Source organism: Halomonas icarae (genome assembly GCF_009901955.1).
GTDB lineage: Bacteria > Pseudomonadota > Gammaproteobacteria > Pseudomonadales > Halomonadaceae > Halomonas > Halomonas icarae.
In genome coordinates, this window is record NZ_WUTS01000001.1 from 794,422 (window position 1) to 850,060 (window position 55,639).

Sequence of the window (55,639 nt, forward strand, 5' to 3'; positions counted from 1 at the left end):
GCGCCGCTGGTCAACCTCATCGCGGTGCCGTTGGTGAGCGGCCTGCTGGTTCCCCTGGGGCTCCTGGGCTGGCTGTTGGCGCCCCTGCCGGGGGTGATGGCTGCCTGCTGGTGGCTGTTTGCCCGGCTGACGGATGGCCTGGCCCGGCTGCTGGAGGCGATGGTCGCACGGCTGCCGCTCTGGTATCCCGAACCGGGGCAGACATTGCCGGTGGCGCTGTCGCTGTTGGCGTTGGCCATGCTGTGGGGAGTGCCCGGCCTCGATAGGCGCCTGCGGATTGTCGCCACCCTGCTGCTGGGGCTGGTCCCGCTGCTCTGGCAAGCCCCACGCCTGCCGCCAGGAGAGGTGGAGGTCAGGGTCCATGACGTGGGTCAAGGGCTGCTGGTGGAGCTGCGTACCCGGAGTTATCGACTGCTCTATGATACCGGGCCACGTTTCGCGTCGGGGTTCACACCGCTGGAGTCGCTGTGGCCAGGGGCGCAAGCCTTCGACATGGTGATCGTCAGCCACGACGACAACGACCATGCCGGCGGGGTGGCGACTCTCGACGCGCTGCATGAGGTCGAGCGCTACCTGGGGCCACCGGCCGCGCTGCCGGGGGAGAGGGTCGAGCCCTGTCTGGCTGGTCGTCAGTGGCGGCGTGATGACGTCGATTTTCGTCTGCTGTGGCCGCCGGCCTCGGCCCAGGGGCTTCCGGACAATGACCGCTCCTGCGTGCTGGAGGTCACGGCGGGTGATCACCGCCTGCTTCTCAGCGGCGACCTGGGCAGGGAGCATGAGCGTCGCTTGCTCCACGAGGTAAGCGGCCCCGTGAGCGTGCTGCTGGCCGGACATCATGGCAGCGCAACCAGTTCCGGAGCAGAGCTGGTCAAGGCGCTCGTGCCTCGCCACCTGGTGTACAGCGTGGGGCGGCATAACCCCTTCGGCCATCCCGCCCCCGAGGTGGTCAGGCGCTTTCGACGTGTCGGGGCCTGCCAGTGGAGTACCGGCTTGGACGGTGCCCTGACGTTTCGTCTCGGTGGGGGCGAGCTGGCAGGGCCGAATGCGGCACGCGCCGGCATCCGGCCCGGTGTCGATTGCGGGCAGCTTGCGTTAGAATCGCCGTAAACGCGGTGGGATGACCGCGGCTACCGGAGAGGATGTGCGCATGGACATGATGGAGGCCCTGATCGCCGGGGGCTGGCTGATGCTGCCGCTGCTGGGTTGCTCGTTGCTGGCCACGGTCATCATCATCGAGCGACTGTGGACCCTGCGCGCCGGGCGCATCGCCCCGCACGGGCTGGGCCAGGAGGTGTGTAGCCTGATTACCCGTGGCCAGGTCAACCTCTACTGGCTGGAGAGTCACTCACCCCTGGGCGGCGTGCTTGCCGCTGGCCTGCGCAACGCCGGACTCGGCCATGAGCAGGTCAGGTCGCGACTGACCGAGGCCGCCACCGCGGTGATTCACGATATGGAGCGTTTCCTCAACCCGCTGGGTACCATCGCGGCCATCGCTCCGTTGATCGGCCTGCTCGGTACCGTGGTCGGCATGATCGAGGTCTTTGCGGTGATCGTTGCGGGTGATGGGGCGAGTCGTACCGCCGATCTGGCCGGTGGCATTTCCCAGGCGCTGGTGACCACCGCCGCGGGCCTTACCGTGGCGATTCCTGCGCTGATGTTTCACCGCTACTTTCAGCGCCGGGTCGAGGATATCACCGTACGCATGGAGGAACAGGCCGGCCAGGTGGTGGAGTTCCTGGCTCACCATGGCAGCGCCATCAGCCTGGCCGAAGGCCAGACCCCGGCCCGCGATGCCGAGCGCGTGGAGGCCGATGGTCGCCTGGCGCCAGAGGTGAGGCACCCGTGAGGTTTCCGCGACGACGGCGTGATCCGGTGGAGGTGAACCTCACCCCACTGATCGATGTGGTGTTTCTGCTGCTCATCTTCTTCATGGTATCGACGACCTTCGAGACGCGCCAGGCGCTCGAACTCACCCTGCCGGAGTCGCTCTCCGGCAGTGCCGCCGAGCCTTCGCCGGTGACGCTGGTGGTCACCGCCGAGGGGGGCTACCGGCTTGGGACGCGCGATCTGGATGCCGAATCCCTGGGGCCTGCCCTGGCCGACGAGGCGGATCAGGGACGCGAGCATGGCCTGGTGATAGAGGCGGATGCCCAGGCCCGCCATGCCGACGTGGTACGAGCCCTCGACCAGGCTGGCCTGAACGGTATTCAGCGTGTACGTATCGCCACCACGGAGCGTGCAGCGCACATTGCCTCACCCAGACCAGCGGAGACACCGTGACTCCCATCGGGACTTCTCAACACGCTTCCCAGCAGTCGAGCCTGACGCTCTATCGCCGTCTGCTGCGCTATGTGCGCCCCTACTGGCGCTCCTTTGCCCTGGCCATCTTCGGCTATGCCATCTATGCCGCCTCCAGTACAGCCCTGGCGGAGATGATGAAGCGCCTGATCGACGGGATTCAGGAGCCCGATGCCGCCTTTCGGCTGTTCCTGCCGCTCTTCGTGGTGGGGATGTTTGCCGCACGAGGGCTGGGGACCTTCCTCGGGACCTACTTCATGAGCAATGTGGCACGCAACGTCGTGCATGTGTTGCGCTGCGATGTCTTCAATCACATGTTGCATCTGCCGGGTCGTTTCTTCGATAGCCACTCCAGCGGCCATCTGATCTCGCGGGTGACCTACCACGTCGAGCAGGTCACCGGCGCGGCCACCAAGGCGGTGACCATACTGCTTCGCGAGGGGCTCTTCGTGATCGGCCTGGTCATCTACCTGCTGTGGACCAACTGGATGCTGACCCTGCTGTTTCTGGCGGTGACGCCATTGATCGGCGGGGTGGTGAGCTACACGAGCAAGCGCTTCCGACGCCTCTCGGGGCGTATCCAGGCCTCCATGGGCGAGGTGACCCATGTGGCGTCAGAGGCGCTCTCGGGTTACCGGGTAGTGCGTACCCATGGTGCCGAGGCCTATGAGAAGGCCCGCTTCGCCAAGGTGAGTGACTACAATCGTCAGCAGAGCCTCAAGGAGGCACTGACCAAGGCGGTCAGCACCCCGGTGATCCAGCTGCTGGTGGCCCTGGCCCTGGCGGTGCTGGTGTGGCTGGCCATGTCACCGGCGCTGATGGCCAACATGACCGCCGGCGAGTTCGTGGCCTTCATTACCGCCGCCTCACTGATGGCCAAGCCGGTGAGACAGCTCACCGAGGTCAACAGCGAGATCCAGAAGGGTCTGGCCGCCTCGTCGGAGCTGTTCGGCCTGCTCGAGGAGCCGGCCGAGCCCGACGAGGGGACCCATGAGCCCGCAAGGCTTGCCGGCCGAGTCACGCTGGAAGGGGTGTCCTTTCGCTACGCCGAGGGGCAGCCGGAGGTGCTGAAGGGCATCGATCTCGAGGTGGCCGAAGGCGAGATGGTGGCGATCGTCGGCCGCTCGGGCAGCGGCAAGTCGACCCTGGTGGGGTTGCTGCCGCGGTTCTATCGCCCGAGTGCCGGCCGGGTCCTGATCGATGATGTTCCCCTGGATGCGTACCGCCTGGCGCCGCTGCGCCGCCAGATCGCGCTGGTCTCCCAGCAGGTGACACTGTTCAACTCAAGCATCGCCGCGAATATTGCCTATGGGGTGGAAAACCCCGATCCGGCGGCCATCGAGGCGGCGGCACGCTCTGCCCATGCCCATGAATTTATCGAGCGCCTGCCCCAGGGATATGCAACGGTCGTCGGCGACAACGGCGTGATGCTCTCCGGCGGGCAGCGCCAACGGCTGGCCATCGCCCGGGCGATCTTCAAGGATGCGCCGCTGCTGATCCTCGATGAGGCCACCTCGGCGCTGGATACGGAGTCCGAGCGTCATATCCAGGCGGCACTGGAAGAGGTCTGCAGGGGGCGCACGACGCTGGTGATCGCCCATCGTCTCTCCACCATCGAGCGCGCCGACCGCATCCTGGTCATGGAGCAGGGCGAGATCATCGAGCAGGGCAGTCATGCCGAACTGCTGGCGCGTGACGGAGCCTATGCGGCCCTGCATCGCCTGCAGTTCCAGGAGGTTGATCCGGCATGAGCCAGCTTGGCGAGCGTTGGCTCAGGGCCGCCTACCGTGGGGACGCCTGGCTGGCGGCGCTGAGACCACTGGAGCTGCTCTATCGCTGGGGGGTGCGTCGGCGTGCCGCCGCCTATGCCAGCGGTCGCAAGCCGGTCTGGCGGGCGCCGGTGCCGGTGGTCGTGGTGGGCAACTTGACCCTGGGTGGAACCGGCAAGTCGCCGCTGGTGGCCTGGCTGGTGGAGCACCTGATCGGGCAGGGCTGGCGGCCGGGTATCCTGTCGCGGGGCTATGGCGGGCAAGGGGCGGTGTATCCGCAGCTGGTCGAAGCGACCACGCCAGCCACCGTCTGCGGAGATGAGCCGCGCATGCTGGCCGACCAGACCGGGGTGCCGGTGGTCGTTGACCCCGAGCGCCCCCGCGGTGCACGACGCCTGATCGAGGTCGGCTGCGATATTCTGGTCAGCGATGATGGCTTGCAGCATCTGGCCCTGGGGCGTGATCTTGAGCTGGTGGTGGTGGATGGGGTGCGCGGTTTCGGCAACGGTCGCTGCCTGCCGGCGGGGCCGCTGCGCGAGCCGCTGTCGCGACTGGAGAGCATCGATGCGATGCTGGTCAATGGCGCGCCTCGGATAGCGTTGCCCTCGGATGGCCGGCGCATGGCGCTGGTGCCATCCGGCTGGCGCCGACTCGCCGATGGTAGGCGCTACCCCATCGATGAAACGCCCTTTACGGGGCCGGTCCATGCGGTGGCCGGCATCGGTCGGCCGGCGCGTTTCTTCGACACCCTGAGGGGGCTTGGCGTCGAGGTGATCCCGCATCCGTTTGGCGACCACCATCTCTTTCGCGCCGATGAGCTGTGCTTCGAGGATGGACGCCCGCTGGTGATGACCGCCAAGGATGCCGTCAAGTGCCGCGACCTGGCACCCGATGACAGCTGGGTGCTGGAGGTCGAGGCCTTGCCCGAGCCAGCCTTCGTGGACTGGTTCGACGACTGGCTGGCGGGTGCGGGTGCCATGCCGCCCCGGTAGCCGGGGAGTCACGAATTCGCGAGACGAGTCGATGTCGACTCGCCACAACAGTGAAGGGGAATACGATGGACAAGGAGCTGCTGGCTTTGCTGGTCTGCCCGATGTGCAAGGGCAAACTCAAGTATCGTCGCGAGGAGGGAGAGTTGCACTGCCTCTATGATGGCCTGGCCTATCCGGTCCGCGACGGCATTCCGGTCATGCTGCCCGAGGAGGCGCGACAGCTCTCCGTCGACGAGAAGCTGCATGACTCTCCCGGACGCACGGGAGAGCGCTGATGGCCGAGGCCAGGAGCAAGGCTGACCGAGAGTTCATTGCGGTCATCCCGGCACGCTATGCCTCATCACGATTGCCCGGCAAGCCGTTGGCCGAGATCGCGGGTGAACCGATGGTCGCGCATGTCTGGCGGCGTGCCTGTCAGAGTGGTGCCAGCCGGGTCGTGGTGGCGACCGACGATCCGCGCATCGCCCAGACCATGGCGCCGCTGGGCGCCGAGGTGGTGATGACCCGGGCGGACCACCCCTCCGGTACCGACCGGCTGGCCGAGGTGGCCGAGCAGCTGCGACTCGATGGGGATGCCGTGCTGGTCAATGTTCAGGGCGATGAGCCGCTGATCCCGCCGGCATTGATCGACCAGGTCGCCGAACGGCTGTTCGACGATCCGGGTGCCTCGATCGCCACGCTGGCCGAGCCGATCAGCGAGGCGGCGGTCCTGTTCAACCCCAATGTGGTGAAGGTGGTGCATGGCCAGGATGGTCGCGCGCTCTACTTCTCTCGCTCCCCCATCCCCTGGGATAGAGAGTCCTGGGGCAGGGAGTTTTGGGATAGCGAATTCGGGGATCGCGAGGCCATCGCGGGGCGTCCCGAGGCGCTAGAGGGTGGCGCCTGGTTGCGCCATATTGGCCTCTATGCCTACCGGGTCGACTTCCTCGCCGAGTATGGTGACTGGCTACCGTCGCCCCTGGAGCGTCTCGAGCAGCTGGAGCAGCTGCGAGCACTACATCATGGGCATGCCATCCAGGTGGCGCTGGCCCGTGAATCCCACCCTGCCGGTGTCGATACCGCAGAGGATCTGGCCCGGGTACGGGCACTGCTGGAGCGGGATAAGCCCCAAGGAGGAGTCTGATGCGCGTCTTGTTCGTTTGTCTGGGCAATATCTGTCGTTCGCCTACCGCCGAAGGGGTGTTTCGGCGCCAGCTCGAGGCTCGGGGGCTGGGCCAGCGTGTCGACGTCGACTCCTGTGGCATCGCCTCCTGGCACGAGGGCAAGGCGCCGGATCTCCGTTCTCAAGAAGCGGCTGCAAGACGCGGCATCGACCTCTCCTCACTGCGTGCCCGGCAGCTGAGAGGCGACGATTTCCACGCATTCGATTATCTGCTGGCGATGGATCATGACAACCTGCGAGCCATGCGTGAGCAGGCGCCCGAGGGGTTCGATGCTCATATGGGGCTCTTCCTCGAGTTTGCGGGTCATTCGGATGTTGCCGTTCCGGACCCCTACTATGGCGGCGAGGATGGCTTCGAGGAGGTGCTTGATCTGGTCGAGCGCGCCGCCGATGGTTTGCTCGAAGACATCGTTGCGCGCCTGGAGTCACGCCCTTGATGGCGACCATCAGGAGACAATGGGACCTGAGCCATGCCAATACGCTGGGTCTGCCCTGTATTGCCGAACGCTTCGCGGCACCCGACAGTGTCGAGGCGCTCAGGGACACGCTGACCGGGGCGCGTGAGCAGGGTTGGCCGGTGACGTTGCTGGGTGGGGGAAGCAATCTGATCCTGCCTGAGCATCTTCCGGGCCTGGTGGTGCAGCCTGCCATGGCCGACTGGTGGCAGGAGGAGTGTAGTAATGGGCGCGTGCGAATCCATGCCGAGGCCGGGGTCAACTGGCATCGGCTGGTGATGGCGCTGGCCGCTCGTGGCCTCTGGGGCATCGAGAACCTGGCGTTGATTCCCGGTCACTGTGGTGCCGCGCCGATCCAGAACATCGGCGCCTACGGGGTCGAGCTGGCCGATGTGCTCGAGGCCGTGGAAGTGCTTCATCTGGCGGATGGCAGCCTGACCTGGCTTTCCCCCGAGGCGTGCGAGTTTGGCTACCGCGAGAGCATCTTCAAGGGGGCGCTGGCAGGGCGAGTGGTGATCACGCGCCTGGTGCTGGGCCTGTCGCGTCAGGCAGGGCCTCGCCTGGGCTATGGTGACCTGTCGAGCCGTGTCGGGGTATCGCCCTCGCCCCAGGAGGTGGCCGAGGCGGTGTGTGCCATTCGCCGTGAAAAACTGCCCGACCCCGCAGAGCTTTGCAATGCCGGCAGCTTCTTCAAGAATCCACAGGTAGCGGCCGAGAAAGCCGAGCGCCTGCTGGGCGAATACCCCGAGATGCCACACTTTCCTCAGTCGGATGGCCGGGTCAAGCTGGCCGCCGGCTGGTTGATCGACCGCTGTGGTCTCAAGGGGTGCCGCGATGGCCATTTCGGCGTTCACCAGCGCCAGGCGCTGGTGCTGGTCCACTTCGGTGGTGGCAGCGCTCGAGAGCTGCTCGACTTCGCGGCCCGGGTGGCGGATAGCGTTCGCGAGCGGTTCGGTGTCGAGCTCCAGCGTGAGCCGCGACTGGCTGGCTGAGCCCTCGTCTCAAGCCGAATAAACGACAGCGCCCGCAGCCAAGGCTGCGGGCGCTGTTCGTGAGGCCTGGGAGTGTGGGCGTTAGCCCTGCTTGCCCTCCTGTGCCTTGGCCTCCTGTTCGCGACGCCGGATCTCGCGCGGGTCATTGTGGGCACGGCGACGACGGCGGCTGGCGCGGCTGGGTGCTGCACTCTCCTTGGCCTCGGCCTTGACGGGCTCCTTCTCGACCGACTCATCGTCGGCCTTGTCGGACGGCTTCTCGGCAGGCTTGCTCTCAGCGGGCCTGTTATCGCCCGTTGCCTCGGCGGCCGGCTGCTTGGCGGCTACCGGCTCGGCCTTTGCCGACTTGGCGTCGGCCTTGGCGCTCGGCTTCTCGGCAGGCTGGCTCCTGGCCGACTGGCTGTCGCCCGCTGCCCCGGCGGCCGGCTGCTTGGCCGCTACCGGCCCGGCTTCTGCCGACTTGGTATCGGCCTTGGCGTTCGGCTTCTCGGCAGGCTGGCTCTTGGCCGACTGGCTTCTGGCGGGTTGGCGGTCGCCCGCTGCCTCGGTGGCCGGCTGCTTGGCTTCTGCCGGCTTGGTGCCGGCCTTGGCGTTCGGCGTCTCGGCAGGCTGACTCTTGGCCGACTGGCTGTCGCCCACTGCCTCGGCGGCCGGCTGCTTGGCCGCTACCGGTTCGGCCTCTGCCGGCTTGGTGTCGACCTTGGCATTCGGCTTCTCGGCAGGCTGGCTCTTGGCCGACTGGCTGTCGCCCGCTGCCTCGGCGGCCGGCTGCTTGGCCGCTACCGGTTCGGCCTCTGCCGGCTTGGTGTCGGCCTTGGCATTCGGCGTCTCGGCAGGCTTGCTCTCAGCGGGCTTGTTGTCGCTCGCGGTCTCGGCGGCCGGCTGCTTGGCCGCTACCGGCTCGGCTTCTGCCGGCTTGGTGTCGGCCTTGGCATTCGGCGTCTCGGCAGGCTGGCTCTTGGCCGACTGGCTGTCGCCCGCTGCCTCGGAGGCCGGCTGCTTGGCGGCTACCGGCTCGGCCTCTGCCGGCTTGGTGTCGGCCTTGGCGTTTGGCTTGTCCTGGGCGGTCGGCTGGGCCTCGGCTTCGGTGGTGGCCGGACTGGCTTCCTCGGCCTTGGCTGCCTCGGCCTGCAGGCGCTGCTGCTCTTCTAGCGCCTTGGGGCTGATGGCGTGCTGACGGCTACGCTTGCGCGGATTGTTGCGGGTGCGCTTGGGCTTGCCATCATCCACCGGTACCTGCGCGCCAGTCTCGGCCGGCTGTTGCTTTTCGGCTGACTTCTGAGGCTCGCCTTGCTTCTGAGACTCGCCTTGTTTCTGAGCCTCGCCTTGCTTACGGGTCTCGGCCGGCTTCTGGGCCGCACGCGGGTCCCGCTTCTCACCGCTGCTCTGGCGGCGGTTGTCATCGCGCCCCTTGCCGCCATCCTGCTGGCGACTCTTGGTGATCTCCTGCTGACGGCGATCCTCCTGACGACTGCTCTCCTGGCGATTCCGGCCGCGGTTCCCGCGATTGTTGCGGCTGTCGGAGTTGTCGCTGTCACTCGCCCTGCGGTCGCTCCGGTCGCTCTCCTGACGTGATGCATCACGCCGCTCGTCATTGCGCTGGCGACGCTGGCGATTGTTGCGTCCACCGCGCTCCTCTTCGCGACTGGCAGTCTTGCGCTCGCCCTTGTCACTGCCCGAGGGAGTGGCGCTGCTGCTCGACTTGCTGCCGGAAGCATCGCTCGATGGGAGCTCGTCGCCCCCCAGCAGCTTGCTCAAGCCCTTGACCAGGCGGCCGAACACGCCACCCTGGGACTCCACGCTTACCGGTGGGGTGCTGCGAGCGGGAGCGCTGGCCTTGCGGGAGGCGGGGGCCTCCTTCTTTGCCGCCGCGGGCTCCTGCTGCAGGGAGGCGGGGGCCGGTTCGTGGTGAATCACGGTCTTGACGGCAGCTTCGGCTCGCTGTGCCGGCTTGCCGAAGGAGGCCTCGGGCTCCTTGCCGACATCGGTCTCCAGGGAGAGCTCGAAACTGGACTTCTTGCTGCCGTCCTCTTCGACATGGTCGTCGCGCAGGCGCTGGACGTCGTAGTGTGGCGTGTCCATGTCGGGGCTGGGCAGCAGGACGACGCGCACATCCTGGCGACGTTCGATGTCGGCCAGCACCCTGCGCTTCTCATTGAGCAGGTAGGTGGCCACCGGTACCGGCAGGATGGCGCGGATCTGGGCGCTACGCTCCTTCATCGCCTCCTCTTCGATAAGGCGCATGATGGAGAGCGAGATGGAGCGCACGTCACGAATCGTTCCCTGACCCTTGCAGCGCGGACAGACCACGCCGCTGGTTTCCCCCAGCGAGGGGCGCAGACGCTGACGCGACATCTCCATCAGGCCGAAGCGCGAGATGCGGCCGATCTGCACCCGGGCGCGATCGAGCTTGAGGGCATCGCGCATGCGATTCTCGACTTCACGCTGGTTGCGTGCAGGGCTCATGTCGATGAAGTCGATCACCACCAGGCCACCGATATCACGCAGGCGAAGCTGGCGAGCGGTCTCGTCGGCCGCCTCCAGGTTGGTCTGCAGGGCGGTCTCTTCGATATCGCTGCCGCGAGTCGCCCGCGCGGAGTTGATGTCGATGGAGACCAGTGCCTCGGTATGGTCGATGACGATGGAGCCACCGGAGGGCAGCTTGACCTCGCGTTCGTAGGCGGTCTCGATCTGTGACTCGATCTGGAAGCGCGAGAACAGCGGCACCTCGTCGACGTAGAGTTTTATCTTCTGCTGGTAGGAGGGCATCACCTGGCGAATGAAGGCGAGGGCTTCCTCGTGCACCGCGGGGCTGTCGATCAGCACCTCGCCGATATCCTGGCGCAGGTAGTCGCGCATGGCGCGGATGATGACATTGGATTCACGATAGATCAGGAAGGGCGCGGAGCGCTTGCTGGCCTCGGTGGTGATCGATTCCCACACCTGTACCAGGTAGTCCAGGTCCCACTGCAGCTCCTCTGGACTACGGCCGATACCGGCGGTGCGCACGATCAGGCCCATGCGGTCCGGCACGCTGAGCTGATTCATGGCCTCCTTGAGCTGGCTGCGCTCCTCGCCCTCGATACGGCGCGAGATCCCGCCGGCCTTGGGGTTGTTGGGCATCAGCACCAGAAAGCGCCCGGCCAGCGAGATGAAGGTGGTCAGGGCCGCTCCCTTGTTGCCACGCTCCTCCTTGTCGACCTGGACGATCACTTCCTGTCCTTCCTTCAGCACCTCCTTGATGCTGGGCCGCCCGTCCGGGTCCTTGACGAAGTAGTCGCGGGAGACCTCCTTGAGGGGCAGGAAACCGTGGCGGTCGGCGCCAAAGTCGACGAAGGCGGCTTCGAGGGAGGGTTCTATGCGGGTGATTTTGCCGCGATAGATGTTGGCTTTCTTCTGTTCTCGGGCGCCGGACTCGATATCCAGGTCGTAGAGGCGTTGTCCATCGACCAGCGCGACGCGCAGCTCTTCGGGCTGGGTCGCATTGATGAGCATCCGTTTCATGTTGACTCGCACTGATAAAGTGCCGGCGAGCGCGACGTGGCGAACCGCTGTGTGCTGCGTGCCTGTGCTCAGCGCATGTCGCGGATGCGCAGCTGCGTCCGACCGCGTCGCTCCCGGTGGGGCAGCGCCGCGGCATGAGCCTGTTGAGTACGGGGCGGGGGCAGAACGTGTCTCGGTGGGTGTCACCCATCCGGCCCTGCGGTCACCGCCAACACCTGGCATTCATCGATTCGCCAACGCCGGCCTCCGGCACGCTGTTGAACGTGTCCCGTGGCCTGCCGCCGCTCCGTGACTGAGGACGCGGTGGGGGATACGGGCGTGGCGCGGTTATCGCGATATCACTTGTCTATTGCATTCTTGCAACCGGCGGCGAGACGCGCTGGCGTCGTCGCGGCCTGATGTCTCGCTCCGGCCTGCGTGTCTGTCGGGCAGGCGCTGTGGGGCACGATTTTGCCCATTGGAGCGATCTCGCAATATAACAGCAAGCGCTATAAGCAGCAATTGGCGCGGCGGGGCGAACACTGCGTTAGAATGCGCCTTTCGCAGGTTCTGAGCAGTGGAGTCTCGGCATGGCCGAAGGGCGCGACGTACAGTGGGTTGAGGTAACGGAAGGGCAGGACGGCCAGCGGGTCGATAACTTCCTGATGACCCGTATCAAGGGAGCGCCTCGGGCGTTGATCTATCGCATCGTGCGCAAGGGTGAGGTGCGCGTGAACAAGAAGCGCGTCAAGCCCGACACCCGGCTGGCGACGGGGGATCTGGTGCGGATCCCGCCATTAAAGCTGACACCCCGGGAGGCGGTGCGTGAGGTGAGTGACAACCTTCGCAACCTGCTGGCCGGCAGCGTGCTGGTAGAGGGGCGCGACTGGTTGGTGATCAACAAGCCATCGGGACTGGCCGTTCACGGTGGCAGCGGCGTCAAGATCGGGTTGATCGAGGCGTTGCGTCAGGTGCGTGAGGATCTCGACTTCCTGGAGCTGGTGCATCGGTTGGATCGCGACACCTCGGGCTGTTTGCTGCTGGCCAAGTCGCGTCCGGCCTTGCTGGCGCTCAATGCGTCGTTGAAGCAGCAGCAGATGGACAAGCGTTACCTGGCAATGGTGGCAGGGCGCTGGCCCGTGCGCCGCGACTTTGTGGCGGCTCGCCTGGATCGCTACACCCTGGGCAATGGTGAACGTCGGGTGCGTGTCGATGCCGAGGGCAAGGTGGCTCGCACGCGTTTCGCGGTGCGTGAGGCGCTGCCGAAGGTAACGCTGCTGGAGGCCGAGCCGGTTACCGGCCGCACCCACCAGATCCGTGTGCACGCGGCCCACGCCGGGCACCCGTTACTGGGCGACGACAAGTATGGCTCCCGCGAGAGCCAGCAGCTCGCCGCCCGGCTGGGCCTCTCGCGGCTCTTTCTGCACGCCGAGTCGCTGGCCTTTCCCGAGCCGACCAGCGGTCGCGAGGTGCGGATTCGCGCGCCGCTTCCCGATGATCTCGAGGCGGTGCAGGGTCGCGCACGCCAGGGCAATTGAGGAGACGACATGCGCTATCGACTGGTGATCTTCGACTGGGATGGAACCCTGATGGACTCCGTGGCGCGAATCGTCGCCTGCATGCAGGCGGCGTCCCATGACGCAGGGTGGGGGCATCTGGAGGAGGAGGCCATACGCAATATCATCGGCCTGGGGCTTCCCGAAGCCATCGCCACCCTGTGTCCGGGGATCGATCCCGAGCGGGCCGAGCTGCTGCGCAGTCGTTATGCCTGGCACTTTGTCGAAGGCAATGACACGCCCATGAGCTTCTTTCCCGATGTAAGGAGCGGGTTGTCCGAGCTGCATGTCAGGCCCGGGCAGCGCCTGGCGGTGGCCACCGGAAAGAGTCGGCGTGGGCTCGACCGTGTGTTCCATGAGAGCAACAGCGGGCACTGGTTTCATGCCAGCCGCACGGCCGACGAGACCCGCTCCAAGCCTCACCCGCTGATGCTCGAGCAACTGCTGGAGGAGCTCGCCGTGCCGGTAACCGAGGCCGTGATGGTGGGGGATACCGAGTATGATCTCGAAATGGCGCGGGCCATCGGCATGGATCGCGTGGCGGTGACCTGGGGGGTGCATGCGCCCGCGAGGCTGGCGTCGAGCCGGCCCGCCTTCACCGCGCAGACGGTGCCCCAGCTGTTCGACTGGTTACAGGGAGGGTAGGCAATGACCGATAAGCGCAATGAGCACGATGCAGATCTCGACCCCTGGACCCAGGGTCCGGAGCTAAGTCGCGACGAGGCGAAGGCTAGGCGCCAGGCGAGCGATCCGGGCGCGGTGTCGCCCGGAGAGGATGCCGAGACCCTGCGTGAGCGCCAGCGACTCGAACAGATGGCGATGATGGGGCGCTGGATAGATGGCGTGCTAGTGGAGCAGCGTCGTTCACGGCGCTGGAAGCTGTTCTTTCGCTTCCTGTTCGCGGCGCTGGTCGCCGCCTCGCTGTCGGTGACCCTCTATGGTCTGCTGTCTGGCCCTGCCGCGGTCGGTGGGGCGGATGCTCCGCACCTCGGGGTGGTCAAGGTAGAGGGCGTGATCGAGGCCGAGGGTACCGCCAGTGCGGAGCGCATCAATGCCGGGCTCAGGCGAGCCTGGGAGTCGGAAGCGAGCGAGGCGGTGGTGCTGCATATCAACAGCCCCGGTGGCAGCCCGGTGCAGTCCCAGCGCATCTTCGACGAGGTCATGCGACTGCGCAGCGAAGGCGACAAGCCGATTATCGCAGTGATCGAGGATATCGGCGCCAGTGGTGCCTACTATATCGCCGCGGGTGCCGATGAGATCATCGCCGCACCGGCGAGCCTGGTGGGCTCCATCGGGGTCATCTACTCCAGCTTCGGCTTTCAGGAGGCCATCGATCAACTGGGTGTCGAGCGGCGCGTCTATACCGCCGGCGACAACAAGGCGTTCCTCGACCCCTTTTCCGAGGTGGCCCCGCAGCAACGCGAGTTCTGGCAGTCGGTACTGGACAGTACCCATGAGCAGTTTATCGCGGCGGTGCGCGAGGGGCGTGGCGAGCGCCTCGGCGATGACGATGCCCTGTTCAGCGGGCTCGTCTGGAGTGGTGAGCAGGCGCTGGAGCTGGGGCTGGTGGACTCTCTGGGCAGCCTCGATACCTTGGCGCGGGAGCGGCTTTCTGAGCGCAGGCTGCATGATTATACGCCGCGACTGGACCCCTTCGAGCGGCTATCTCGTCAGTTTGGTCGTGTGACCATGGAGTGGCTGGGGCTGCCCCGGGTCGACTCTCCGGTGCGCTATCAGCTTCGCTAGCTTGAAGTTGGAAGAGCGCCGCTTCGCGGCTGGAAGCTAGAAGAAACACCTTGGTACATCGATAGGTGGTGAGATGCTGTCTTCCAGCTTCCAGCTTCCAGCTTCCAGCTTCCAGCTTCCAGCTTCCAGCTTCCAGCTTACGTCTCGCCGAGCGGATCCAGGCCCGCCTCGCGCAGCAGTGCGCACAGACGGATCAGCGGCAGCCCGATCAGGGTATTGGGGTCGTCGCCCTCGAGTCGCTCGAACAGGGTGATGCCCAGCCCCTCCATGCGAAAGCTTCCCGCGCACTCCAGTGGCTGCTCCCGTTCGATATAGTGGGCGATCTCGTTGTCGGTCAGCGTGCGAAACACCACATCGTAGGTCTCGTGGCAGACGCGGTGGCGGCCGCTGCGAGTATCCAGCAGCGCCAGGCCAGTGAGAAAGCGCACCCGGTTGCCCGAGAAGCGCGCCAGCTGCTGGCGGGCGGCGGTTGTGTCGGCTGGCTTGCCGAGGGCCTCGCCATCAAACTGCGCCACCTGGTCGGAGCCGATGATCAGGTGGTCGGGCCACTGGTCTGCGAGCTGCTGTGCCTTGCCGAGTGCCAGTCGGTGTACCAGGGCGCTGGGCGACTCGCCGGGGCGGGGTGTCTCGTCGATGTCGGGGCTCTGCCAGGCATAGGGAAGTTCCAGGCGGTCGAGAAGCTGGCGCCGCGAGCGTGATCCGGAGGCGAGAACGAGGCGTGGCATATGGGATCCCCAGGTTGTTGATGGAGGCGCAGGGTATCACGCGGCCTGGTGTGCGTCGGCGGCTTTGACAGGCGCAGAGGGAGTGCCTATCATTGCGCGCCTATGTTGACCACACGACTCCCTGGCAGGGTTGAGCCCTACAAGCTCGCCGCCCGTGCCGAGCATATGGAAGGGCTGATGGCCCTGGACGCCTTCACGCGATTGACCGAAGCGGTCGGTCCGCAGCAGGGTGATGTCGAGGTGTGGCTGGATTTCACCATCGATCCCCAGCGGCGCCACGAGATTCATGGGCGTCTGCGTGCGACGCTGCAGCTGCCCTGTCGGCGTTGTCTGCGTCCCATGGCCCAGGAGGTCGAGAGCGAGTTTCTGCTCGGCATGGTCTCAAACGACGCTCTGGCCGCCGAGTTGCCCAGTACCCACGAGCCGGTACTGGTGGAAGACGAACAGCTGAACCTGCTGACGATGGTCGAGGATGAGTTGATCCTCAGCCTTCCTCAGGCGGTTTACCACGATGAGGCCGACTGTGCGGTCTCACGCGACCAGCTGACCAGCGGGGAGGATGTCGCGGCATCCCGCGAGCCCGCAGCCAGCCCCTTCGATGTGCTTCGGCATCTCAAGGGCAAAAAACACTGATTTATCATCGATTCACTCTGGAGTGACATCCCATGGCAGTTCAAAAGAACCGCAAGACACGTTCCAAGCGCGGCATGCGTCGCAGCCATGACGCCCTGAGCGCCCCGACCCTCTCCCAGGATAAGGAGACCGGTGCCACCCATCTGCGTCACCACGTCTCTCCGGACGGCTTCTACCGTGGCCGCAAGGTCGTCGACGCCTAAGTCGACGACGCGACCTACGGTGATCCCCGGCCCCTGATCTCACTCATGCGAATCGCCATCGATGCGATGGGAGGAGATCTCGGGCCGCGCGCGACGGTGCGTGGTGCCGCCGGGGCGGCCCTCCAGGATTCTCGTCTCACGCTGCAGCTGTTTGGTCCGCGGGCCTGCCTGGAGCGTGAGATTGCCAGCCTGCCGCGGCGTCTCGCCGCGGCAGGTTCGCGTATGGAGGTTGTCGATGCCCCGGGCGAGATCGCTCCGGGGGTGCGTCCCTCCGACGCCCTGCGCCATGGTGGCGATAGCAGCATGGCGCTTATGCTCGACTGCCTGGCGTCGGGGCGCGCGTGCGCCGGCGTCAGCGGCGGCAATACCGGGGCCCTGATGGCCCTGGGACGGCGTGCCATGGGCACCGTGGGCGGTATCCCCCGCCCGGCCATCAGTACCGCGATCCCGACCCGTGAACAGGGGCGTTGCTATCTACTCGACCTGGGCGCCAATATCGAGGCCTCCAGCGATCGCCTCGTGGATTTCGCGCGCATGGGAGAGGTCATGGCTCGTCATGTCGACGGTCTGTCGCGACCGCGGATCGCCCTGCTCAATGTGGGGGCCGAGGGGATCAAGGGGACCGCCAGCGTCCGCCAGGCGGATGCCCGGCTGCGTGAGCTGCCAGGGCTCAACTACTGCGGCTATGTCGAAGGGGATGGCATCTTCGCCGGCAGCGTCGACGTGGTGGTCTGCGATGGCTTCGTCGGCAATGCCGTGTTGAAGGCCAGTGAAGGGTTGGCACGCATGCTGGTGGCCCGTGTGCAGGCCACCTTCGAGGCCCACTGGGGGAGTCGTCTGGTAGGACTGCTTGCCAGGCCGGCCCTTCGACGCCTGCGTGGCGAGCTTGACCCGGTCCGGTACAACGGCGCCAGTCTGCTGGGGCTGGCCGGTATCGTGGTGAAGAGCCATGGCGGCTCCGATGCCGATGGCTTTCGCTACGCCGTGCTGCGTGCCGTGCAGGAAGTGGAGCACGACCTGCCGCGCCAGTTGGCGCGGGAGCTGGGCGAGGCTCGAATGGATTCAATTTCTCGCGTCGGCGCGACCGGCGGTGATGACAGGCAATAAAAGCAAAGGTGACCAATATGACTCAACCGCTCGCCCTCGTGTTTCCAGGGCAGGGCTCCCAGCAGGTCGGCATGCTGCGGGAGCTGGCCGAGCGCTACAGCGTCGTGGGTGCGACCTTCGAGGAGGCCTCGGAGGCGCTCGGCTACGATCTCTGGAAGGTGGTCCAGGAGGGGCCCGCCGAAGCGCTCAATGCGACCGCCTGCACACAGCCCGCGCTGCTTGCCGCCAGCGTGGCGATCTGGCGTGTCTGGCAGGAGCTCGAGGGGCCGCGACCAGGCGCCATGGCCGGGCACAGCCTCGGAGAGTACAGTGCCATGGTCTGTGCCGGGGTGATGCCCTTCGCCGAGGGGGTCAGGCTGGTCAAGCTGCGTGGTGAGGCCATGCAGGAGGCGGTGCCGGCGGGGCAGGGGGGCATGGCGGCCATCCTGGGTCTCGATGATGCCGTGGTGGAACAGGCCTGTGCCGAGGCGGCCCAGGGCGATGTGGTCTCGGCGGTGAACTACAACGCCCCGGGTCAGGTCGTGATTGCCGGTAGCAAGGCCGCCGTCGAGCGCGCCATCGCCGCCTGTCAGGCGGCGGGTGCCAAGCGTGCCATGCCGCTTCCGGTCTCCGTACCTTCGCACTGCGCCCTGATGGAGCCTGCCGCCGAGCGGCTGTCCGCGGCCATGGACGAGGTGACACTCAAGGCGCCGCGTTATACCGTGATCCAGAATGTCGACGCCCAGGCCCATGCCGATGTCGAAACGCTGCGCACCCGGCTGATCGAGCAGCTCTATCGTCCGGTACGCTGGACCTCCTGCGTCGAGGCCATTGGCGAGCGTGGCGCAGAGGTGTTCATCGAGTGCGGGCCGGGCAAGGTGCTGACCGGGCTAGGCAAGCGCATCGTTCGAGGCAGCAAGGGGCTGGCGGTCAACGACCCCGACAGCCTCGATGCGGCCCTGGAGCTGGCACGCGGCGTGACTTCCCGCAACGGTTGATCTCTTTCCAAAGAACGAAGGCATACTTTTCATGACTAGCGAAACCAGAGTTGCCCTGGTCACCGGGGCCAGTCGCGGCATCGGTCGGGCCATCGCCCATGAGCTGGGTCGCCAGGGGCGCATCGTGATCGGCACCGCGACAAGCGATGCCGGCGCCGAGAGGATCGATGCCGACCTCAGGGCTCGGGGTATCCAGGGTGCCGGTCGGCGCCTGGATGTCACCGATCAGGCCAGCGTCGACGAGGTGGTCAAGGCGATCGGCGAGGAGTTCGGTGCCCCGACCATTCTGGTCAACAATGCCGGCATCACGCGTGACAACCTGTTGATGCGCATGAAGGAAGGGGAGTGGGATGACGTCGTCGATACCAACCTCAAGTCGGTCTATCGTGTCAGCAAGGCCTGTCTGCGTGGCATGACGCGGGCGCGCTTCGGTCGCATCGTCAGCATCAGTTCGGTGGTGGCGAGCATGGGCAATCTGGGTCAGACCAACTATGCTGCCGCGAAGGCGGGCATGGAAGGCTTCACCCGTGCGCTGGCCCGGGAGGTGGCGTCGCGCGCCATTACCGTCAATGCCGTGGCGCCCGGCTTTATCGCCACCGACATGACCGAGGCGCTTCCCGAGGAGCAGCACAAGGCGCTGCTCGGGCAGATTCCGCTTTCGCGCCTCGGCCAGCCCGAGGAGATCGCCGCGGCGGTAGGGTTCCTTACCGGCGAGACGGCCAGTTATATTACCGGCGAGATTTTGCATGTTAACGGTGGCATGAACATGCGTTGAGAGGTGCCGGGTCCGGTGGTTGCGCCGGCCCCGGGGGCTCTATACACTACCCCGCAGCTTCCGGCTTGCGGATCTGGAACCCCAAACGGCTGGTCTTCTGGACGGCCAATGTGAACGACTGGAGTACGTCATAATGAGCACCATCGAAGAGCGCGTTAAGAAGGTTGTGGCCGAGCGCCTGAACGTCAAGGAAGAGGACATCCAGAACAGCTCCTCCTTCACCGAGGACCTGGGCGCCGACTCCCTGGACACCGTCGAGCTGGTCATGGCGCTTGAGGAGGAGTTCGATACCGAAATTCCCGACGAGGAAGCCGAGAAGATCACCACCGTCCAGGAAGCCATCGACTACGTGAACGCCCACCAGTAAGCCTGGTGGCGGTCGATACCGCTTGCTGATGCTCGGGGCCGCCTTCGCCGGAACGGCCCCCAGGAAAGCCGCCCACAAGGGCGGCTTTTTCGCACCCGAACGACATGCGAATACCCTCTCGGGGCGGCATGTCGAAGGGAGAGCCGTTATAATGCGCCTGATATAGGCGGCCCGCATGAGGGTCGCGATCATCCTGGACGCCTGGAGGAACGCTGATGACACGTAGACGAGTAGTGGTGACGGGCCTGGGCCTGGTCACGCCGGTGGGAAATACCGTGGAAGAGAGCTGGCGCAATATCGTGGCCGGCAACAGCGGCATTGCTCCCATCGAGCACTTCGATGTCAGCGGCTTCAACACGCGCTTCGGCGGTTCGGTAAAGGACTTCGACATCAGTCCCTATCTGAACCCCAAGGATGCGCGCAAGATGGATCTGTTCATCCAGTACGGCATGGCGGCCGGGGCTCAGGCGATCCAGGATGCCGGCCTCGAGTGCAGCGACGAGAATGCTCACCGCATCGGCGTCGCCATCGGTTCGGGCATCGGCGGGCTACCGATGATCGAGCACAATCACAATGCCCTGATCAAGAGCGGGCCGCGACGTATCTCGCCGTTCTTCGTGCCCGGTTCGATCATCAACATGATCTCCGGCAATCTGGCGATTCGCCACGGCTTCCGTGGCCCCAATATCGCGATCACCACCGCCTGCACCACCGGCACCCACAACATCGGCTATAGCGCGCGGACCATCGCCTACGGTGATGCCGACGTGATGGTGTGCGGTGGTGCCGAAATGGCGACCACTCCGCTGGGCCTGGGTGGCTTTTCGGCGGCGCGGGCGCTGTCCACTCGCAACGAGGACCCCGAGGCGGCCAGTCGCCCCTGGGATCGCGATCGTGACGGCTTCGTGCTCTCCGACGGTGCCGGTGTGCTTGTGTTGGAGGAGTACGAGCACGCCAAGGCGCGCGGGGCCACCATCTATGCCGAGATGGCAGGTTTCGGCATGAGCGATGACGCCTATCACATGACCGCCCCCCCCGAGGACGGCAGCGGCGCCGCCCAGTCCATGGCGAATGCCGTGCATGATGCGGGGCTCGAGCCGGCAGCGATCGACTATATCAACGCCCATGGCACCTCGACTCCTGCAGGGGATCTCGCCGAGAGTCGCGCGGTACAGCGTGTGATGGGGGAAGCGGCAAGGTCGGTGGCGGTCAGCTCCACCAAGTCGATGATCGGCCATCTGCTGGGTGCCGCGGGAGCCGTCGAAGCGGTGTTCTCGATTCTCGCGATTCGCGACCAGGTCGCGCCGCCCACCATCAACCTGGACAACCTCCAGGAGGGTTGCGAGCTTGACTATGTGCCGCATACGGCCCGTGAGATGAAGATCGACGTGGCGTTGTCGAACTCCTTCGGCTTCGGTGGTACCAACGGCACCCTGATCTTCACCCGGGTCTGAGCATGGCGGTAGGCGAGTGAGGGAGCAGGCCAGCTGGCCGCTGGATGATCGCGGTGCCGCCTACGGCGACGGTCTCTTCGAGACCATCCTGCTCAGGGACGGGCGTCCGCTGTTGTGGGATGAGCATCTGGCGCGGCTGGCCCGAGGCTGTCATGTGCTGGGCATCCCGATGCCTGCGGAGCATGACCTGGCGCTTCCGCTGGCGGAGGCGGGGAGTGGGCTCGAGGTGCTCAAGCTGACCCTGACCCGTGGCAGTGGCGGGCGAGGCTATCGCCCGCCGGCGACCCCCGAGCCGCGCCTGCGCTGGCAGCTTGCCTCCTTTACCCCTGCCGAGTCGCGCTGGCGCAAGGGCGTCAGGATTCGCCACTGTCGGCTCCGCCTCGCCTGCCAGCCTGTGCTGGCGGGGATCAAGCACCTCAATCGTCTGGAAAATGTGCTGGCGCGCGCCGAGTGGGATGACGACGCCATTGCCGAAGGCGTGCTCAGCGATGACTCCGGGCGTCTGATCGAGGCTACCGCCATGAATCTCTACTGGCTCCGCGCCGGCCGCCTCGAGACGCCGTCACTCGCCCGTTGCGGGGTGGCGGGGACGCTGCGGGAGGCGCTGATATCCCGCGGCGAGATTCAAGAGGTCGAGGCGGGAGAAGAGGCGCTGGTTCAGGCCGATGCGGTCTGGCTGGGCAACTCCGTACAGGGAGTCTGGCCGGTGGTCCGCCTGGATGATGTGATGGGCAGGGCCCTTCGACGCTGGACGCTTGGAAGGCAGCATCGTAGCTTCCAGGCCGAGGCCCACGGCCTGCTGGGTTACGACTATCCCTCAACCTACTGAATCAAGAGGATACCGATGCGGCGAGTGCTGATCATCATCCTGCTGCTGGTCGTGTTGGCCATGGCGGCCCTGTTCGGTGGCTATCGCTATTGGCAGTCGCGTCTGGCGGCCCCCATCGCGATCAGCGAGTCGACGCTCTATGAGGTACCGCGTGGTGCGGGCTACCATCAGGTGGTAAGCGAGCTGGTAGCCCAGGGCGTGATCGAGGATGCCTGGGCCTTTCGGATACTGGCCCGCCTCGAACCCCAGAGCCTGCCGCGGTTGCGACCCGGAGAGTTCAGGCTGGAGCCCGGCATGAGTGGTCGTGAGCTCCTCGAGCGTCTGGGTAGCGAGCAGCTGGTGACCTACCCGTTGACCATCCCTGAAGGCTGGACCTTCCGCCAGATGCGTGACGCCCTGGAGGCGGCACCCAAGCTTGAGCATCGCACCGAGGGGCTTACCGACGCTGAGGTCATGGCGCTGCTCGACCGCGAGGGGGTGCACCCGGAGGGGTGGTTCTTTCCTGATACCTACCTCTATCACAAGGGCATGAGCGACCTGGAGCTGCTCGAGCAGGCCCACTCGCGCATGCGGGCCACCCTTGATGAGGTCTGGGCAGAGCGTGCCGATGACCTGACCATCGAGACACCCTACGAGGCGCTGATCATGGCCTCGCTGATCGAACGTGAGACGGGGGCCCCTGAGGAGCGGCGCGAGATCGCGGGCGTGTTCAAGCGTCGCCTGGAGCGTGGCATGCGCCTGCAGACCGACCCCACGGTGATCTACGGCATGGGAGAGCGCTACGCGGGCAATATCACCCGTGCCGATCTGCGTGAGTCCACGCCCTACAACACCTACGTGATCGACGGCATGCCCCCCACCCCGATTGCCCTGCCGGGCAGGGCGGCCCTGGAAGCCGCGGTCGACCCGCTGCCCGGGGAGACGCTCTACTTCGTGGCCAAGGGCGACGGCACGCATCACTTCTCGCGCACGCTGCGCGAGCACAACAATGCGGTCAATCGCTATATCCGCAACCGATGATTGGAGCAGGCATGGGTAACAAGCACCCCGAACGGCCAGCGAGGAACGCCGGGAACACTCCGGAGAGGGGACGCTTTATCACCCTGGAAGGCAGCGAGGGGGTCGGCAAGAGCACCAACCTCGCGCGGGTGGTGGCATGGCTGGAGGCGCGGGGCCTGGAGGTGGTCCAGACTCGTGAGCCAGGGGGGACACCGCGGGCCGAGGCCATTCGGCGCCTGTTGCTCGACCCGGATGAACCCGAACCGCTGGATGATGACGCCGAACTGCTGCTGGTGTTTGCCGCGCGTGCCCAGCATCTGGCTCGTGTGATACGCCCGGCCCTGGAACGGGGTGCCTGGGTGGTATGCGATCGTTTCACCGATGCCACCTTCGCCTACCAGGGGGGAGGGCGTGGCCTCAACAGCGCACGCATTACCGAGCTCGAGGCCTTCGTTCAGCAGGGGCTTGCTCCTGACCTGACCCTGCTGCTCGACATGCCCATGGGGGCGGCTCAGCAGCGCCTGGAGCAGCGTGGCGAGCGGCGAGATCGCTTCGAGCAGGAGCGTGCCGAGTTCTTCGAGTCGGTTCGTCAGGCCTATCTGGCCCGTGCCGCTCAAGCGCCGGAGCGGATCACGATCATCGATGCCTCCCTCACGCGCGAGGCGGTGGGCGAGCAGATCGAGGCGGTGCTCGAGGCGAGGGTGACGGCATGGCGGAGCTGAACCCGTCGCCTGTCACGGCCCTGGAGCCACTGCCCTGGTTGGGCGAGCGCTTCGCGGAGCTCGTTCGCCTGGCCGACAGTGGGCGACTGCCCCACGCGCTGTTGATCTCGGGCCCCCGCGGGGTCGGCAAGCGCTCGCTGGTCGACGCCCTGGCCGCCCGCACGCTGTGTGCCACGCCCAGGAGGGTGGCCTGTGGCCACTGTCATGGTTGCCATATGCTGGCCTCGGGCTACCATCCCGACCTGATGAGTGTCGAGCTCGAGGAGGGCAAGCGCCAGATCCGCATCGATGCGATCCGCGAGGTCAACCATTTCGTCGCCCAGACCGCCCAGCAGGGAGGCTATCGTGTCATTCTTGTCGCGCCGGCCGAGGCGCTCAACGTCGCCGCCGCCAATGCCCTGCTCAAGAGCCTCGAGGAGCCCGGGGCGCGGACCCTGTTCCTGCTGCTCTCGGATATCCCCTCCCGGCTGCTGCCGACCATTCGGTCGCGTTGTCAGCACTGGAGCCTGGCGATTCCCGAGCCGGCCGACTGCCTGCCCTGGCTTGCCGAGCGTCTCGGCGATAACGAAGAGGCGACATTCTGGCTGAGAGTGGCCGGGGGGCTACCACTGCAGGCAGTGAGCCTGTCGACCCCCGAGGCACGGGCGCTGCGTCAGCAGCTGGTCGATACCTTCGAGGCCCTGGTAAGAGGAGGCGAGCCGGTGGCCGAGGCGGCTCGGCTTGACCGCCAATCCATCGATGCCATCCTGTGGTACGGTATCGCCTGGCTCGAGGACCTGATTCGCCTTGGGCTTTCCGGTGATGCCTCCGGACTGTGTAACCCGGACCTGCTGCCCCTCTATCGCCAGGCGGTCAAGAATGCCCGGGTGCGCGACTGGTTTCGCCTGCTGGATTACGCCCGTGAGGAGCGACGGCTGCTGGCGGCGGGCGGCAACCCCAATCCACAGCTGGTGCTGGAGGCCTGGCTGGTGCGCTGGTCGGCACTGTTGCGTTCGTGACGTGTCCCCCGCAAGCACATCGAGGAGAGAATCATGGTCGCTCAGAAGGCGTTGTCGCTGAATATCCAGGATACCCAGACCCTGTTGTCGGCCTATATGCCGGTGCTCGAGCGGGGCGGCATCTTCGTTCCCACGCGTGAGCGCTACGAGCTGGGCCAGCAGATCTATCTGCTGCTGACGTTGCCCGGCGAAACCGAACGGGTGCCGGTCACCGGTCAGGTCGTCTGGGTCTCGCCGGAAGGTGTCAGCGGCCGGCGCATTCCCGGGGTCGGTATCCACTTCAGCGCCGCCGACCAGGTCGTGCGCGATCGTATCGAGAGCCTGCTTGCCGGTCATCTCGACAAGGGCACGCCGACCTATACGCTCTGACGCGATTGGTACCATCCACTGGCTATCGGCACCATTCACTCTATCGGTACTTCACTGCATGTTCGTTGATTCTCACTGCCATCTCGACCGCCTCGACTCCGCCACCCATGGTGGAGATCTCGCTGCGACGCTGGACGCCGCCCGAGCTCGCGGGGTGAAACAGTTCCTGGCCATCGGCGTTACCCTCGATGAGGTACCCGGCGTGGCCGCCATCGCCCGCGAGCACGACGACGTGGTGATCTCCGCCGGGGTTCATCCGCTGCACCGGGTGGCCGAAGAGCCGACCATAGAGGCCATCAAGGAGACCGCCGACCGCTATGGTGCGGTGGCCATCGGCGAGTGTGGCCTGGACTATCATTATCTGGAGAAGGCCCCCGACAAGGTGCCGTCGCGAGAGGTTCAGCGCGAGCGCTTCCGCCGCCAGCTGATCGCTGCCAGCGAGCTTGCGTTGCCGGTGATCATCCATACCCGCGAGGCGAGGGACGAGACGCTGGCGCTGATCCGTGAGCATACCAACCCGGAGGTCGGAGGCGTGCTGCACTGCTTCACCGAGGATCTCGAGATGGCTCGGGAGGCGGTGCGCCACGGCTTCTATATCTCGCTCTCCGGGATCGTGACCTTCCACAGCGCCAAATCGCTGCGTGAGATCGCCAGGCAGGTGCCGCTTGATCGGTTGTTGATCGAGACGGATAGCCCCTACCTGGCCCCGGTGCCTCATCGTGGCAAGCCCAATGAGCCGGCCTGGGTGGTCGAAGTGGCCGAATGCATCGCCGCCGAGCGCGGAATCAGCGTCGAGGAGGTCGCCATGCAGACCACCGCCAACTTCTACCAGCTGTTTCGTGCCGCAAGCCCGGAAGTCTCCGAGGAGATGCGCGGCATCCTGCAGGGCGCCGGCCTGGTCAAGTAGGAGCACCATGATGGATCTGGAACCGCTGGTGGCAAGGCTAGACGCCGCTGGGGATATCCCCCCGGTGGATGGCTGGCATCCCGAGCGCGTGGGAGAGATGGACCTGGTGATCGCGGCCGATGGTCGCTGGATTCATGAGGGTACCGTCATGTCACGGCCGCGGCTGGTTCGGCTGCTCTCCACCATCCTGCGACGTGAAGCCGATGGTCGTCATGCACTGGTCACGCCGGTCGAGAAGCAGCTGATTCGGGTCGAGGACTGTCCCTTCCTGATCGTCGATGCCGAATTTGGCGACGACGGTCTCTGGTGGCTGACCACCAATATGGGGGACCGGCTGACGCTGGATGCTCAGCACGTCTTTACCCTCAGCGAGACCCCCGCCGGCGAGTGTGTGCCCGAGGTGACAGTACGCTTCGGCTTGGCCGCCCGGCTGGGGCGCAATGTCTTCTACCGCCTGGTCGAAGAGGCGAGCCCCTTCACACTGGACGATGGACGCGAGGCACTGGGGCTGCGCAGTGGGGGCGCCTGGCATCCGCTGGGCCTGGTCGACGGCGAAGCGGCGTGCGGCTGACCGCGGAACAGCGTGCCGTGGTCGAACATGGCGCCGGGCACGCGCGTGTGGCCGCGGTCGCTGGCTCCGGCAAGACCACGACCATGGTGGCGAGGGTGCTCCGGCTTCTCGAGCGGGGGGTTCCCCCTCAGCGTATTCTGGTGCTGATGTTCAACCGTTCGGCACGAGCGGACTTCCAGGCCCGCCTGGCGGCCATGGCCCCAGCAGGCCAGCGGCTGCCCGATGTGCGCACCTTTCACTCCCTTGGGCATCGGTTGACTGGCAGCCTGACACGCTGGGGGGCACTGGTGCCCCGTCAGCTGCTGACCGCCGACTGGCAGCTCGAGCGCCTGTTGCGTCAAGCCACCCAGCTCGCCCTCGGCGATCAGGACACAGAGGCGCGTGAGTCGGCGCTGGATGCCGAGCGTCTCGAGGCGCTGGCGCACTTCTGTGGCCTGGTGAAGGCCGAGATGGTGAGTGCCGCCGAGTTGCATGAGCGGCTGGATTACGGTGATGAGACCCGCTACTTCCCGGCCGCCTTCGAGCAGGTCGAGGCACTGTTGGAGCAGCATGGCCTGATGGGTTATGCCGATCTGTTGTATCGCCCCCTAAAAGCCCTGGAAGCCGATGCTGGCTTGCGCGCCCGCATCCAGGGATTTCTCGACCACGTCATCATCGACGAGTATCAGGACATCAATGTTGCCCAGCAGCGCCTGTTGGCGCTGCTCGCCGGCGAGCATGCCGAGGTGATGGCGGTGGGGGATGCCAATCAGTGCATCTACGAGTGGCGCGGGGCACATCCCGAGACCATGCTCCAGCGCTTCACCGACACCTTCGGCGTGGCGGTGGACTACCCGCTTTCCACCACCTTTCGCCATGGCCATGCCCTGGCGCTGGCGGCCAATCACGCCATCGACGCCAACCGGCGGCGCCCCGACCAGCAGTGCCTGGCGGCTCCTGGCAACCCGCAGACCCGGATCGGGGCGGGCCATGGGTGTCGTGGCCTGCTGGACGGCCTGGCCGCGTGGCAGCGACAGGGAAGGGAACTCGACGAAGCCTGTGTACTGGTGCGTAGCTGGGCCCTGTCGGTGCCGCTGCAGCTCGCGCTGCTGCGCGAGGGGGTGGCGTTTCGTCTGGCGCGGGAGGATCGTTTCGTCTTTCGCCTGCCTCTGGTGCAGGCACTGGCCGGCTACCTGAGGCTGGCATGTACTCCCGAGCTGCTGCGTGACCCTGGCCACCTGGCCCTGCTGTTCGCCCAGCCGACACCCTTCGTGGCCCGCGAACGACTCGAGGCACTGGCGCGTCGGTTGGCGGAGGACCCCCGCTGGCCCGCGCCTCATGACCCGCTGTTGGCAGCCCTCAAGCCTCATCAGAAACGTACTCTCAAGAAGCGTTGGGCACTGCTCTGTGAGTTGCCGCGACTGGCGGCCCGTTCGCCGGCCGAACTGCTCGACCATGTGGTGACCGAGGTGGATGCCGAGAAGGTCCTCAAGCGTGCCGCGGCGCGGCGCGACAAGGGTGAGGAGGATGTTCGCCTGCTCGATGTGCTCAAGGAGCAGGCCATAGAGCTTGGCAATGATACCGAGGCCTTTGTCGAGCTGCTCAGTCGGCCAGTGGAGAGCCGTGATGACGGGGTGTTGATCAACACCATACACGGAGCCAAGGGGCTGGAGTGGCCCCTGGTGGTGCTTGCCGGGGTCAACGAGCAGGACTTCCCTCACTACACCCGCGACAACCCGCTATTCCCCCAGCGTCTCGAGGAGGAGCGCAGGCTCTTCTATGTGGCCATCACGCGTGCCCGAGAGCGGCTGCTGCTGCTCCATGACGGTGGCGATCATCGTCCCAGCCGGTTTCTCGCCGAGAGTGCCTGGGAGGAGTGCGATCGCCTGGCCCAGCGGCTCGAAGCGGATGATGCCAACGCGGCCGTGGACGCAGGGAAAGCGCCACTGGCGGTATCGCGCCCGGAGCTGGTGAAGCGCTATCTGGACGCCCTGGGGCGTGAGTTGCCGCTGGCACCTGGCATGCCTGAGGCGACCGATCAGATGGCTCCCTCGCAGGCCTTCGGCGTCGGTCAACGCCTGCGTCATGCCGTTTTCGGCGAGGGCGAGATCGATCTGGTGGAGGGGGACCCCGACAACCCCGTGATCGAGGTGCGTTTCCTGCATGCTGGGCGACGACGCCTGATCGCTCGACGAGCGCCCATCGAATTGCTGCAAGGAGGTCATGCATGAATCAGCCCCTGATCACCGCCGGGGAGTTGCAAGATGCCCTGGAGGGCCCCCGGCCACCGTGTCTGCTGGATTGTCGAGCACGCCTCGGTGATCCCGATGCCGGTCATGGCCTGTGGTGGAAGGCGCATCTGCCGAACAGTCGGCACCTCGACCTGGATCGTGACCTGGCGGGTCCCCCGGGGGCAGGGGGACGGCATCCGTTGCCGAACCGGCAGCGATTCACCGAAGCGCTTCAGCGCCTTGGCGTGAGGCCGGACATGCCGGTGGTGGTCTATGACGATATGGGCGGCCAGCTGGCCGCCGCTCGCGCCTGGTGGATGCTCGCCTGCTGGGCCGGCCATCCCGAGGTGCGGGTATTGGACGGCGGCATCCAGGCCTGGTTGGCCCAGGGTGGCGAGCTGCAAGAGGGGGATGACGTGACATCGAGCCCTTCCGGCTGGTGCCCGGACTATCGTGACGACACCTGGACGACGGCGGAGGCGCTGCAGTCGAGCAGTGTGCTGGGGGTAGACGCTCGCAACCGCGAACGCTTCCGCGGTGACGTCGAGCCCATCGATCCGGTGGCGGGGCATATCCCGGAAGCGGTATGTCGCCCCAGTGTCGACAACCTGGAGGAGGGCGGGCGCTTCAAGAGCCCCGCACGCCTGGCCAAGGAGCTACCCCAGGGCGACGAGGTGGTGGCCTACTGTGGTTCCGGGGTCACCGCCTGCCATAACATCCTCGCCTATGCGGTAGCCGGCAAGCCGCTGCCCAGGCTCTACCCAGGCTCCTGGAGCGAGTGGGTGCAAGACCCGGCCCGCCCCGTTGCCACTGGGGCCTGATCCCCGACTTCGTCCGGGAGCTGTAAGCCATACGCTTTAAGCTGTAAGAAAACCCCTCGCTGAAAGGCTTGGTAGCCCTATGCTGGCTTACGGCTTACGGCTTACGGCTTACGGCTTACGGCTTACGGCTTACATATTGGGATAGTTAGGTCCACCACCGCCCTCGGGCGCCACCCAGGTGATGTTCTGAGCCGGATCCTTGATATCACAGGTCTTGCAGTGCACGCAGTTCTGAAAGTTGATCTGGAACTTCGGCTTGCCGTCATCGCCCTCGACTACCTCATACACCCCGGCCGGGCAGTAGCGCTGAGCCGGCTCGGCATACTCCGGAAGATTCTCGCGGATTGGCAGCTCCGGGTCGGCCAGCTTCAGGTGGCAGGGCTGATCCTCCTCATGATTGGTGTTGGAGAGAAAGACCGAGGAGGGCTTGTCGAAGGAGAGCTTGCCGTCGGGCTTCGGGTAATCGATCTTTTCGAATTCACCGGCCGGCTTGAGTGCGGCATGGTCCGGGGTGGTGTCGTGCACATTGGGCAGCTTGCCGCCCAGCAGCTGGTTCACGAAGTTGTAGGCGCCGCCGCCGACGGTACCGTACTTGTGGATGGCCGGGCCGAAGCTGGCGCTCTCCTTGAGCTCGGCGTATGCCCAGCTTGCTTCCCACTTCTCGGTAAAGGCGCCGAGCTCCTGGCCACCCTCGTTGCCCTTGGCTTCATGATCGTTTAGCGCCTCGAACACCGCCTCGGCGGCCACCAGGCCTGACTTCATGGCGGTGTGCAACCCCTTGATCTTGGCGAAGTTCAGGGTGCCGGCATCGCAGCCGATCAGCAGGCCACCGGGGAAGGTCATCTTTGGCAGGCAGTTCAGTCCACCCTTGGTGATGGCACGGGCCCCGTAGGCGACACGCTTGCCGCCCTCGAGATGCCTGGCCAGCACCGGGTGATGCTTCATGCGCTGGAATTCGTCGAAGGGGGAGAGCCAGGGGTTCTGGTAGGAGAGATCCATGATCAGCCCCACGACCACCTGCTGGTTATCGCCGTGATAGAGAAACCAGCCACCGTGGGTGTGCTTGTCCAGAGGCCAGCCGGAACCGTGCAGTACCAGGCCAGGTTCGTGCTGCTCGGCGGGAACGTCCCACAGCTCCTTGAGGCCGATGCCGTAGTGCTGGGGGTCCTTGCCGGCGTCGAGGTCATACTCCTGGATCAGGCGCTTGCCCAGGTGACCGCGGGCGCCCTCGGCAAACAGCGTGTACTTGGCGCGCAGCTCCATGCCCGGCATATGGCCATCCTTGGGAGTGCCATCGGCGGCCACTCCCATGTCGCCGATCAGGATCCCCTTGACCACGCCCTCCTCGATGATGGTTTCCTGAGCGGCAAACCCCGGGAAGATCTCCACGCCCAGTGCCTCGGCCTGCTCGGCCAGCCAGCGGCACAGGTTGCCGGCGCTGATCACATAGCGGCGGGAGTCGCCACTCGTCAGGTTGCCACCGGTGTTATGCATGCTCCTTGGCACCAGGGCGTTGGGTAGCTTCTGGCTCTTCTCCGCGTCCTTGAGCAGGTAGACCTCATCGCGGCTGGCCGGGGTGGTCAGCGGTGCGCCGCGCTCCTCCCAGTCGGGAAACAGCTCCTGCAATGCGCGCGGCTCGAAGATGGCGCCGGAGAGGATGTGGGCGCCGACCTCGGAGCCCTTTTCCACCACGCACACCGTCAACTCCTGCTCCGCCTCGTTGGCCTGCTGCATCAACCGGCACGCGGCGGCCAGACCCGAGGGGCCGGCGCCCACGATAACAACATCGAACTCCATGGAATCGCGTTCGACTTGTTCTTCCATCTGTTCTCTCCTCACTGCCCGTATCGACGTCGAGCGCCATTACACTAACGTCGATAAGATTTAAAACGGTCGTTTGCTTCTAGCCTGCCCTCATGATAGGCATAATAGAACAACAAGGTCACCCCCTGCGATCATGCGACGTTGGCGCCATGGTGATCAGGTGTCTCGCCCAAGGGGTGATTATGGGATTGTTGCCCTGTGCATGGGTATGGCACATTGAAACAGTTTTTTCGATGCGGCACCTATCAAACGCTCGCATGAAATCGATAAGAGCATGCCACGCAGTTCCAGGCGGCCAGTGACAGGAAGGTGCTGACGGCAGTGTCGCACCATTGAATTCAAGACGGTTCAACACCGAGAACCAAGCGAGGAAATCATGAAAGTACTCGTCGCGGTCAAACGCGTCATCGACTACAACGTCAAGATCCGTGTCAAGCCGGATCACTCCGACGTCGACCTCACGCGGCTACAAGAAGTCCGGTGTCGGTCGCGAGACCCACAAGGTGGCCCTCGAGCATTATCAGCAGACCAAGAATCTGCTGGTCAGCTACGACATCAATCCGATGGGCTTCTTCTGAGCGCTATCCGCTTCATCGACAATCGATTGCAGTAAGGCGGTGGCGCCATTTCGTTGGGCACGACTAGCGTCGTGCCCAACGGCTATTTTTGTGAAGCGTTTCAATATGAAATGAAGCTTTGTACGTTGACGCATCCAGCGGCACCAGCACGGGGCGATCCGAACTGGCCGGAAGAACACCTTATTGGTTAGCAGCAGAGAGCATCAGCACAGCCTGCTCCCTAGCAGCAGCAGGGCGCCGTCCAGCTGATGCCAGCCCCACCACACCAGGGCAAGGGCAGCGGCGGTAATGGCCGCCGCCGCCAGTCGCCATACCCGTTGACGACTCATGCTTCTGCCTGGGAGTGTCGGGTGCGCTGCACCGGTGTCTCGTTGATCCACCAGTGCAGTGCGGCGGCGGCGACCCCGAGCAGGATGGCCAGTTTCCAGACCACGTCGTAGTCACCCTGCAGGTCGTAGAGGAAACCACCCAGCCAGACGCCCATAAAGGAGCCAAGCTGGTGAAACAGGAAGACGATGCCGCCGAGCATGGAGAGGTGCTGAACGCCGAATACCGAGGCAACGATGCCATTGGTCAGCGGCACCGTGGAGAGCCACAGCAGCCCCATGGCGATGCCGAAGGCGTAGGCGCTGGCCGGACTCAGCGGTGCCACCAGGAAGAGCGTGATGACCCCGGCCCGGCACAGGTAGAGCCAGCTGAGCAGCCGCGACTTGGAGTGCCGTCCACCGAGCCAGCCGGTGACATAGGTACCGAAGATGTTGAACAGGCCGATCAGCGCCAGTACCGTGCTGCCCACCTGAACGGCGATGCCATTGTCGTAAAGATAGCCGGGCAGATGCACGCCAATAAAGACCACCTGAAAGCCGCAGACGAAGAAGCCCAGGCAGAGCAGCCAGAAGCCACGATGGTTGGCGGCTTCGTCGAGGGCCTCGCGCAGTGGCAGATCGTCGATGGAGGTTGGTGCGGGGCGGTCACGCAGCAGGGCACCCAGCGGCAGCAATAGAGTGCCGATGGCCGCCATGGCCAGCAGTGCCGAGGACCAGCCGAGCCACTCCAGCAGTCCCAGGGTGCCGGGCAACATGGCGAACTGCCCGAAGGAGCCTGCCGCGCTGACGATGCCCATGGCCATGCTGCGCTTCTCCGGCGCCACGGCGCGCCCCACCGCGCCGAGTACCACCGAGAAGGTGGTGCCGGAGAGACCCAGTCCGATCAGCACCCCGGCCGAGAGCGTCATGCCCAGCGCCGTCTCCGAGAGCCCCATGAACAGCAGTCCCAGGGCGTAGAGGGCGCCGCCCAGCACCACGACGCGTGCGGCGCCGTAGCGATCCGCCACGGCACCGGCGAAGGGCTGGGCGAGACCCCAAAGGAGGTTCTGGATGGCCAGGGCGAAGGCAAAGACGCCGCGTCCCCAGCCCAGCTCCGCGCTCATCGGCTCGAGGAAGAGGCCGAAGCCGTGGCGAAGACCCATGGCCAGGGTGACCACCAGGCTGCCGAGCACGAGGATCATAAGGGAGTGGCGGCGTAGCGTGTCCATGGCGGCGTCCGTTGATCTGGGTGGCAGTTTGCAGGCTAAAGGACGCTACTATGGCGCCTGGAGCCGGTTTTGGCTAGCGCTGCAGGGCGCGCTCCAGAGTCGCCAGCTGGCCCGGCACGAGAGCATCTTCCACGGCGGTGATGCGTAGCACATGGCCCGGGGCCGGGTCGGCGGGCCGGGCGATCAGCTTCCCCTCGTCCAGCAGCGCCCTATCCAGCCCTGTGAACTGGGCGAGCAGCGGCGGTGGTAGCGCATCGAGCAGCGACATCACCCGCGCCGGATCGCGGTTGGTCACCAGCTCGTACAGCGCCATTGCCTGGGTGCTCAGCTCGCTCGTGTCGGGTTCCGGTATCTCCTAGCCCGCCAGTTGACGCCGGACGATGGCTGCCAGCCGCTCCCGATCCTGGGCATCCTCCAAGGTGTGCAGTTGGCTGCGCAGCACGGCCCAGCGGACATCGCGCTGAGGCGGAGGTGGCGGGTGGCCGACGCTACCTCGATCCTCCCCGGTGGTGGCGTAGCGCAGCAGGTCGGTCAGGTCGTAATAGCCGCCAACGGCAATCACGAAGCGGACTCGGTGGGCGGTATCCGGCTGCATGGCCGCCCCATCGCGTTGGCACCTCTTTTCAAGAATCGGCTCGTCTCCGTGAAGGCAGCCAGACGTGTTCGGCGGTGATATATCAGGGAGTGAGACCAATTCCCACAAGCAGCACCCAGGCGCCATAGACCAGCAATGCCATGCCGAGCCCATCGGAGAGGCGTTTCCATGCGGGGACCATCTTTTCCAGCAAAAAGATCAACGTCAGCAGGGCCATCCATGTCAGGCTCATGACGCCGCCGACAAACATCAACGCCATCAGTGCCCAGCAGCATCCCGTGCAGTACAGGCCGAGGCGGATGCCGGCTCGAAGGGCACGTGCTCGGTGTGAGGGAAACCCCTCTAAAACGATGCCCATCGGGCTACGACAACGGTGCAGACAGACGTGCTTCAGTGGTGTCCACTGGAAGGCGCCAGCCGCCATCAGCAGCAGGCCGGAGGGTACCGTGGCATTAATTGCTTGATCGGGCGTCAATAAGCCCAGCGAATGAAGAGCCCACTGAGTCATCGTCGCCAGGACAGAGTAGCCCACCCAGGCGAGCAGGTAGCCGAGCGCAAACAGGTACGGCAGTGAAGCTCCTGTAGTTCTATGCGGCCGTGCAGCGGCAAACATCAAGATGCCTGGAGTTGCCCCGGGCAGCATCATGCCGACCATCATCACCATCCACATGGTGAAGGTGGCCCAGGGCTGGAAGGGCATGGGGGCGTCCATGCCCGGCATGCCCCCTGCCATGCGCATTAGATACCACCAGCTCAATATGACGGCCAGGGCCAGGCAACCTGCCAGCAGGGTGCGGTCGTGGCGTAACGTCTGTAGGAACATGGCAGACATATTGCGCACCTCTCGTTATCTTCATGCTGCTTGATACTGGAAAGGGGAGTAGAAGGCGAAGCGTCCGCCGAAGCTCCAGTCTAGTCCGTAGCCGCTGTGAGACACGTTCTCCGACTGAGCCACCGTCCCGGTGTTGCCTGGTGCGACCGCAACAGGGTGGCCACTGATGGTGACTTGCCCTTCGTTCTGCCCTGAGATGGCATTCAACGAGGCCCTGGCGGTTTCACCCACCTCGAGTCGGTGATGCCGGTTCTCGATGTCATAGCGCATCGGCGTTGACTCGACACCGAGGATTTCGCCGACGAAGCCAGCCAAGGTGGCGGGATGCCCCCCGGCATTGCCGCCGAAGATTGTTTTAAGAGCGTCGTGCTGTTGCTGACTGGCGTTGGCATCGATATAGACCACCACCTTCCAGCCTCCCGCGGTCATGTTGCCTGGGGCATGCAGGGCCATGGCAAGGTTCAGACCGTCCAGGTGGATGTTGCCCATACTTCCTCGGTCGATATGCCATGCTACGAGCGCATCGCAGGTGCCCTCAGTGGGATCTCCAGCGAATAAGCAAGGACATGCCCCCTTGCAGGTACAAGCTTCGAAGTAGGTACCCTCGACTTGCCATTGTACGGTCATGATGAAGCCTCCTCATTTGTCTTTGACAGCGAGTGAATGGGACGTGGAGACATCTGTCCTGCACGATCCTGCTGTTGTTCACATACTGCCTCCTTTACATATAGCGCGTTGTCGGGCACCGATCCCGAGGAAGCGATGAGGATTGCATGAGGAGTATTATCGAGGCGACGGCGTTGTGAGTGTGGACTAGTCTGAAGGTGCCTCTCGGAAATCGGGATGAATCAATGGCAGGCCTGAAACGAATGTTGCCGGGCATTGCCGATGTGCTGGCAGGCCGCGGCGCAGAATTGGAACAGCTGGCGACCCTGCTGGACGAGATGGGGCCGGCAGTGATGTGGGTCCATGGGGTGGCGGGTATAGGCAAGAGTGCGCTGGTGGGGCAGTTTCTGCATGATGCCGAGCAACGCGGGGCTCAGTGCCTACTGCTGGAGGGAGGCGGTATTGAGCCCACACCAGAAGGGTTTATGGCTGCCCTGGGTGAAGCCACACACATTCGCCTCGAAACACCCCATGACTTGGCGGTGCTGCGGGGCGGTCAGCAGCGCCAACGGTTGATTATCGCCGTTGACGGCGTCGAGGCCTTACGACTGCTGGATACCTGGCTTCGCTCTTCGCTGGTGCCGCACTTGCCCGAGGGAGCGAAACTGTTGCTCAGTGGTCGTCATCGGCCGACGGCGAACTGGTACCGTGGTTCTGTGGGGCCCGCTGTTCGAGTGCTCACGATGGCCCCGCTGGCACTGCCAGACGCCATGCAGTTACTGGAAAGGCAGGGGCTTTCCAGTGCTCAGGCCACAGTCTTGGCTCCTCGGCTGCACGGTAACCCGCTTGCGATCCAGCTGGCAGCCACTACCTTGCCTGCCCGCCCTGGCTACCGGCTGATCGAAGCCTCCCTGCAGCACGTCATGGACACCCTGACCGAGCTATATCTGACGGACATCACGGATCCGCTTCAGCGGCGCCTGCTTGAGGGGGCCTGTGTGGTGCGTCGTATCACCGAACCGCTGCTCGGGGCCATGATTCCCGACGTTTCATCCGCTGATGCCTATGCTCGACTGCGCACGTTTGACCTCGTCGAGTCCTTGCCCGATGGACTGGTGTTGCATGCTATGGTGCGCGAGGCGCTTGAGCGAAGTTTTGTTGCCCGGGATCCGGAGCACCACCTGCAGTACCGCCAACGTGCCTGGCAGGCCTTGGTGCGGCAGGTGACCGGTTCTGGGCGAGCAGAGCTGTGGCGCTACACAGCCGATCTGCTCTATCTGGTCGAGAACCCCATCGTCCGCGAGGCATTTTTCCCCTCTGACCACTCCGAGCTGGCGGCCGAGCCAGTACAGCCGGAGGAAGTGGCCAGCGTGCAGGCCATTGTCTATCGACATGAGGGTCCTGAGGGCGCCCAGGCATTGTGGCGATGGTGGCAGGCGATGCCCGAGGCCTTCTTCATCGTGCGCGATGTCGATGGTAGCTGCGAGGGCGTGTGTTGCCGCTTCGACCCCCGCCTGGCGCCCCCCGGTGCTCTTGCCGAGGATCCTGTCGTCGCGGCCTGGTGGAGGGACCTTGAGGCTTCACCTGTGCCCGATGGGCAGCGGGTGCTATTTATTCGCCGCTGGCTGGGACGCGCCGACGGTGAACGCCCGGGCGAGGTCCAGGCCGCCATCTGGTTGGCCCTCAAGCGGGATTATATGGAGATGCGTCCGGCGCTGCGTCGCGTCTATCTGGTACTGGCCGACCCCGCCCCATATGCGGCGGTCGCCGAGACGCTAGGCTTTCGGCCTCTGCCGGATTGCAGCGTAACCTTGGACGGTGTCGAACACACCTCTGTGGTACTCGATTTCGGGCCGCGCTCGGTGGACGGCTGGTTGGCTCGGCTGGCCGCCGCAGAGCTGGTGCTGGAAGGCGACACGGAGTGGCTGGATCGACAGGCGCGCGAGCTGATCCTTCATGACCGACGCATTGCCCTTACCCCGCTGGAATTCGGTGTGCTCTCTTATCTGTTGGATCGTGATGGCGAAGCAGTGTCTCGGGAACAGCTGCTCAAGGAGGTATGGCAGAGCGACTATATGGGCTGGAGCAACAAGGTAGATGCCGTGATGGTGGGGCTGCGGCGCAAGCTGGGAGACGAGTCTGGTTGCATCAAGGCAGTAACCGGGGTCGGCTATCGTTATCGTCGTGCCGACCCTGGCTAGTTTCGTCTCACTCCTCCTTCAGGGCGCGCTCCAAGGGCGCCAGCCGGCCCGGCACGAGAGCATCTTCCACGGCGGTGATGCGCAGCACATGGCCCAAGGCCGGGTCGGCGGGTCGAGCGATCAGCTTGCCCTCGTCGAGCAGCGCCCTGTGCACCTCGCCGGCGAGCTCCGCGGTCGGCATGCGTACGCCGACGAAGTTGGTGGCGCTGGGCAGCACATCGGCGCCCAGTTCGCGCAGGTGGGCTGCCAGGCGCTCACGACGCTCCCTCACCGCCTCCACGTGGACTGCGACCTCGTCAGGCGCGTCCAGCACTGTTTCGGCGGCGGCCTGGCTGAGTGTCGACACCGCATAGTGGATGCGGACCTTCATCATCACCGCCAGGGTCTTCGGCTCGGCGATGGCGTAGCCAACGCGTAGCCCAGCGAGGCCATGGGCCTTGGAGAGGGTGCGCAGGCGCACCACGCCGGGCAGCACCCGACGGCCGAACTCGCCGTCGGCATCCTCGCGGAAGTCGTGATAGGCCTCGTCGAGCAGCAGCCAGCAGTCGTCGGGCAGAGAGCGGCGCAGGGCCAGCACATCATCGTCGGTATGCAGGTGGCTGCCGGGGTTGTCCGGGTTGGCCAGATAGACCAGCCGTGCGCGGGTCTCCCTGGCCGTCCGCGCCAGGGCGTCCAAGTCGGGGGCGAGTCGTCCCGGCGCCTCGTCGTAGGCGACTTCCTCCACGCGACAGCCGTGACCGCGTGCGAAGTAGGCGAAGGTGGGGTAGGTGCCCCGGGTGGCGACGACCGTCTCGCCGGGGGAGGTGACGGCGCGCAGCGTCAGGGCGAGCAGGCTGTCGGCCCCGGCGTCCACCAGCATCGCCTCCAGCGCAATCCCCTTCTGGTCGGTCAGGCGCTGACGGATGCCCATTGCCTCGGCATCGCCGTAGCTGTAGACATGCTCCGCCAGGGCATCGCCGAAGCGCTCGCGCAGGGCGCGGTGGGGCATGTCGAGCCCCTCGTTGGAGCCCAATTGATGGGGGATTTCGCGCCCCAGGCGGCGCTCCAGCACGCGCACGCCGGGAAAGGGGTTGTGGGGGCCGTCACCGGTCAGATGGTCGGGGAAGCGGGGCATATCGGTCTCCAGTCGCTGATGCCAGTCATCGTTCACCCTATCAGGGTTTGACGCTGAGTTGGCCCGCCGGTGGGCTACTCCTTGGGCATATTGCGGGTGCCCGCCACGCCTCGCAGGCACCGACGCAGCGCCGCCTTGCCCATCATATGGGCGCTGACCGGGGCGGTGGCGAACAAAAATATGGTCACCAGGGCCTCCTGCACCGAGACGCCATCTTGCTGGTGGCTAAAGAAGAGCAGCGAGCCGATCAGCGTGCAACCGACGCCCAGGGTGCTGGCCTTGGTGGGGCCATGCAGGCGGGTGTAGAAGTCGGGGAGCTTGGCCAGCCCCCAGGAGCCGATCAGCGCCACTACCGCGCCCACCAACAGGAAGAGGGCGATGACCAGCTGCATGATCCAGGACATGTCGAGGCTGTTCATTCGATGACATCCCCCCGCAGCAGATACTTGCTCATGGCTACGGTGCCGACGAAGCCCATCAGCGCGATCAGCAGGGCTAGCTCGAACAGCACTCCGAGTCCCATCTGGATGTCGGCCAGCACGATCAGGGCGATGCTGTTGATCATCAGGGTGTCCAGCGCCAGGATGCGATCGACGATATCCGGGCCTGCGGCCAGGCGGTAGAGGTTGAGCAGCGCGGCGATGGCGAACAGTGTCATCGCGATGGGAATCACCAGAGCAATCATCGGAAGATCTCCTGCAGCGGGCGCTCGTAACGGCGGTGTATCTCCTCGATGGCATCGGCCTCGTTCTCCAGGTGCAGGGCGTGCACCAGCAGAGTGTTGGCCTCGGCGTCATGGTGGAGCGAGACGGTACCGGGAGTCAGCGAGATGGTGCTGGCCAGGATGGTGATGGCGAAGTCATCGTCCAGGGCCAGCGGGTAGATGAAGAAGGCCGGCTTGAGATGCCGGGCGGGGCGCAGGATGCGTAGCGCCACTACCAGGTTGGAGCGCAGGATGTCCAGCAGCAGCACCAGCAGGTAGCGAAGCAGCGGCAATGGCCGCCGGATCCTCGCCTCCTCGGCCCAGAAGCCGTGGGTCACCATCGGGATGGCCACGCCCAGGGCCAGTCCCAGCAGTGCGTTGGCCATGCTGACGTCATTGACCATCAGCAGCCAGAGCAGCGCCAAAAACAGCGAGAACAGCGGGTGTGGCAGCCAGAATCGCCACGCGCGGATCGAGGGCATCATGGGGCGACCTCCCAGGTGGGCGCGGTGGCCTCGGGCAGCACCGCGCTGATATAGCCCTGTGGGGCGAACAGCTGTTCGGCGGTGAGCGCAAGGTAAGCCATCACCGGGTCACCGAAGGCCGCCAGCAAGGCGTTGAGGCCGACCATGCTGTAGACCAGGGTCAGCAGGCCGCGCCTGAGTGGATAGGGGGTCGCCATCTCGCCGGGACGCCAGAACCAGCTGCTGCCGGTGCGGCTGATGGCGATGATCACCAAGAGGGCCGACGCCAGCAGTATCCCCCAAAGCCATAGTCCGCCGGGCTGGGCGCCGCTGGCCTGCAAAATCCATACCTTGCTGACGAACCCCGAAAACGGCGGCAATCCCGCCATGGCGATACCGGCGATAAAGAACAGGCTGCCCAGCACCCAACGGTGTCCGATGGGGCCCACCGCGGAGAAGCGGTCATAGCCCTCCTTGCGTTGCTGACCCAGCAGGTCGGCGAGCAGGAAGAAGGCGGCGGCCATCAGGGTGCTGTGCACCAGGTAGAAGAGGGCAGCGCCCAGGGCGGCGGGGGTGGCCAGGCTGATGGTTGCGAGCAGGGTGCCCACCGAGAGGATCACCAGATAGGCGGTCAGGGTGCGCAGACTCTCGGAACCCAGTACACCGATGCCGCCGAGTGCCAGGGTCAGCAGGGCCAGGGGCCATAGCCAGTTCCAGGCGGTCTCGTTGACCGGCGCCTCCCCCAGCGCAAATACCAGCAGGAAGACCCGCAGGATCGCGTAGACACCCACCTTGGTCATGATGGCGAAGAGTGCCGCCACCGGTGCGCTGGCTGCCGAGTAGGCGCGAGGTAGCCAGAACAGCAGCGGCAGGATCGCCGCCTTGATGCCGAACACCACCAGCAGAATCAGGCTGGCCGCCGCCAGCAGTGGTGCATCCTCGGCCGGGGCCGCGGCGATTCTTTGTGCCAGGTCGGCCATGTTGAGGGTGCCGACCAGACCGTAGAGGGTGCCCAGAGCGATCAGAAACAATGCCGACCCCGCGAGATTGATGATCACATAGTGCAGGCCCGCGCGGCTGCGGGCGCGGCCGCCGCCATGCAGCAGCAGGGCGTAGGAGGCAATCAGCAGGATCTCGAAGAACACGAAGAGGTTGAACAGGTCGCCGGTCAGGAAGGCGCCGTTGAGCCCCGCCAGCTGGAACTGGAAGAGGGCATGGAAGTGGGCGCCGCGCCGGTCGGTGCCACCGCTGGCGTAGAGCAGGCAGCAGAGTCCGAGCACGGCGGTGAGGGCCAGCATGATGGCGGCGAGGCGGTCGAGGACCAGTACGATGCCGAAGGGGGCTGGCCAGTTGCCGGCCTGGTAGATCAGATAGTCGCCGGCACCGGCCGTGACGATCGCCCAGAGACCCAGCAGTACCAGCCAGGCGGTGCTGGCAAACCCGAGCAGGCGCTGCACGGCGAAGGGGGCCCGGTAGAACAGCAGCTGGCCCGCGCCGGTCAGCAGCGGCAGCAGGATGGGCAGGATCAGAACGTGGTTCATGTCCGGTCCTCGTCGGGATTCTCACCGTCGACATGGTCGTTGCGCAGCTCCACCGCGGCCTTGAGCGCCAGCACCACCACGAAGGCGGTCATGGCGAAGCCGATGACGATGGCGGTCAAAACCAGCGCCTGGGGCAGTGGGTCCGCCATGGTGTCCGCGATGCCGATGATGGCCGGGGCCCCGGCCACCAATCGACCCGAGGCGAACAGGTAGAGGTTGACGGCGTGGGAGAGCAGGGTCAGCCCCAGAATGACGGTGAAGGTGCGTGCCCGCAGCAGCAGATAGGTGCCGCAGCTGGTCAGCACGCCAAGGGTGATTGCATAGAGGAGCTCCATCAGCCGATCTCCTTGCCGGGGCCGGCCACCGTCATCAGCTTGCCGAGGTTGGCCAGAATCAGCAGCGTGGCCCCGACCACGGTGGCGTAGACACCGAGATCGAAGAGCATGGCGGTGGCCAGCTCGAACTCGCCAATCAGCGGCAGATGCAGGTGACCGTGGGCCGAGGTGAGGAAGGGGAAGCCGAACAGCCAGCTGCCCAGGCCCGTAAAGGAGGCGATCAGCACCCCGGCACCGATCATCGGCCGAAAGGCGGTCGGCATGCGTGCCTGGGCCCAGACGAGCCCACCGGCCATGTACTGCAGGGTCAGCGCCACCGCGGTGATCAGCCCGGCGATAAAGCCGCCGCCGGGTTGGTTGTGGCCACGCAGGAAGATATAGGCTGAGACCAGCAGGGCAACGGGCAGCACCAGCCGGGCCACGGCGCCGAGCATGATCGGATAGGGCTCGGCCACCCAGTGGGTGGGGTTGGTGTCGACCACACGCGCCTTGAGATGCAGGTCGCGAGTGAAGGCGAAGACCGCCACGGCGGCGATGCCCAATACGGTGATCTCGCCCAAGGTATCGAAGCCGCGGAAGTCCACCAGGATGACATTGACCACGTTGCTGCCGCCGCCGCCCGGCACGCTGTTGGCCAGGAAGAAGTCGGAGATCGTCTGCTGGGGGCGGGTCAGGATGGCGAAGCTGAAGGCGGCCACGCCTAGGCCCATCAGCCCGGCGATGGTCAGATCCCGGCCCATGCGTAGTCGGGTCGAGCCGCGTGGAGAGGTTTGAGGCAGGAAGGAGAGTGCCAGCATCATGATCACCACCGCCATCACTTCCACCATCAGCTGGGTCAGGGCGAGGTCCGGTGCCGAGAAGCGGGCGAAGGTCACGGTGACGAACAGTCCGGTAACGCCGAGCAGCAGCAGGGCCGGGAGCCGGTGATGGTGATAGACCACCACCCCCAGTGATGTCAGGCAGAGCAGGATCGCGGCCAGCAGGGTGAGCGGGTCGAGGGGAGCAAGCGCCACGCCGCCGTCCCAGCGGGGAACATCGCGCAGCTGCAGGCCGACCAGCACCACGAGGGTGGCCAAGATAAAGGCCAGATACCGCTGCAGGGAGCCATTCTCCAGCTGGAACACCCGCTGCTGGGCCAGAGCCGTGGCGCGACGCATGAGCCAGTCGAATATCTCCTTGGCATCCACCATCGGCAGGCGGCAATGCAGACGGAAAAGCGGCGTGCGCCAGTGGTAGAAGAGCGCACCGCCGGCCAGGGCGAACAGGCTCATGAGCATGGGCAGGCGGCCGTCCAGGGCCGTGAAGTCATAGGGGGCAACGGCTATCTGCCGGGAGGCGGCGAAGGCGGGGTGGACCAGTGCCATGTAGATCGGCTGGGGGGCCAGTCCCACCAGCAGGGTGGCCAGGACCGGCAACATGATGGGCGAGAGGGCTGCCAGCCGTGGTGGGGCGGGCGGCCAGATCGGCAGATCGATCGGACGACCATTGAAGAAGACGTTGTGGAAGATCCGGATCGAGTAGGCCACCGAGAAGAGCGCGGCCAGGGCCACCCAGGCGGGAATCACCACCGTCGCCCACTCCGGGATGACGACCAGCAGGCTTTCGTTGAACAGCATCTTCTTGCTTAGATAGCCGCTCATCAGGGGCAGGCCGGCCATGGCGGCGGAGGCGACGCCCGACAGCACCATCAGCGCCGGCATGAAACGCCACATGCCGTTGATATGGCGCATGTCGCGGGATCCGGTGGCGTGGTCCACGTAGCCCGCCATCATGAACAGCGGGGCCTTGAACAGCGCATGGCACACCAGATGGAAGAGAGCAGCCGCCAGCGCCATGGGTGTTCCCAACCCCAGCAACAACATGATCAACCCCAGGTGGGAGACCGTGGAGTAGGCCAGCAGTCCCTTCATGTCGTGCATGAACATGGCCACGAAGGCACCCACCATCAGCGTCAGCATGCCGGTCAGGGTCACCAGGTAGAACCATAGCGTGGTATCGGCCAGTGCCGGGTGAAGCCGCGCGAGCAGGAACAGCCCAGCCTTGACCATGGTGGCGCTGTGCAGATAGGCGGAGACCGGGGTGGGCGCCGTCATGGCATGGGGCAGCCAGAGGTGAAAGGGGAATTGTGCCGACTTGGTGAAGGCGCCGAGCAGGATCAGGTTAAGCATCAGCCCGTAGTGCTCGCTTGCGCGAATATGTTCGCCGGCCTCGAGGATAATGGAGAGTTCATAGCTGCCGGCGGCCTGGCCCAGCAGCATGATGCCGGCGAGCAGCGCCAGGCCGCCGCCGCCGGTGATCACCAGCGACATGCGGGCACCGAGGCGAGCCGCATGATCGTCGGTGTGGTAACCGATCAGCAGGAAGGAGGTCAGGCTGGTCAGCTCCCAGAACACCAGCATGAACAGCAGGTTCTCGCTAAGCACGATGCCCAGCATGGCGGCCATGAACAGCAGGAGCAGGGTGAAGAAGCGTGCCGTGGCCTCGCTGCCTTCGAAGTAGTAACGGGCGTAGAGCAGGATCAGGCAGCCGACGCCGGTGATCAGCAGGGCAAACAGCAGCCCCAGGCCGTCGAGTCGAAAGCTTGCGTCGAGGCCCAGGGAGGGCAGCCAGGAGAGCCGCTGCACCACGGCCGCGCCGTCCTGCATCACATGGGGAAGCCAGCTGAGCAGCAGCAGCAGGCAGAAGAGGGCGGGGAGGGCGGAGACCGAGGCCAGCAGGCGTGATGATCTTCCCTGCAGCAGGGCGGGCAGGCAGGCGCCGGTCAGCGGCAGCAGGATGATCAGCACAAGCGGCATAAGGCACGACTCCCTGTCCGGCAGAGGTTCCTTTACACACTATAAGAGGGCATCGGGGCTTGGTCAGACGCCGGCTTCAACGCTGGATGTTGGTTTCAGGAGGGTTACGAACGGCATCGGCGTTGAAAGGAACCGGTAGCAGGTGAAAGCAGTATCGAGGCTGGCGTTCTAGGATAGTGAGCAGGCAAGCGTTTCTGACGCTGCCTTTGCCGCATCCGATAACGACAATACCGAGAGGCAAGCCCATGCATAGCAAGAAGTTCCCGCGTCTGGCCGCCCTGGCGGCGCTGCCCCTGGCCATGGCGGCCGTCCAGGCCCAGGCCGAGGAGATGGCCATCGCCACCATCCTTCCCGAAAACATGAGCAACAACGAGGTCTACCCCGCGCTGATTCAGTTCAAGAACCTGGTGGAGACGCGCACCGACGGGGAGATCACGGTATCGATCTTCGGCAACAGTCAGCTGGGCTCCGAGGTGGAGACGGCCTCCGAGGTGCAGGGGGGACGCACCCTGCAGTCCACCATCATCACTACCGGTGCCATGTCATCCTTCTATGATGACTATCAGCTGATGACCGCACCCTTCATCTTCGACAACTGGCGGCAGGCCTGGGCCTTCTTCGATGGCGACTGGTTCGCCGACTTCATGTCCGGCACCGTCGAAGAGACCAATATGCGCTACCTGGGGACCTTCGATGACGGGGGCGGCTTCGTTGCCTTCACCAATAACGAGCGCCTGATCAAGACCGTGGAGGATCTCGAGGGGCTAAATATCCGCACCGAGGAGAACCCCGGACACGTGGCCATCATGAAGTCGCTGGGCGCCTCGGCCACGCCGCTGCCCTGGGGCGAGGTAATCACCGCCCTGGAGACCGGCCTGGCCGACGGTCAGTTCAACGCCCCGGTGCTGAATACCACCTTCAACTTCAATGAAGTGACGGACTACACCACGCTCACCGGGCATGTCTATAACAGTGCCGCCTGGCTGGTCAGCGAGGAGTGGTTCCAGAGCCTGACCGAGCAACAGCAGGAGGCCATCGTCACCTCCGCTCGCGAGGCGATCGCCATCGGTCACGGCATGTCCGGTGCCCTGGCCACCGCCAGCTGGGTGGAGTCGTGCGAGCGGTTCAAGGAGTGTTACATCATGCCCCCGGAAGAGCGGGCCCGCATGGCTGAGATCGCCACGCCGGCCTGGAAGGAGTGGATCGTCAACGACTTCGGTATCGAGGAGGAGAAGGTCGATGCCTTCCTGGCCGAGGTCAAGCGGGTCGGCGAGGAAGTCGTCGAGAGCGATATGGCCAATTATGGTCCATAACGTGGTCAATAACATGGCCAGAAACATGGCCAGAAACATGGCCAGAAACATGGCCAGAAACATGGCCAGTTACCATCGCGATTGAGTGAACGGCCCCGGTGATCCCGGGGCCAGTGAATCGACAGGCGACTGGTGCCTGTGTCGTGGGACGGTCGGCCCTCGGGCTGGCCGTCGATCACCTCGAGGTATTCCGATGACCCTCCTTCAGCCTTTGCGCCGGATCAGCGATGCGGTGAACCAGGCGGCGATCGTGGCCTGTGTGGCCTGCGTGCTCATCATGCTGGGCATCTCCTTCACGGCTTTTCTCTACAAGCTGGCCACCGGCAGCACGCTGAGCTGGACCTACTCCCTGGCCAGGCTCTTCCTGCCCTGGATCGGCTTTCTCTCCATGACCATCTCGCTGCGCTATGGCGAGCATGTGGCGATGACGCTACTGGTGCGCAGCCTGCCGCGACTGCTGCTGAAAGTGGCGGCAGGCCTGTGCCTGGGGGTCATCGCGCTGTTTGGCCTGATGCTGGTCTGGTATGGCTGGGGGTTTTTCCAGGGGGCCTCCCAGGTCTACATGGTCTCCGACCAGATCCAGATATCGGCCAAGTTCACCGCCATCGTGATTCCGATCAGCGGAGGCATCGTCCTGCTGCACCTGGTGCAGGGCTTCGACCTGCTGGAACACTTCATCGATGACGACAGTGTGATCGATGGGCTTATCGACACCGCCGATGGGGAGAAGCGCTCATGATGCCCGCGATCATCGCTTTCGTTGTGCTGTTGTTAATCGGTGCGCCGGTCGCCGTGGTGATGGCCATGTCGGGGCTGGCCGGCGGCTTTGCCATGGGCGGCGAGCGCATGCTTGGCATCATCGCCGACCGAATGTTTGCCGGGGTGTCCGGCTTCCTGCTGATCGCCGTGCCCTATTTCATCTTCACGGCCGAACTGATGAACCAGGGAGGGCTGACCCAGAAGCTGATCGCCTTCAACAATGCCCTGTTCGGTCAGGTTCGCGGGGCACTGTCACACGTCAATGTGTCGGTATCGGTGTTCTTTGCCGGCCTTACCGGGGCGGCGATCACCGATACCGTGGCGATTGGCAAGATCATGATCCCGGAGATGAAGGCACAGGGCTATGACGCCGACTATGCGGCCGCGGTCACGGCCTGCTCGTCGATCATCGGGCCGATCATCCCGCCCAGCGTGGTGATGGTGGTCTATGCCACCCTGCTGCGCGATATTTCGGTCATCGACCTGTTCGCGGGAGGAATTATCCCCGGCCTGCTGATGGCCCTAGCCCTGCTTGCCGTCAGCTTCTTTCTGGCCTGGAAGCGGGGGTATCCCAAGCAGGCGCCGACGCCACTCAAGGTAGCCGGGATGGCCTTTCTGGTCGCGCTGCCGGCGATGATCGTGCCATTGATCATCCTCGGCGGCATTCTCTCGGGGCTGACTACCATCACCGAGGCCTCGGGCTTTGCCGCGGTCTATGCCATTGCCATCGGCGTGGTCTTCTACCGCAGCCTGACCTGGCAGAAGATCTGGTATGCGCTGCTGGTGACGGTGCGCTTCTCGGGCGTGGTGTTCTTTCTGCTGGCGACCTCGGCGGTACTCGGCTGGTTCGTTACCCGCTCCGGTATTGCCCGGGACGCGGCGGGTCTGATCACCACCTTCAGCGACTCGACCTTTCTGCAACTGCTGCTGGTGTGTGCCCTGCTTATCCTGATCGGCACCGTCATGGATGTGTTGCCGGCGCTGGTGGTAGTGGCCCCGGTGCTGGTGCCGGCGATGGTTCAGCTCGGTGTCGACCCGTTGCACTTCGCGATCCTGATGATCGTGGTGCTCAATATCTCCAACGTCACCCCGCCGGTGGGCATGACATTGATGACGGCGGCACGTATCGCCAATGTGCCCTTCGAGCGGGCGATCATCGCCTCGCTGCCATTCTATGTGGCCTTTATCGCGGTGATCCTGCTGCTGGTCACCTTCCCTTCCCTGTCTACTTGGATACCATCGCTGCTAGGCTAGATGTCTTACGGCGAACGTCACTTCATCACTCCAACAAGAGAACCTGTCATGACCATTACCTATCACGACAGCAATAACCGCATGAGCCAGGCCACCGTACACAATGGCACCGTCTATCTGGCCGGTCAGGTGCCCGACGATACCGGGGCCGATATGCGTGGCCAGACAGAGCAGGTGCTGGCCAAGATCGATCGCCAGCTGGCTGCCGTGGGTAGCAGCAAGGAGCATCTGCTCAGTGCCCTGGTCTGGGTCACCGACATGAGCGAGTTCGGCGCGATGAACGACGCCTGGGATGCCTGGGTGGTGCCGGGAAGGCCCCCAGCTCGTGCCGCCACCGAGGCCAAGCTGGCACGGCCCGAATTCAAGGTGGAGATCATGGTGACCGCGGCGATTCCGGAGGCGTGAAATGATCCATCTTATCGCCAAGGAGTTGGCGCGAACCCCGGACGGGTGGGTGGAAGAGGAGCGGGTCATTGTCATCCCTGAATGGACGTGTCGAGAGGATCTCGCATGACCACTTCACGCTGTGGTTTCTTCTGGCATGAACGTTGCTTCTGGCATGACCCCGGCGCCATCGGGGTATTCTCGGCCCCCGGTGAGTTCCTTCAGCCGCAGCCGGCCTCGGAAAGTCCCGAGAGCAAGCGGCGCCTCAAGAATCTGCTCGAAGTCTCGGGGCTGATCGATGAGCTGGTGGTGCGCAAGCCGCTGCCAGCGACACGTGAAGACCTGGAGTACTTCCACACCGAGCGCTATCTGGATGCCCTGGAGGCCGGCGACGCCGGGCGTGGTGGCGATGCGGGCGACTGCGCCCCCTATATGCCAGGCAGTCTGGCCGCCGCGCGACAGTCGGCGGGGCTGGCCATCGCCGCGGTCGAGGCCGTCGCCACCGGTGAGCTCGACCAGGCCTATGTCCTGTGTCGCCCTCCGGGGCATCATGCCGAGGCCGACCGTGGGCGGGGCTTCTGTCTGCTGGGAAATATTCCGGTGGCGGTAAAACGGGCGCGAGCCTTGGGCCAGATAGGACGCGTGGCGATCTTCGATTGGGATGTGCATCATGGCAACGGCCAGCAGGCGGCGTTCTACGCCGATCCCGAGGTGTTGACGGTCTCCATACACCAGGCGGGCAACTACCCGCTGGATACCGGCACCTTCGAGGAGCAGGGGGAGGGAGCCGGCCTGGGGGCCTGTCTCAATCTGCCGTTGCCGCCCGGCTCGGGTCTCGGTGCCTACGACTATGCCATGGAGTCGGTGGTGCTGCCCGCCATCGAGGCCTTCGCGCCCGAACTGATCGTGGTGGCCTGTGGTTATGACGCCTGCGCCAAGGATCCCCTCGGCAAGATGCTGCTCAACAGCACCGCCTTTGCCCGGATGACCACCTCACTCAAGAGACTGGCCGCACGTCTCTGTGAAGGGCGTCTGGTGATGATCCATGAGGGTGGCTACTCCGAGGGCTATGTGCCGCTATGCGGCCACGCGACTATTCAGGCCCTGGCCGATAGTCACATCTCGGTAAATGATCCCCAGGCCGAGGAGATCGCCGCCTGGGCCTATCAGGACCTGCAGCCCCATCAGCGTGAGCTGATTGACGGCTGGCGCTCCGCCTGGACGGCAGAGGGCCGACTCTGATCGCTAACGACAAGGAATGGCATGACAATGACACCTCTTCATGATCGCGATGGCTGGCTCTGGCATGACGCTGAATGGCTGGCCTGGCGCGACGCCCACACCCATCTGCTGACCCATAGCCTGCACTACGGCATGGGGTGCTTCGAGGGGGTGCGCGCGTATGCAGGTCCCAGGGGGACCCATCTGTTTCGTGTGGTGGAGCATACCCGCCGGCTGCTGGATAGTGCCCACGCCCTGGATATACCGTTATCTTACAGCGCAGAGACCCTGATCGAGGCTCAGCGGCAGTGTTTGGAACGCAATGGTCTGGCCAATGCCTATCTCAAACCAACGATCTACCTCGGGGCTGAGGGGCTGGGGCTTCGGGCGCAGGGGCTCACCACCCATGTGATGATCCCCGCCTGGGACTTGGGTGACTATATCTCGCCCGAGGCGGCCTCGATCGGGTTGCGTGCATTGACCTCATCCTGGGCGCGTCATCACGTCAATATCAGCATGTGCCGGGCCAAGACCAACGGCCACTACGTCAACTCGATGCTGGCACTCAACACTGCCGTGAAGGCCGGCTTCGATGAGACGATCATGCTCGACCCCGAGGGCTATGTCGCCGAGGCTTCGGCGGCCAACGTCTTTCTGTTGCGCGATGGTGTGCTGCATACTCCGGAGGTGACCTCCTGTCTGCAGGGCATCACCCGGGATAGCGTGATTTGCCTGGCCCGAGAGGTACTGGGCATCGAGGTGCAGGAGCGTCGAATCACCCGTGACGAGCTGTATATCGCCGATGAAGCCTTCGTGACCGGTACCGCGGCGGAGATCCTGCCGCTGCGCGAACTGGATGGTCGCCATATCGGTGCTCGAGCAGGGGCACCGGCCGTCGATAAGCCAATCGCAAAGGACTCGCTGACCGCACGACTCCAGCATCTCTATCGCGATGTTACCCGGGCAGAGCCGGGGCCTGCCACGGAGGCCTTTGGCGAGTGGCTGACGCCTGCATGATGTAGGCATAGGGCGTTAAGCTCGGTGGAGATGGACCATGATAGCCTGGCGGCAGGTCGAAGGGAGATCGCATGTCGCTGCTGATCAATCTCGCATTGAGTCTGGTGCTGCTGATGTTGTCATCATGGGGCAGCCTGGCGCTGTTGCACCGCTTTCCGGCAGCCGCACGCTGGCGACGGATTGCCGCCTTGGCGTGGCTACTGCTGGGTGGGGTGTGGCTGGGTTGGTTATGGCAGGGGAGCCGCCTCGGGGCAGTGCTGGGCATGGGGCTCAGCATGCTCATCCTGCTGTGCTGGTGGTGGCGTCTGCTCCCCGAGAGCGATCTGGACTGGGCGGATGATGTACGCTTCCTGGCCACGGGCCGCCAGCTCGGCCAACGGTTGGTACTTGATCATGTGCGCTGCTTCGACTGGTACCGTCACGACGCGGCATCGGTTGCATGGCAGCGGCGGGAGTATGACCTTCAGCGCCTGGGGACCCTGGACCTGTTCGTTTCCAGCTGGGGGCGACCGGGCATCGCCCATGTGCTGCTCTCCTTCGGCTTCGATAATGGCCAGGGTGTTGTCGACGATTTCGTGACCTTCTCGGTCGAGGTGCGTCGCGAGCGCCATGAGCCTTTCTCGGAGATCGGTGGCTTCTTCAAGCAGTATGAGCTGGCGATCATCGCCGCCGATGAGCGTGATGCGATTCGCCTGCGCAGCAATCTGCGTGGAGAAACGGTAACCCTCTATCGGGTGCTGCTCGGGCGGCGCGAGTGCCGCGAGCTGCTGCTGGCCCTGGTGGAGCAGGCCAACCAGCTGGCGCGCGAGCCGCGCTTCTATCACACCGTTACCGCCAACTGCAGCACCCTGGTGTACGCGCTGATACGCCGCATCGTCGAGGCGTTGCCGCTGGATCATCGTCTGCTGCTGACTGGTCGATTGCCCGGCTATGTCCACGATCATGGTGGCCTGCTGCCTGGCCACTCCTTGAGCGAGCTCGAGCGTCGCGGTGATATTACCGAGCGGGCCCTGACGGCCCATGATGATCATGACTTCTCACGACGCATCCGCGCCGGTGTGCCAGGGTGGTCGGCGAGTGGTCGCAGGCCGACGTTGAAAAATAGAGGAGGAGATCGGATCGAGTAACGGCAGTGCCTAACGGCTTCTGATAAAATTCTGCGCCGTTTCGTCTCAATCCAACTCCTTCTTCGGGAAACTCAGCCATGAATGCGGTAATCATTGCGGTGCTGGTGATGGTCGGACTGTCACTGGCACGTGTCTCGGTCGTCTTTGCGCTGGTGGTCGGGGCGCTGGTGGGCGGCCTGATCGGGGGGCTCTCCGTCGAGGAGACCCTGGGCGCCTTCAACGACGGTGTGGGGGGCGGTGCCAAGGTGGCCCTGGCCTATGCCACCCTGGGTGCCTTTGCCGTCGCGATCTCACGCTCGGGCCTACCCGATCTGCTGGCCAGGCGCCTTATCTCCCTGCTCGGTCAGGAGGCCACGGCAAGCCGCCAGGCGGTGGTCAAATACCTGCTGATCGGGTCGGTACTGCTGGTGGCCATCTCCTCCCAGAACCTGATTCCGGTACATATCGCCTTTATTCCTATCCTGATTCCGCCGCTGCTCAAGGTGATGAATCAGCTGCGTCTCGATCGCCGCGCCGTGGCCTGTGCCCTGACCTTCGGCCTCACGGCGCCCTATATGCTGCTGCCGGTGGGCTTCGGGGCGATCTTCCTCAACGATATCCTGTTGGCCAACATCAACCAGGCCGGTGAGGCGTTGGGACTCGAGATAAGTCGCGGCATGGTGCCCCTGGCCATGGGCGTGCCGGTGGGGGGCATGGCCCTGGGCCTGCTGATTGCGGTATTCCTCAGCTATCGCCGTCCGCGTGACTATGCCGATGCGGACGTGGCGACCACCAATGTGCCGCATCATCATCCCGAGACGCATCATGAGCCGCATACCATGGGGCTGGTGATGTCGGTGGTGGCCATCGTGGCGGCCCTGGGCATCCAGCTCTGGACCGGCTCCATGATCCTCGGCGGGCTGGTGGGTTTCGCGCTGCTCTCGGTGGGCGGGATCTTCAAGTGGCGTGAGGCCGACGATCTCTTTACCAGCGGCATGCGCATGATGGCGCTGATCGGCTTCATCATGATTTCGGCGTCGGGCTTTGCCTCGGTCATGACCGCTACCGGGCATATCGAGACCCTGGTGCACTCCAGCGTCGAGGTGATCGGTGACAATCGCGGCCTGGCCGCGCTGCTGATGCTGCTGGTCGGGCTGTTTATCACCCTGGGGATCGGCTCGTCGTTCTCCACGATCCCGATCATCGCCGCCATCTTCGTGCCGTTGGCGGTGCAGTTCGGCTTCTCCCCACTGGCCACCGTGGCGCTGGTGGGGACGGCGGCGGCGCTGGGCGATGCCGGGTCACCGGCATCCGACTCCACGCTGGGGCCGACCTCGGGTCTGAATGTGGATCGCCAGCATGACCATATCTGGGATAGCGTGGTGCCGACCTTCGTCCACTACAATATTCCGCTGATCGGCTTCGGCTGGCTGGCTGCCATGACACTCTAGGCATCTGCCTGCCAGGGAGTGATCTTCGACGGCGACCTTCGGGTCGCCGTTGTGCTTGTGCGCCAGTGCTTCATGGTGATCATTTCCGGGGCAGGTGGCGCTCGAACGACGCCAGCAGGCCACGCAGCAGTGAGAGTTCGCGTCGCGAGGGCTGAGCGCGGGCGAATAGCGTATGCAGGTGAGCCTCGGTATGGGCATGGGGCTGGGTGATGAACCCGCTGCGGTGCATCACCTGGCTCAGGTGCTCATGGAAATACGCGAGCTGTTTGCGACTCGGCTGGCGCTCTTCGGCGGGCAGAGTCGGACGGTAGCCGCTATCTGGGCGCCTCCGCCAGGCCGTAAATGCCTCGTAGGCGAGCACCTGTACCGCTTGGGAGAGGTTGAGGATGCCGTAGTCGGGATTGGCGGGGATGCTGACCTGGTGGCTGCACAGGGCGATCTCGTCGTTGGTGAGGCCGAAGCGTTCGCGCCCGAACACCAGGGCCACCGGGTCGTGGGCGGCATGTTCCACCAGCTCGCGGGCCATGGCGTCGGGTTCATCGAAGTGGGGCAGCGGCAGGCTGCGCAGTCGCGCACTCGCTCCCACCACCTGTACGCAGTCGCTGACGGCCTCCGCCAGTGAATCGACGACCCTGGCATCCTCCACCAGGTCTTCGGCCCCGGCGGCGAGCCGGGTAGCCTCGGGGTCTGGAAACTGGCGCGGATTGACCAGCACCAGCTCACTCAGCCCCATGGTCTTCATGGCCCGTGCGGCGGCGCCGATATTGCCGGGATGGAAGGTCTGGACAAGGATAATTCGGATATTCGATAGCATGGGCAGGGTCGGGCGTTCCGTGAGTGTGGCGGTATCTTACCGGGGCTTCGGTCAGCTACAAGAGGCAAGCAACCAGGTACCCCCTTGGCGCCTTCGCTGCGGGTAGCGCACGATTATGCTCCTTGCTCCCGACGTAAAAGACCCCACCGGCTCTCACCGGCGGGGTCCGTCTCAGGGCTTGCCCGGAAGGGCAGTGCCTGGGGCAGGGTAGGGCAGGCTTACATCATGCCGCCCATGCCACCCATGCCACCCATGCCGCCCATGTCCGGAGCAGCGTCCTTATCGTCCGGATCGTCGGCGATCATGCACTCGGTGGTGATCATCAGACCGGCCACGGAGCCCGCGGACTGCAGGGCAGAGCGGGTGACCTTGGCCGGGTCCAGCACACCCATTTCGAACAGGTCGCCGAACTCGCCGGTCTGGGCGTTGTAGCCGAAGTTGCCTTCGCCGTCCTTGACGCGGTTCAGGATGACGGAAGCCTCCTGGCCGGCGTTGGTGACGATCTGGCGCAGCGGGGCCTCCATGGCACGCACGGCGATGGCGATACCGTGGGTCTGGTCCTCGTTGTCACCCTTGAGGCCGGCGACCTTGGTCAGCACGCGCACCAGGGCGGTACCGCCTCCGGGCACCACGCCTTCCTCGACGGCGGCGCGGGTGGAGTGCAGGGCGTCTTCGACGCGCGCCTTCTTCTCCTTCATCTCCACTTCGGTGGCGGCACCGACGCGGATGACGGCAACACCGCCGGCCAGCTTGGCGACGCGCTCCTGGAGCTTCTCGCGATCGTAGTCGGAGGAGGTCTCCTCGATCTGGGCGCGGATCTGGCTGACGCGAGCCTCGATGTCACCATCCTGGCCGGCGCCATCGATGATGGTGGTGTTCTCCTTGGACATGGTCACGCGCTTGGCGGTGCCCAGGTGGTCCAGGGTAGCCTGCTCGAGGTCCAGACCCACTTCCTCGGAGATCACGGTGCCACCGGTCAGGATGGCGATGTCCTGCAGCATGGCCTTGCGACGGTCACCGAAGCCCGGGGCCTTGGCGGCCGCGACCTTGACGATGCCACGCATGGTGTTGACCACCAGGGTAGCCAGCGCTTCGCCTTCGATGTCCTCGGCGATGATCACCAGCGGCTTGCCAGCCTTGGCCACGGACTCGAGAGTCGGCAGCAGCTCGCGGATGTTGGAGATCTTCTTGTCCACCAGCAGGATGAACGGATCTTCCAGCTCGACCGCCATGGTGTCCTGGTTGGTCACGAAGTAGGGCGACAGGTAGCCACGGTCGAACTGCATGCCTTCCACGACATCCAGCTCGTCCTCGAAGCCACGGCCTTCGTCGACGGTGATGACGCCTTCCTTGCCGACCTTCTCCATCGCTTCGGCGATGATCTCACCGATGCGCTTGTCGCCGTTGGCGGAGATGGTGCCAACCTGAGCGATGGCGTTGGTGTCGGTGCAGGGCACGGCCAGCTCACCGATCTCCTTGACGGCGGCGGCGACGGCCTGGTCGATGCCGCGCTTGAGATCCATCGGGTTCATCCCGGCGATCACGCCCTTCAGACCCTCGGTCACGATGGACTGGGCCAGAACGGTAGCGGTGGTGGTGCCGTCACCGGCGACATCGGAGGTCTTGGAAGCGACTTCCTTGACCATCTGTGCGCCCATGTTCTCGAACTTGTCCTTGAGCTCGATCTCCTTGGCTACGGAAACGCCGTCCTTGGTGACGGTCGGCGCGCCGAAGGACTTCTCGAGCACCACGTTGCGGCCCTTCGGGCCCAGAGTGGCCTTGACGGCGTTGGCCAGGGTGTCGACACCCTTGGCCATGCGGGTGCGTGCATCGCTGGAGAACTTGACTTGTTTCGCTGCCATTTTCGTATGCTTCCTGTGAGTTCGTGAACGTCAGTCAGTATCGAGTGTTGTGGCGGTCGAGACTCAGCCTTCGACCACGGCCAGGATGTCGGACTCGCTCATGATCAGGACTTCCTCGCCGTCGACCTTCTGCTTCTCGACGCCAAAGCCATCCTTGAAGATCACGGTGTCGCCAACCTTGACGTCGAGTGCGCGGACGTCACCGTTGTCGAGGAT

At 65.0% G+C, this 55,639-nt stretch carries 57 protein-coding genes and 1 pseudogene (2 of these 58 running past the window's edge); 39 read left to right on the plus strand and 19 right to left on the minus strand.

The genetic code is table 11. The features are described 5' to 3' along the window. From GRB80_RS03670 to murB, 9 genes are all read left to right on the plus strand, one after another. On the plus strand, positions 1-1,107 hold the 3' portion of the coding sequence (locus GRB80_RS03670) for a DNA internalization-related competence protein ComEC/Rec2 (protein WP_161422569.1). It extends 1,176 nt beyond the left edge of the window; the window shows 1,107 of its 2,283 coding nt (coding positions 1,177-2,283); the start codon falls outside the window, past its left edge; its stop codon occupies positions 1,105-1,107. A gap of 40 nt (positions 1,108-1,147) precedes the next feature. Continuing rightward, positions 1,148-1,846 (plus strand): MotA/TolQ/ExbB proton channel family protein, encoded by a 699-nt coding sequence (locus GRB80_RS03675; RefSeq protein WP_202597157.1) that lies wholly within the window; start codon positions 1,148-1,150, stop codon positions 1,844-1,846. Then, positions 1,843-2,280, plus strand: a complete 438-nt coding sequence (locus GRB80_RS03680) for an ExbD/TolR family protein (protein WP_132044794.1) — start codon at positions 1,843-1,845, stop codon at positions 2,278-2,280. Before GRB80_RS03675 ends, GRB80_RS03680 begins: the two co-directional genes overlap by 4 nt. Then, positions 2,277-4,049 carry a lipid A export permease/ATP-binding protein MsbA gene (msbA, locus tag GRB80_RS03685; protein ID WP_309663489.1) on the plus strand — a complete coding sequence of 591 codons (1,773 nt, stop codon included), beginning with the start codon at positions 2,277-2,279 and terminating at the stop codon, positions 4,047-4,049. The genes GRB80_RS03680 and msbA overlap by 4 nt, the downstream gene beginning before the upstream one ends. After that, positions 4,046-5,059, plus strand: coding sequence for a tetraacyldisaccharide 4'-kinase (gene lpxK / locus GRB80_RS03690; RefSeq protein WP_161422570.1), 1,014 nt, complete (start codon positions 4,046-4,048; stop codon positions 5,057-5,059). Before msbA ends, lpxK begins: the two co-directional genes overlap by 4 nt. Before the next feature lie 65 nt (positions 5,060-5,124). Further along, on the plus strand, positions 5,125-5,334 hold the full coding sequence (locus GRB80_RS03695; RefSeq protein WP_161422571.1) for a Trm112 family protein: 210 nt from the start codon (positions 5,125-5,127) through the stop codon (positions 5,332-5,334). Beyond that, positions 5,334-6,182 carry a 3-deoxy-manno-octulosonate cytidylyltransferase gene (kdsB, locus tag GRB80_RS03700; protein WP_161422572.1) on the plus strand — a complete coding sequence of 283 codons (849 nt, stop codon included), beginning with the start codon at positions 5,334-5,336 and terminating at the stop codon, positions 6,180-6,182. The genes GRB80_RS03695 and kdsB overlap by 1 nt, the downstream gene beginning before the upstream one ends. Beyond that, positions 6,182-6,658, plus strand: a complete 477-nt coding sequence (locus GRB80_RS03705; protein ID WP_161422573.1) for a low molecular weight protein-tyrosine-phosphatase — start codon at positions 6,182-6,184, stop codon at positions 6,656-6,658. Before kdsB ends, GRB80_RS03705 begins: the two co-directional genes overlap by 1 nt. Next, positions 6,658-7,668 (plus strand): UDP-N-acetylmuramate dehydrogenase, encoded by a 1,011-nt coding sequence (gene murB / locus GRB80_RS03710; protein WP_161424224.1) that lies wholly within the window; start codon positions 6,658-6,660, stop codon positions 7,666-7,668. The genes GRB80_RS03705 and murB overlap by 1 nt, the downstream gene beginning before the upstream one ends. Before the next feature lie 81 nt (positions 7,669-7,749). On the opposite strand, the gene rne is transcribed toward murB, so the two are convergent. Beyond that, complete coding sequence (rne, locus tag GRB80_RS03715; protein ID WP_202597158.1) at positions 7,750-11,172, minus strand: ribonuclease E; 3,423 nt, start codon at positions 11,170-11,172, stop codon at positions 7,750-7,752. Between the two features lie 569 nt (positions 11,173-11,741). On the opposite strand from rne, the gene GRB80_RS03720 reads away from it, so the two are divergent. Genes GRB80_RS03720 through sppA form a run of 3 tightly spaced genes read left to right on the plus strand, consistent with a single transcriptional unit; the run spans position 11,742 to position 14,453 of the window. Then, positions 11,742-12,689 carry an RluA family pseudouridine synthase gene (locus GRB80_RS03720; RefSeq protein ID WP_161422574.1) on the plus strand — a complete coding sequence of 316 codons (948 nt, stop codon included), beginning with the start codon at positions 11,742-11,744 and terminating at the stop codon, positions 12,687-12,689. A 9-nt stretch (positions 12,690-12,698) separates the two neighbouring features. Continuing rightward, a complete protein-coding gene (locus GRB80_RS03725) occupies positions 12,699-13,352 on the plus strand; it encodes an HAD-IA family hydrolase (RefSeq protein ID WP_132044780.1) in 654 nt (217 codons plus the stop codon). A 3-nt stretch (positions 13,353-13,355) separates the two neighbouring features. Further along, complete coding sequence (gene sppA / locus GRB80_RS03730) at positions 13,356-14,453, plus strand: signal peptide peptidase SppA (protein WP_161422575.1); 1,098 nt, start codon at positions 13,356-13,358, stop codon at positions 14,451-14,453. A gap of 137 nt (positions 14,454-14,590) precedes the next feature. Here sppA and GRB80_RS03735 read toward each other — a convergent pair whose 3' ends face one another. Then, the gene (locus tag GRB80_RS03735) at positions 14,591-15,178 is read right to left on the minus strand and encodes a Maf family protein (RefSeq protein ID WP_161422576.1); all 588 of its coding nucleotides are present in this window, start codon (positions 15,176-15,178) and stop codon (positions 14,591-14,593) included. 102 nt (positions 15,179-15,280) lie between these two features. Between GRB80_RS03735 and GRB80_RS03740 the strand changes: the two genes are divergently transcribed. From GRB80_RS03740 to GRB80_RS03815, 16 genes are all read left to right on the plus strand, one after another. Beyond that, a complete protein-coding gene (locus tag GRB80_RS03740) occupies positions 15,281-15,811 on the plus strand; it encodes a YceD family protein (protein WP_161422577.1) in 531 nt (176 codons plus the stop codon). A 32-nt stretch (positions 15,812-15,843) separates the two neighbouring features. Then, entirely contained in the window at positions 15,844-16,014 is a 171-nt protein-coding gene (gene rpmF / locus GRB80_RS03745) for a 50S ribosomal protein L32 (protein ID WP_132044772.1), read from the plus strand. Positions 16,015-16,059: 45 nt separating this feature from the next. Continuing rightward, on the plus strand, positions 16,060-17,121 hold the full coding sequence (gene plsX / locus GRB80_RS03750) for a phosphate acyltransferase PlsX (protein ID WP_132044770.1): 1,062 nt from the start codon (positions 16,060-16,062) through the stop codon (positions 17,119-17,121). Between the two features lie 17 nt (positions 17,122-17,138). After that, positions 17,139-18,098, plus strand: coding sequence for an ACP S-malonyltransferase (gene fabD, locus GRB80_RS03755; protein WP_161422578.1), 960 nt, complete (start codon positions 17,139-17,141; stop codon positions 18,096-18,098). Between the two features lie 31 nt (positions 18,099-18,129). Further along, positions 18,130-18,873, plus strand: a complete 744-nt coding sequence (fabG, locus tag GRB80_RS03760) for a 3-oxoacyl-ACP reductase FabG (protein ID WP_161422579.1) — start codon at positions 18,130-18,132, stop codon at positions 18,871-18,873. A gap of 133 nt (positions 18,874-19,006) precedes the next feature. Beyond that, positions 19,007-19,240 carry an acyl carrier protein gene (acpP, locus tag GRB80_RS03765; protein WP_008956801.1) on the plus strand — a complete coding sequence of 78 codons (234 nt, stop codon included), beginning with the start codon at positions 19,007-19,009 and terminating at the stop codon, positions 19,238-19,240. A 215-nt stretch (positions 19,241-19,455) separates the two neighbouring features. Further along, positions 19,456-20,694, plus strand: a complete 1,239-nt coding sequence (fabF, locus tag GRB80_RS03770) for a beta-ketoacyl-ACP synthase II (protein ID WP_132044764.1) — start codon at positions 19,456-19,458, stop codon at positions 20,692-20,694. A 16-nt stretch (positions 20,695-20,710) separates the two neighbouring features. After that, positions 20,711-21,523, plus strand: a complete 813-nt coding sequence (pabC, locus tag GRB80_RS03775) for an aminodeoxychorismate lyase (RefSeq protein WP_161422580.1) — start codon at positions 20,711-20,713, stop codon at positions 21,521-21,523. 15 nt (positions 21,524-21,538) lie between these two features. Then, the gene (gene mltG / locus GRB80_RS03780; RefSeq protein ID WP_161422581.1) at positions 21,539-22,543 is read left to right on the plus strand and encodes an endolytic transglycosylase MltG; all 1,005 of its coding nucleotides are present in this window, start codon (positions 21,539-21,541) and stop codon (positions 22,541-22,543) included. Between the two features lie 11 nt (positions 22,544-22,554). Continuing rightward, positions 22,555-23,244 (plus strand): dTMP kinase, encoded by a 690-nt coding sequence (gene tmk, locus GRB80_RS03785; protein ID WP_161422582.1) that lies wholly within the window; start codon positions 22,555-22,557, stop codon positions 23,242-23,244. Further along, the gene (locus GRB80_RS03790; RefSeq protein WP_161422583.1) at positions 23,232-24,242 is read left to right on the plus strand and encodes a DNA polymerase III subunit delta'; all 1,011 of its coding nucleotides are present in this window, start codon (positions 23,232-23,234) and stop codon (positions 24,240-24,242) included. Before tmk ends, GRB80_RS03790 begins: the two co-directional genes overlap by 13 nt. A gap of 33 nt (positions 24,243-24,275) precedes the next feature. After that, complete coding sequence (locus tag GRB80_RS03795) at positions 24,276-24,611, plus strand: PilZ domain-containing protein (RefSeq protein ID WP_132044754.1); 336 nt, start codon at positions 24,276-24,278, stop codon at positions 24,609-24,611. Between the two features lie 58 nt (positions 24,612-24,669). Continuing rightward, positions 24,670-25,518, plus strand: a complete 849-nt coding sequence (locus tag GRB80_RS03800; RefSeq protein WP_161422584.1) for a TatD family hydrolase — start codon at positions 24,670-24,672, stop codon at positions 25,516-25,518. Positions 25,519-25,525: 7 nt separating this feature from the next. Continuing rightward, on the plus strand, positions 25,526-26,089 hold the full coding sequence (locus tag GRB80_RS03805) for a DUF1285 domain-containing protein (RefSeq protein WP_306766919.1): 564 nt from the start codon (positions 25,526-25,528) through the stop codon (positions 26,087-26,089). After that, positions 26,080-28,299, plus strand: a complete 2,220-nt coding sequence (locus tag GRB80_RS03810) for an ATP-dependent helicase (protein ID WP_161422585.1) — start codon at positions 26,080-26,082, stop codon at positions 28,297-28,299. The genes GRB80_RS03805 and GRB80_RS03810 overlap by 10 nt, the downstream gene beginning before the upstream one ends. Beyond that, positions 28,296-29,120 (plus strand): sulfurtransferase, encoded by an 825-nt coding sequence (locus GRB80_RS03815; RefSeq protein ID WP_161422586.1) that lies wholly within the window; start codon positions 28,296-28,298, stop codon positions 29,118-29,120. The genes GRB80_RS03810 and GRB80_RS03815 overlap by 4 nt, the downstream gene beginning before the upstream one ends. Positions 29,121-29,249: 129 nt before the next feature. Here the strand turns inward: GRB80_RS03815 and GRB80_RS03820 are convergent, their stop codons facing one another. Next, positions 29,250-30,959: an electron transfer flavoprotein-ubiquinone oxidoreductase gene (locus GRB80_RS03820; protein WP_309663487.1), complete on the minus strand. Its 1,710-nt coding sequence runs from the start codon at positions 30,957-30,959 to the stop codon at positions 29,250-29,252. Between the two features lie 361 nt (positions 30,960-31,320). Here GRB80_RS03820 and GRB80_RS16315 point away from each other — a divergent pair. Both GRB80_RS16315 and GRB80_RS16225 read left to right on the plus strand, forming a co-directional pair. Continuing rightward, positions 31,321-31,416 (plus strand): annotated as a pseudogene (locus GRB80_RS16315) (electron transfer flavoprotein subunit beta/FixA family protein); the annotation flags it as partial. Further along, a complete protein-coding gene (locus GRB80_RS16225; RefSeq protein WP_202597371.1) occupies positions 31,373-31,522 on the plus strand; it encodes a hypothetical protein in 150 nt (49 codons plus the stop codon). The pseudogene GRB80_RS16315 and the gene GRB80_RS16225, both read left to right, overlap by 44 nt. Before the next feature lie 203 nt (positions 31,523-31,725). Here the strand turns inward: GRB80_RS16225 and GRB80_RS16450 are convergent, their stop codons facing one another. From GRB80_RS16450 to GRB80_RS03850, 6 genes are all read right to left on the minus strand, one after another. After that, the gene (locus GRB80_RS16450) at positions 31,726-31,851 is read right to left on the minus strand and encodes a hypothetical protein (RefSeq protein WP_272922875.1); all 126 of its coding nucleotides are present in this window, start codon (positions 31,849-31,851) and stop codon (positions 31,726-31,728) included. Further along, the gene (locus GRB80_RS03830) at positions 31,848-33,056 is read right to left on the minus strand and encodes an MFS transporter (RefSeq protein WP_132041241.1); all 1,209 of its coding nucleotides are present in this window, start codon (positions 33,054-33,056) and stop codon (positions 31,848-31,850) included. The genes GRB80_RS16450 and GRB80_RS03830 overlap by 4 nt, the downstream gene beginning before the upstream one ends. A gap of 73 nt (positions 33,057-33,129) precedes the next feature. Next, complete coding sequence (locus GRB80_RS16510; protein ID WP_202597159.1) at positions 33,130-33,369, minus strand: hypothetical protein; 240 nt, start codon at positions 33,367-33,369, stop codon at positions 33,130-33,132. A 42-nt stretch (positions 33,370-33,411) separates the two neighbouring features. Further along, the gene (locus GRB80_RS03840; RefSeq protein WP_161422588.1) at positions 33,412-33,651 is read right to left on the minus strand and encodes a hypothetical protein; all 240 of its coding nucleotides are present in this window, start codon (positions 33,649-33,651) and stop codon (positions 33,412-33,414) included. An 82-nt stretch (positions 33,652-33,733) separates the two neighbouring features. After that, positions 33,734-34,483 (minus strand): DUF2182 domain-containing protein, encoded by a 750-nt coding sequence (locus GRB80_RS03845; protein ID WP_237562036.1) that lies wholly within the window; start codon positions 34,481-34,483, stop codon positions 33,734-33,736. A 21-nt stretch (positions 34,484-34,504) separates the two neighbouring features. After that, positions 34,505-35,110, minus strand: coding sequence for a DUF1326 domain-containing protein (locus GRB80_RS03850; protein ID WP_161422590.1), 606 nt, complete (start codon positions 35,108-35,110; stop codon positions 34,505-34,507). Positions 35,111-35,334: 224 nt separating this feature from the next. Between GRB80_RS03850 and GRB80_RS03855 the strand changes: the two genes are divergently transcribed. Beyond that, positions 35,335-37,290, plus strand: coding sequence for a winged helix-turn-helix domain-containing protein (locus GRB80_RS03855; RefSeq protein ID WP_161422591.1), 1,956 nt, complete (start codon positions 35,335-35,337; stop codon positions 37,288-37,290). 7 nt (positions 37,291-37,297) lie between these two features. On the opposite strand, the gene GRB80_RS03860 is transcribed toward GRB80_RS03855, so the two are convergent. The 7 genes from GRB80_RS03860 to GRB80_RS03890 all read right to left on the minus strand — a co-directional run bounded on the left by GRB80_RS03860 (position 37,298) and on the right by GRB80_RS03890 (position 44,242). Next, a complete protein-coding gene (locus tag GRB80_RS03860; RefSeq protein WP_161422592.1) occupies positions 37,298-38,404 on the minus strand; it encodes a pyridoxal phosphate-dependent aminotransferase in 1,107 nt (368 codons plus the stop codon). Between the two features lie 74 nt (positions 38,405-38,478). Continuing rightward, a complete protein-coding gene (locus tag GRB80_RS03865; RefSeq protein WP_237561914.1) occupies positions 38,479-38,823 on the minus strand; it encodes a Na+/H+ antiporter subunit G in 345 nt (114 codons plus the stop codon). Continuing rightward, positions 38,820-39,089, minus strand: coding sequence for a K+/H+ antiporter subunit F (locus tag GRB80_RS03870; RefSeq protein WP_132041239.1), 270 nt, complete (start codon positions 39,087-39,089; stop codon positions 38,820-38,822). The genes GRB80_RS03865 and GRB80_RS03870 overlap by 4 nt, the downstream gene beginning before the upstream one ends. After that, positions 39,086-39,592: a Na+/H+ antiporter subunit E gene (locus GRB80_RS03875; RefSeq protein ID WP_237561915.1), complete on the minus strand. Its 507-nt coding sequence runs from the start codon at positions 39,590-39,592 to the stop codon at positions 39,086-39,088. Before GRB80_RS03875 ends, GRB80_RS03870 begins: the two co-directional genes overlap by 4 nt. Continuing rightward, positions 39,589-41,112, minus strand: coding sequence for a monovalent cation/H+ antiporter subunit D (locus tag GRB80_RS03880; RefSeq protein ID WP_161422593.1), 1,524 nt, complete (start codon positions 41,110-41,112; stop codon positions 39,589-39,591). Before GRB80_RS03880 ends, GRB80_RS03875 begins: the two co-directional genes overlap by 4 nt. Then, on the minus strand, positions 41,109-41,447 hold the full coding sequence (locus GRB80_RS03885) for a Na+/H+ antiporter subunit C (RefSeq protein ID WP_132041237.1): 339 nt from the start codon (positions 41,445-41,447) through the stop codon (positions 41,109-41,111). The genes GRB80_RS03880 and GRB80_RS03885 overlap by 4 nt, the downstream gene beginning before the upstream one ends. Continuing rightward, positions 41,447-44,242, minus strand: a complete 2,796-nt coding sequence (locus tag GRB80_RS03890; RefSeq protein ID WP_161422594.1) for a monovalent cation/H+ antiporter subunit A — start codon at positions 44,240-44,242, stop codon at positions 41,447-41,449. Before GRB80_RS03890 ends, GRB80_RS03885 begins: the two co-directional genes overlap by 1 nt. Before the next feature lie 245 nt (positions 44,243-44,487). Between GRB80_RS03890 and dctP the strand changes: the two genes are divergently transcribed. The 8 genes from dctP to GRB80_RS03930 all read left to right on the plus strand — a co-directional run bounded on the left by dctP (position 44,488) and on the right by GRB80_RS03930 (position 52,747). After that, positions 44,488-45,555, plus strand: a complete 1,068-nt coding sequence (gene dctP / locus GRB80_RS03895) for a TRAP transporter substrate-binding protein DctP (protein ID WP_161422595.1) — start codon at positions 44,488-44,490, stop codon at positions 45,553-45,555. 193 nt (positions 45,556-45,748) lie between these two features. Then, a complete protein-coding gene (locus tag GRB80_RS03900; RefSeq protein WP_161422596.1) occupies positions 45,749-46,294 on the plus strand; it encodes a TRAP transporter small permease in 546 nt (181 codons plus the stop codon). Next, a complete protein-coding gene (locus GRB80_RS03905; RefSeq protein WP_132041233.1) occupies positions 46,291-47,568 on the plus strand; it encodes a TRAP transporter large permease in 1,278 nt (425 codons plus the stop codon). The genes GRB80_RS03900 and GRB80_RS03905 overlap by 4 nt, the downstream gene beginning before the upstream one ends. Before the next feature lie 48 nt (positions 47,569-47,616). Continuing rightward, positions 47,617-47,973, plus strand: a complete 357-nt coding sequence (locus GRB80_RS03910) for a RidA family protein (RefSeq protein WP_161422597.1) — start codon at positions 47,617-47,619, stop codon at positions 47,971-47,973. A gap of 105 nt (positions 47,974-48,078) precedes the next feature. After that, positions 48,079-49,194: a class II histone deacetylase gene (locus GRB80_RS03915; protein ID WP_161422598.1), complete on the plus strand. Its 1,116-nt coding sequence runs from the start codon at positions 48,079-48,081 to the stop codon at positions 49,192-49,194. 27 nt (positions 49,195-49,221) lie between these two features. Continuing rightward, positions 49,222-50,190, plus strand: a complete 969-nt coding sequence (locus tag GRB80_RS03920) for a branched-chain amino acid transaminase (protein ID WP_161424228.1) — start codon at positions 49,222-49,224, stop codon at positions 50,188-50,190. A 71-nt stretch (positions 50,191-50,261) separates the two neighbouring features. Beyond that, positions 50,262-51,317, plus strand: a complete 1,056-nt coding sequence (locus tag GRB80_RS03925) for an Lnb N-terminal periplasmic domain-containing protein (protein WP_161422599.1) — start codon at positions 50,262-50,264, stop codon at positions 51,315-51,317. Positions 51,318-51,394: 77 nt separating this feature from the next. Further along, positions 51,395-52,747: a Na+/H+ antiporter family protein gene (locus tag GRB80_RS03930; protein ID WP_161422600.1), complete on the plus strand. Its 1,353-nt coding sequence runs from the start codon at positions 51,395-51,397 to the stop codon at positions 52,745-52,747. Positions 52,748-52,826: 79 nt separating this feature from the next. On the opposite strand, the gene GRB80_RS03935 is transcribed toward GRB80_RS03930, so the two are convergent. The 3 genes from GRB80_RS03935 to GRB80_RS03945 all read right to left on the minus strand — a co-directional run. Next, entirely contained in the window at positions 52,827-53,561 is a 735-nt protein-coding gene (locus GRB80_RS03935) for an RNA methyltransferase (protein WP_161422601.1), read from the minus strand. Between the two features lie 218 nt (positions 53,562-53,779). After that, a complete protein-coding gene (groL, locus tag GRB80_RS03940; protein ID WP_161422602.1) occupies positions 53,780-55,423 on the minus strand; it encodes a chaperonin GroEL in 1,644 nt (547 codons plus the stop codon). Positions 55,424-55,486: 63 nt separating this feature from the next. Further along, a protein-coding gene (locus tag GRB80_RS03945; RefSeq protein WP_132041225.1) for a co-chaperone GroES crosses the window boundary here: on the minus strand, positions 55,487-55,639 show its 3' portion. Its footprint extends 141 nt past the window's final position; 153 of the gene's 294 nt are visible here — the last part of the coding sequence; its start codon lies off the right edge, out of view; its stop codon occupies positions 55,487-55,489.

Bases quoted from the DNA above. Each gene is read 5' to 3' on its own strand.
- GRB80_RS03675 (WP_202597157.1), top strand. From the start codon at position 1,148: ATGGACATGATGGAGGCCCTGATCGCCGGGGGCTGGCTGATGCTGCCG.
- lpxK (WP_161422570.1), top strand. From the start codon at position 4,046: ATGAGCCAGCTTGGCGAGCGTTGGCTCAGGGCCGCCTACCGTGGGGAC.
- GRB80_RS03695 (WP_161422571.1), top strand. From the start codon at position 5,125: ATGGACAAGGAGCTGCTGGCTTTGCTGGTCTGCCCGATGTGCAAGGGC.
- kdsB (WP_161422572.1), top strand. From the start codon at position 5,334: ATGGCCGAGGCCAGGAGCAAGGCTGACCGAGAGTTCATTGCGGTCATC.
- GRB80_RS03705 (WP_161422573.1), top strand. From the start codon at position 6,182: ATGCGCGTCTTGTTCGTTTGTCTGGGCAATATCTGTCGTTCGCCTACC.
- murB (WP_161424224.1), top strand. From the start codon at position 6,658: ATGGCGACCATCAGGAGACAATGGGACCTGAGCCATGCCAATACGCTG.
- rne (WP_202597158.1), bottom strand. From the start codon at position 11,172: ATGAAACGGATGCTCATCAATGCGACCCAGCCCGAAGAGCTGCGCGTC.
- GRB80_RS03720 (WP_161422574.1), top strand. From the start codon at position 11,742: ATGGCCGAAGGGCGCGACGTACAGTGGGTTGAGGTAACGGAAGGGCAG.
- GRB80_RS03725 (WP_132044780.1), top strand. From the start codon at position 12,699: ATGCGCTATCGACTGGTGATCTTCGACTGGGATGGAACCCTGATGGAC.
- sppA (WP_161422575.1), top strand. From the start codon at position 13,356: ATGACCGATAAGCGCAATGAGCACGATGCAGATCTCGACCCCTGGACC.
- GRB80_RS03735 (WP_161422576.1), bottom strand. From the start codon at position 15,178: ATGCCACGCCTCGTTCTCGCCTCCGGATCACGCTCGCGGCGCCAGCTT.
- GRB80_RS03740 (WP_161422577.1), top strand. From the start codon at position 15,281: ATGTTGACCACACGACTCCCTGGCAGGGTTGAGCCCTACAAGCTCGCC.
- rpmF (WP_132044772.1), top strand. From the start codon at position 15,844: ATGGCAGTTCAAAAGAACCGCAAGACACGTTCCAAGCGCGGCATGCGT.
- plsX (WP_132044770.1), top strand. From the start codon at position 16,060: ATGCGAATCGCCATCGATGCGATGGGAGGAGATCTCGGGCCGCGCGCG.
- fabD (WP_161422578.1), top strand. From the start codon at position 17,139: ATGACTCAACCGCTCGCCCTCGTGTTTCCAGGGCAGGGCTCCCAGCAG.
- fabG (WP_161422579.1), top strand. From the start codon at position 18,130: ATGACTAGCGAAACCAGAGTTGCCCTGGTCACCGGGGCCAGTCGCGGC.
- acpP (WP_008956801.1), top strand. From the start codon at position 19,007: ATGAGCACCATCGAAGAGCGCGTTAAGAAGGTTGTGGCCGAGCGCCTG.
- fabF (WP_132044764.1), top strand. From the start codon at position 19,456: ATGACACGTAGACGAGTAGTGGTGACGGGCCTGGGCCTGGTCACGCCG.
- mltG (WP_161422581.1), top strand. From the start codon at position 21,539: ATGCGGCGAGTGCTGATCATCATCCTGCTGCTGGTCGTGTTGGCCATG.
- tmk (WP_161422582.1), top strand. From the start codon at position 22,555: ATGGGTAACAAGCACCCCGAACGGCCAGCGAGGAACGCCGGGAACACT.
- GRB80_RS03790 (WP_161422583.1), top strand. From the start codon at position 23,232: ATGGCGGAGCTGAACCCGTCGCCTGTCACGGCCCTGGAGCCACTGCCC.
- GRB80_RS03795 (WP_132044754.1), top strand. From the start codon at position 24,276: ATGGTCGCTCAGAAGGCGTTGTCGCTGAATATCCAGGATACCCAGACC.
- GRB80_RS03800 (WP_161422584.1), top strand. From the start codon at position 24,670: ATGTTCGTTGATTCTCACTGCCATCTCGACCGCCTCGACTCCGCCACC.
- GRB80_RS03805 (WP_306766919.1), top strand. From the start codon at position 25,526: ATGATGGATCTGGAACCGCTGGTGGCAAGGCTAGACGCCGCTGGGGAT.
- GRB80_RS03815 (WP_161422586.1), top strand. From the start codon at position 28,296: ATGAATCAGCCCCTGATCACCGCCGGGGAGTTGCAAGATGCCCTGGAG.
- GRB80_RS16450 (WP_272922875.1), bottom strand. From the start codon at position 31,851: ATGAGTCGTCAACGGGTATGGCGACTGGCGGCGGCGGCCATTACCGCC.
- GRB80_RS03830 (WP_132041241.1), bottom strand. From the start codon at position 33,056: ATGGACACGCTACGCCGCCACTCCCTTATGATCCTCGTGCTCGGCAGC.
- GRB80_RS16510 (WP_202597159.1), bottom strand. From the start codon at position 33,369: ATGGCGCTGTACGAGCTGGTGACCAACCGCGATCCGGCGCGGGTGATG.
- GRB80_RS03840 (WP_161422588.1), bottom strand. From the start codon at position 33,651: ATGCAGCCGGATACCGCCCACCGAGTCCGCTTCGTGATTGCCGTTGGC.
- GRB80_RS03845 (WP_237562036.1), bottom strand. From the start codon at position 34,483: ATGTCTGCCATGTTCCTACAGACGTTACGCCACGACCGCACCCTGCTG.
- GRB80_RS03850 (WP_161422590.1), bottom strand. From the start codon at position 35,110: ATGACCGTACAATGGCAAGTCGAGGGTACCTACTTCGAAGCTTGTACC.
- GRB80_RS03855 (WP_161422591.1), top strand. From the start codon at position 35,335: ATGGCAGGCCTGAAACGAATGTTGCCGGGCATTGCCGATGTGCTGGCA.
- GRB80_RS03860 (WP_161422592.1), bottom strand. From the start codon at position 38,404: ATGCCCCGCTTCCCCGACCATCTGACCGGTGACGGCCCCCACAACCCC.
- GRB80_RS03865 (WP_237561914.1), bottom strand. From the start codon at position 38,823: ATGAACAGCCTCGACATGTCCTGGATCATGCAGCTGGTCATCGCCCTC.
- GRB80_RS03870 (WP_132041239.1), bottom strand. From the start codon at position 39,089: ATGATTGCTCTGGTGATTCCCATCGCGATGACACTGTTCGCCATCGCC.
- GRB80_RS03875 (WP_237561915.1), bottom strand. From the start codon at position 39,592: ATGATGCCCTCGATCCGCGCGTGGCGATTCTGGCTGCCACACCCGCTG.
- GRB80_RS03880 (WP_161422593.1), bottom strand. From the start codon at position 41,112: ATGAACCACGTTCTGATCCTGCCCATCCTGCTGCCGCTGCTGACCGGC.
- GRB80_RS03885 (WP_132041237.1), bottom strand. From the start codon at position 41,447: ATGGAGCTCCTCTATGCAATCACCCTTGGCGTGCTGACCAGCTGCGGC.
- GRB80_RS03890 (WP_161422594.1), bottom strand. From the start codon at position 44,242: ATGCCGCTTGTGCTGATCATCCTGCTGCCGCTGACCGGCGCCTGCCTG.
- dctP (WP_161422595.1), top strand. From the start codon at position 44,488: ATGCATAGCAAGAAGTTCCCGCGTCTGGCCGCCCTGGCGGCGCTGCCC.
- GRB80_RS03900 (WP_161422596.1), top strand. From the start codon at position 45,749: ATGACCCTCCTTCAGCCTTTGCGCCGGATCAGCGATGCGGTGAACCAG.
- GRB80_RS03905 (WP_132041233.1), top strand. From the start codon at position 46,291: ATGATGCCCGCGATCATCGCTTTCGTTGTGCTGTTGTTAATCGGTGCG.
- GRB80_RS03910 (WP_161422597.1), top strand. From the start codon at position 47,617: ATGACCATTACCTATCACGACAGCAATAACCGCATGAGCCAGGCCACC.
- GRB80_RS03915 (WP_161422598.1), top strand. From the start codon at position 48,079: ATGACCACTTCACGCTGTGGTTTCTTCTGGCATGAACGTTGCTTCTGG.
- GRB80_RS03920 (WP_161424228.1), top strand. From the start codon at position 49,222: ATGACACCTCTTCATGATCGCGATGGCTGGCTCTGGCATGACGCTGAA.
- GRB80_RS03925 (WP_161422599.1), top strand. From the start codon at position 50,262: ATGTCGCTGCTGATCAATCTCGCATTGAGTCTGGTGCTGCTGATGTTG.
- GRB80_RS03930 (WP_161422600.1), top strand. From the start codon at position 51,395: ATGAATGCGGTAATCATTGCGGTGCTGGTGATGGTCGGACTGTCACTG.
- GRB80_RS03935 (WP_161422601.1), bottom strand. From the start codon at position 53,561: ATGCTATCGAATATCCGAATTATCCTTGTCCAGACCTTCCATCCCGGC.
- groL (WP_161422602.1), bottom strand. From the start codon at position 55,423: ATGGCAGCGAAACAAGTCAAGTTCTCCAGCGATGCACGCACCCGCATG.